Annotated in this window: 70 protein-coding genes, 3 tRNA genes and 1 pseudogene (1 of these 74 running past the window's edge); 47 read left to right on the top strand and 27 right to left on the bottom strand. The window is 61.2% G+C overall.

Translation table 11 applies throughout. From position 1 onward, the window contains the following. From ACXAF3_RS05405 to ACXAF3_RS05395, 3 genes are all read left to right on the top strand, one after another. Positions 1 to 483, top strand: partial view of an NAD-dependent epimerase/dehydratase family protein gene (locus ACXAF3_RS05405; RefSeq protein WP_475111268.1) — the 3' portion only. 438 nt of this gene lie to the left of the window's left edge; only the last 483 of its 921 coding nucleotides appear in the window; the start codon falls outside the window, past its left edge; it ends in the stop codon at positions 481 to 483. After that, positions 480 to 1370, top strand: a complete 891-nt coding sequence (locus ACXAF3_RS05400) for an MraY family glycosyltransferase (RefSeq protein WP_475111267.1) — start codon at positions 480 to 482, stop codon at positions 1368 to 1370. Before ACXAF3_RS05405 ends, ACXAF3_RS05400 begins: the two co-directional genes overlap by 4 nt. Before the next feature lie 61 nt (positions 1371 to 1431). Further along, positions 1432 to 3384 (top strand): polysaccharide biosynthesis protein, encoded by a 1953-nt coding sequence (locus tag ACXAF3_RS05395; RefSeq protein ID WP_475111266.1) that lies wholly within the window; start codon positions 1432 to 1434, stop codon positions 3382 to 3384. A gap of 148 nt (positions 3385 to 3532) precedes the next feature. On the opposite strand, the gene ACXAF3_RS05390 is transcribed toward ACXAF3_RS05395, so the two are convergent. Beyond that, positions 3533 to 3608 (bottom strand) — tRNA-Asn (locus ACXAF3_RS05390). Positions 3609 to 3870: 262 nt separating this feature from the next. On the opposite strand from ACXAF3_RS05390, the gene uvrB reads away from it, so the two are divergent. After that, positions 3871 to 5877 carry an excinuclease ABC subunit UvrB gene (uvrB, locus tag ACXAF3_RS05385; protein WP_475111265.1) on the top strand — a complete coding sequence of 669 codons (2007 nt, stop codon included), beginning with the start codon at positions 3871 to 3873 and terminating at the stop codon, positions 5875 to 5877. A gap of 198 nt (positions 5878 to 6075) precedes the next feature. Next, positions 6076 to 6152, top strand: a tRNA-Val gene (locus ACXAF3_RS05380). A 210-nt stretch (positions 6153 to 6362) separates the two neighbouring features. On the opposite strand, the gene ACXAF3_RS05375 is transcribed toward ACXAF3_RS05380, so the two are convergent. The 20 genes from ACXAF3_RS05375 to ACXAF3_RS05280 all read right to left on the bottom strand — a co-directional run bounded on the left by ACXAF3_RS05375 (position 6363) and on the right by ACXAF3_RS05280 (position 14909). Beyond that, entirely contained in the window at positions 6363 to 6605 is a 243-nt protein-coding gene (locus tag ACXAF3_RS05375) for a helix-turn-helix transcriptional regulator (protein ID WP_475111264.1), read from the bottom strand. Further along, the gene (locus ACXAF3_RS05370) at positions 6602 to 6868 is read right to left on the bottom strand and encodes a hypothetical protein (RefSeq protein WP_475111263.1); all 267 of its coding nucleotides are present in this window, start codon (positions 6866 to 6868) and stop codon (positions 6602 to 6604) included. The genes ACXAF3_RS05375 and ACXAF3_RS05370 overlap by 4 nt, the downstream gene beginning before the upstream one ends. 10 nt (positions 6869 to 6878) lie before the next feature. Further along, positions 6879 to 8249, bottom strand: a complete 1371-nt coding sequence (locus ACXAF3_RS05365) for a DNA cytosine methyltransferase (protein WP_475111262.1) — start codon at positions 8247 to 8249, stop codon at positions 6879 to 6881. 124 nt (positions 8250 to 8373) lie between these two features. Beyond that, complete coding sequence (locus tag ACXAF3_RS05360) at positions 8374 to 8691, bottom strand: hypothetical protein (protein WP_475111261.1); 318 nt, start codon at positions 8689 to 8691, stop codon at positions 8374 to 8376. Then, positions 8691 to 9134 carry a hypothetical protein gene (locus ACXAF3_RS05355; protein WP_475111260.1) on the bottom strand — a complete coding sequence of 148 codons (444 nt, stop codon included), beginning with the start codon at positions 9132 to 9134 and terminating at the stop codon, positions 8691 to 8693. The genes ACXAF3_RS05360 and ACXAF3_RS05355 overlap by 1 nt, the downstream gene beginning before the upstream one ends. Before the next feature lie 194 nt (positions 9135 to 9328). After that, positions 9329 to 9631 carry a hypothetical protein gene (locus ACXAF3_RS05350; protein WP_475111259.1) on the bottom strand — a complete coding sequence of 101 codons (303 nt, stop codon included), beginning with the start codon at positions 9629 to 9631 and terminating at the stop codon, positions 9329 to 9331. Beyond that, positions 9628 to 10140 carry a hypothetical protein gene (locus ACXAF3_RS05345; protein ID WP_475111258.1) on the bottom strand — a complete coding sequence of 171 codons (513 nt, stop codon included), beginning with the start codon at positions 10138 to 10140 and terminating at the stop codon, positions 9628 to 9630. Before ACXAF3_RS05345 ends, ACXAF3_RS05350 begins: the two co-directional genes overlap by 4 nt. Before the next feature lie 2 nt (positions 10141 to 10142). Then, positions 10143 to 10292, bottom strand: coding sequence for a hypothetical protein (locus ACXAF3_RS05340; protein ID WP_475111257.1), 150 nt, complete (start codon positions 10290 to 10292; stop codon positions 10143 to 10145). Then, a complete protein-coding gene (locus ACXAF3_RS05335; protein WP_475111256.1) occupies positions 10289 to 10642 on the bottom strand; it encodes a hypothetical protein in 354 nt (117 codons plus the stop codon). Before ACXAF3_RS05335 ends, ACXAF3_RS05340 begins: the two co-directional genes overlap by 4 nt. A gap of 257 nt (positions 10643 to 10899) precedes the next feature. Further along, positions 10900 to 11478, bottom strand: coding sequence for a hypothetical protein (locus ACXAF3_RS05330; RefSeq protein WP_475111255.1), 579 nt, complete (start codon positions 11476 to 11478; stop codon positions 10900 to 10902). Continuing rightward, positions 11475 to 11918, bottom strand: coding sequence for a four helix bundle protein (locus ACXAF3_RS05325; RefSeq protein WP_475111254.1), 444 nt, complete (start codon positions 11916 to 11918; stop codon positions 11475 to 11477). The genes ACXAF3_RS05330 and ACXAF3_RS05325 overlap by 4 nt, the downstream gene beginning before the upstream one ends. A 23-nt stretch (positions 11919 to 11941) precedes the next feature. After that, positions 11942 to 12298, bottom strand: coding sequence for an Lcl C-terminal domain-containing protein (locus tag ACXAF3_RS05320; protein WP_475111253.1), 357 nt, complete (start codon positions 12296 to 12298; stop codon positions 11942 to 11944). Between the two features lie 113 nt (positions 12299 to 12411). Next, a complete protein-coding gene (locus ACXAF3_RS05315; RefSeq protein WP_475111252.1) occupies positions 12412 to 12843 on the bottom strand; it encodes an Lcl C-terminal domain-containing protein in 432 nt (143 codons plus the stop codon). 29 nt (positions 12844 to 12872) lie between these two features. Then, complete coding sequence (locus tag ACXAF3_RS05310) at positions 12873 to 13163, bottom strand: phage antirepressor KilAC domain-containing protein (RefSeq protein WP_475111251.1); 291 nt, start codon at positions 13161 to 13163, stop codon at positions 12873 to 12875. Next, a complete protein-coding gene (locus ACXAF3_RS05305) occupies positions 13160 to 13321 on the bottom strand; it encodes a hypothetical protein (RefSeq protein WP_475111250.1) in 162 nt (53 codons plus the stop codon). The genes ACXAF3_RS05310 and ACXAF3_RS05305 overlap by 4 nt, the downstream gene beginning before the upstream one ends. Then, the gene (locus ACXAF3_RS05300) at positions 13318 to 13836 is read right to left on the bottom strand and encodes a DUF6378 domain-containing protein (RefSeq protein ID WP_475111249.1); all 519 of its coding nucleotides are present in this window, start codon (positions 13834 to 13836) and stop codon (positions 13318 to 13320) included. Before ACXAF3_RS05300 ends, ACXAF3_RS05305 begins: the two co-directional genes overlap by 4 nt. After that, positions 13833 to 14147, bottom strand: coding sequence for a DUF7673 family protein (locus tag ACXAF3_RS05295; protein ID WP_475111248.1), 315 nt, complete (start codon positions 14145 to 14147; stop codon positions 13833 to 13835). Before ACXAF3_RS05295 ends, ACXAF3_RS05300 begins: the two co-directional genes overlap by 4 nt. Next, positions 14144 to 14329, bottom strand: a complete 186-nt coding sequence (locus ACXAF3_RS05290) for a hypothetical protein (RefSeq protein WP_475111247.1) — start codon at positions 14327 to 14329, stop codon at positions 14144 to 14146. The genes ACXAF3_RS05295 and ACXAF3_RS05290 overlap by 4 nt, the downstream gene beginning before the upstream one ends. Then, a complete protein-coding gene (locus tag ACXAF3_RS05285) occupies positions 14326 to 14580 on the bottom strand; it encodes a hypothetical protein (RefSeq protein WP_475111246.1) in 255 nt (84 codons plus the stop codon). Before ACXAF3_RS05285 ends, ACXAF3_RS05290 begins: the two co-directional genes overlap by 4 nt. After that, on the bottom strand, positions 14577 to 14909 hold the full coding sequence (locus tag ACXAF3_RS05280) for a LuxR C-terminal-related transcriptional regulator (RefSeq protein WP_475111245.1): 333 nt from the start codon (positions 14907 to 14909) through the stop codon (positions 14577 to 14579). Before ACXAF3_RS05280 ends, ACXAF3_RS05285 begins: the two co-directional genes overlap by 4 nt. Positions 14910 to 15085: 176 nt before the next feature. Between ACXAF3_RS05280 and ACXAF3_RS05275 the strand changes: the two genes are divergently transcribed. Beyond that, a complete protein-coding gene (locus tag ACXAF3_RS05275; protein ID WP_475111244.1) occupies positions 15086 to 15721 on the top strand; it encodes a hypothetical protein in 636 nt (211 codons plus the stop codon). Positions 15722 to 15765: 44 nt separating this feature from the next. Here ACXAF3_RS05275 and ACXAF3_RS05270 read toward each other — a convergent pair whose 3' ends face one another. Continuing rightward, a complete protein-coding gene (locus ACXAF3_RS05270; protein WP_475111243.1) occupies positions 15766 to 16182 on the bottom strand; it encodes a helix-turn-helix domain-containing protein in 417 nt (138 codons plus the stop codon). A gap of 83 nt (positions 16183 to 16265) precedes the next feature. Here ACXAF3_RS05270 and ACXAF3_RS05265 point away from each other — a divergent pair, with 83 nt between their 5' ends. The 29 genes from ACXAF3_RS05265 (at position 16266) to ACXAF3_RS05125 (ending at position 40066) form a co-directional block, all read left to right on the top strand. Beyond that, entirely contained in the window at positions 16266 to 16520 is a 255-nt protein-coding gene (locus tag ACXAF3_RS05265; protein ID WP_475111242.1) for a YdaS family helix-turn-helix protein, read from the top strand. Positions 16521 to 16659: 139 nt separating this feature from the next. Further along, the gene (locus ACXAF3_RS05260; protein ID WP_475111241.1) at positions 16660 to 16947 is read left to right on the top strand and encodes a hypothetical protein; all 288 of its coding nucleotides are present in this window, start codon (positions 16660 to 16662) and stop codon (positions 16945 to 16947) included. Between the two features lie 68 nt (positions 16948 to 17015). Next, complete coding sequence (locus tag ACXAF3_RS05255) at positions 17016 to 18074, top strand: PriCT-2 domain-containing protein (RefSeq protein WP_475111240.1); 1059 nt, start codon at positions 17016 to 17018, stop codon at positions 18072 to 18074. Then, complete coding sequence (locus ACXAF3_RS05250) at positions 18071 to 19756, top strand: DUF5906 domain-containing protein (RefSeq protein WP_475111239.1); 1686 nt, start codon at positions 18071 to 18073, stop codon at positions 19754 to 19756. The genes ACXAF3_RS05255 and ACXAF3_RS05250 overlap by 4 nt, the downstream gene beginning before the upstream one ends. A 337-nt stretch (positions 19757 to 20093) precedes the next feature. Continuing rightward, the gene (locus ACXAF3_RS05245) at positions 20094 to 20459 is read left to right on the top strand and encodes a hypothetical protein (protein ID WP_475111238.1); all 366 of its coding nucleotides are present in this window, start codon (positions 20094 to 20096) and stop codon (positions 20457 to 20459) included. A 224-nt stretch (positions 20460 to 20683) separates the two neighbouring features. Beyond that, positions 20684 to 20905: a hypothetical protein gene (locus ACXAF3_RS05240; RefSeq protein WP_475111237.1), complete on the top strand. Its 222-nt coding sequence runs from the start codon at positions 20684 to 20686 to the stop codon at positions 20903 to 20905. Beyond that, positions 20892 to 21365, top strand: coding sequence for a lysozyme (locus tag ACXAF3_RS05235; RefSeq protein WP_475111236.1), 474 nt, complete (start codon positions 20892 to 20894; stop codon positions 21363 to 21365). The genes ACXAF3_RS05240 and ACXAF3_RS05235 overlap by 14 nt, the downstream gene beginning before the upstream one ends. After that, positions 21350 to 21868, top strand: coding sequence for a lysis system i-spanin subunit Rz (locus ACXAF3_RS05230; RefSeq protein WP_475111235.1), 519 nt, complete (start codon positions 21350 to 21352; stop codon positions 21866 to 21868). Before ACXAF3_RS05235 ends, ACXAF3_RS05230 begins: the two co-directional genes overlap by 16 nt. Next, on the top strand, positions 21807 to 22214 hold the full coding sequence (locus tag ACXAF3_RS05225; RefSeq protein ID WP_475111234.1) for an HNH endonuclease: 408 nt from the start codon (positions 21807 to 21809) through the stop codon (positions 22212 to 22214). The genes ACXAF3_RS05230 and ACXAF3_RS05225 overlap by 62 nt, the downstream gene beginning before the upstream one ends. Positions 22215 to 22310: 96 nt before the next feature. Then, complete coding sequence (locus tag ACXAF3_RS05220; protein ID WP_475111233.1) at positions 22311 to 22778, top strand: phage terminase small subunit P27 family; 468 nt, start codon at positions 22311 to 22313, stop codon at positions 22776 to 22778. Next, complete coding sequence (locus ACXAF3_RS05215) at positions 22775 to 24505, top strand: terminase large subunit (protein ID WP_475111232.1); 1731 nt, start codon at positions 22775 to 22777, stop codon at positions 24503 to 24505. Before ACXAF3_RS05220 ends, ACXAF3_RS05215 begins: the two co-directional genes overlap by 4 nt. Continuing rightward, positions 24502 to 25743 (top strand): phage portal protein, encoded by a 1242-nt coding sequence (locus tag ACXAF3_RS05210; RefSeq protein ID WP_475111231.1) that lies wholly within the window; start codon positions 24502 to 24504, stop codon positions 25741 to 25743. The genes ACXAF3_RS05215 and ACXAF3_RS05210 overlap by 4 nt, the downstream gene beginning before the upstream one ends. Then, complete coding sequence (locus tag ACXAF3_RS05205; RefSeq protein WP_475111230.1) at positions 25736 to 26440, top strand: head maturation protease, ClpP-related; 705 nt, start codon at positions 25736 to 25738, stop codon at positions 26438 to 26440. Before ACXAF3_RS05210 ends, ACXAF3_RS05205 begins: the two co-directional genes overlap by 8 nt. Positions 26441 to 26527: 87 nt before the next feature. Continuing rightward, positions 26528 to 27706 carry a phage major capsid protein gene (locus tag ACXAF3_RS05200; RefSeq protein WP_475111229.1) on the top strand — a complete coding sequence of 393 codons (1179 nt, stop codon included), beginning with the start codon at positions 26528 to 26530 and terminating at the stop codon, positions 27704 to 27706. Between the two features lie 62 nt (positions 27707 to 27768). Next, positions 27769 to 28332 (top strand): hypothetical protein, encoded by a 564-nt coding sequence (locus ACXAF3_RS05195; protein WP_475111228.1) that lies wholly within the window; start codon positions 27769 to 27771, stop codon positions 28330 to 28332. Continuing rightward, positions 28329 to 28631, top strand: a complete 303-nt coding sequence (locus ACXAF3_RS05190; protein WP_475111227.1) for a head-tail connector protein — start codon at positions 28329 to 28331, stop codon at positions 28629 to 28631. The genes ACXAF3_RS05195 and ACXAF3_RS05190 overlap by 4 nt, the downstream gene beginning before the upstream one ends. Continuing rightward, on the top strand, positions 28616 to 28966 hold the full coding sequence (locus ACXAF3_RS05185) for a phage head closure protein (protein ID WP_475111226.1): 351 nt from the start codon (positions 28616 to 28618) through the stop codon (positions 28964 to 28966). Before ACXAF3_RS05190 ends, ACXAF3_RS05185 begins: the two co-directional genes overlap by 16 nt. Beyond that, positions 28959 to 29402, top strand: a complete 444-nt coding sequence (locus ACXAF3_RS05180; RefSeq protein WP_475111225.1) for an HK97-gp10 family putative phage morphogenesis protein — start codon at positions 28959 to 28961, stop codon at positions 29400 to 29402. The genes ACXAF3_RS05185 and ACXAF3_RS05180 overlap by 8 nt, the downstream gene beginning before the upstream one ends. Then, positions 29399 to 29758: a tail completion protein gp17 gene (gene gp17, locus ACXAF3_RS05175; RefSeq protein WP_475111224.1), complete on the top strand. Its 360-nt coding sequence runs from the start codon at positions 29399 to 29401 to the stop codon at positions 29756 to 29758. The genes ACXAF3_RS05180 and gp17 overlap by 4 nt, the downstream gene beginning before the upstream one ends. A gap of 15 nt (positions 29759 to 29773) precedes the next feature. Beyond that, complete coding sequence (locus ACXAF3_RS05170; RefSeq protein WP_475111223.1) at positions 29774 to 30190, top strand: phage tail tube protein; 417 nt, start codon at positions 29774 to 29776, stop codon at positions 30188 to 30190. Positions 30191 to 30192: 2 nt separating this feature from the next. Next, positions 30193 to 30621, top strand: a complete 429-nt coding sequence (locus tag ACXAF3_RS05165) for a hypothetical protein (protein ID WP_475111222.1) — start codon at positions 30193 to 30195, stop codon at positions 30619 to 30621. Beyond that, positions 30621 to 30884 (top strand): hypothetical protein, encoded by a 264-nt coding sequence (locus ACXAF3_RS05160; RefSeq protein ID WP_475111221.1) that lies wholly within the window; start codon positions 30621 to 30623, stop codon positions 30882 to 30884. The genes ACXAF3_RS05165 and ACXAF3_RS05160 overlap by 1 nt, the downstream gene beginning before the upstream one ends. 12 nt (positions 30885 to 30896) lie before the next feature. Further along, complete coding sequence (locus tag ACXAF3_RS05155; RefSeq protein WP_475111220.1) at positions 30897 to 33137, top strand: phage tail length tape measure family protein; 2241 nt, start codon at positions 30897 to 30899, stop codon at positions 33135 to 33137. Between the two features lie 3 nt (positions 33138 to 33140). After that, entirely contained in the window at positions 33141 to 33611 is a 471-nt protein-coding gene (locus tag ACXAF3_RS05150) for a hypothetical protein (RefSeq protein ID WP_475111219.1), read from the top strand. A gap of 3 nt (positions 33612 to 33614) precedes the next feature. After that, positions 33615 to 35885 (top strand): hypothetical protein, encoded by a 2271-nt coding sequence (locus tag ACXAF3_RS05145; RefSeq protein ID WP_475111218.1) that lies wholly within the window; start codon positions 33615 to 33617, stop codon positions 35883 to 35885. Next, complete coding sequence (locus ACXAF3_RS05140; protein WP_475111217.1) at positions 35885 to 36706, top strand: hypothetical protein; 822 nt, start codon at positions 35885 to 35887, stop codon at positions 36704 to 36706. Before ACXAF3_RS05145 ends, ACXAF3_RS05140 begins: the two co-directional genes overlap by 1 nt. Then, a complete protein-coding gene (locus ACXAF3_RS05135; RefSeq protein ID WP_475111216.1) occupies positions 36706 to 37203 on the top strand; it encodes a DUF1833 family protein in 498 nt (165 codons plus the stop codon). The genes ACXAF3_RS05140 and ACXAF3_RS05135 overlap by 1 nt, the downstream gene beginning before the upstream one ends. A 3-nt stretch (positions 37204 to 37206) precedes the next feature. Beyond that, positions 37207 to 37623: a C40 family peptidase gene (locus ACXAF3_RS05130; RefSeq protein ID WP_475111215.1), complete on the top strand. Its 417-nt coding sequence runs from the start codon at positions 37207 to 37209 to the stop codon at positions 37621 to 37623. Next, positions 37604 to 40066, top strand: coding sequence for a host specificity factor TipJ family phage tail protein (locus tag ACXAF3_RS05125; protein WP_475111214.1), 2463 nt, complete (start codon positions 37604 to 37606; stop codon positions 40064 to 40066). Before ACXAF3_RS05130 ends, ACXAF3_RS05125 begins: the two co-directional genes overlap by 20 nt. On the opposite strand, the gene ACXAF3_RS05120 is transcribed toward ACXAF3_RS05125, so the two are convergent. The 4 genes and pseudogenes from ACXAF3_RS05120 to ACXAF3_RS05105 all read right to left on the bottom strand — a co-directional run. Next, the gene (locus ACXAF3_RS05120; protein WP_475111213.1) at positions 40063 to 40440 is read right to left on the bottom strand and encodes a hypothetical protein; all 378 of its coding nucleotides are present in this window, start codon (positions 40438 to 40440) and stop codon (positions 40063 to 40065) included. The genes ACXAF3_RS05125 and ACXAF3_RS05120 overlap by 4 nt on opposite strands. Positions 40441 to 40528: 88 nt before the next feature. After that, on the bottom strand, positions 40529 to 40747 hold the full coding sequence (locus ACXAF3_RS05115; protein WP_475111212.1) for a helix-turn-helix domain-containing protein: 219 nt from the start codon (positions 40745 to 40747) through the stop codon (positions 40529 to 40531). Positions 40748 to 40795: 48 nt separating this feature from the next. Beyond that, on the bottom strand, positions 40796 to 40999 hold the full coding sequence (locus ACXAF3_RS05110) for a hypothetical protein (protein ID WP_475111404.1): 204 nt from the start codon (positions 40997 to 40999) through the stop codon (positions 40796 to 40798). Between the two features lie 53 nt (positions 41000 to 41052). Next, positions 41053 to 41139: pseudogene (locus ACXAF3_RS05105) on the bottom strand (hypothetical protein); the annotation flags it as partial. Between the two features lie 361 nt (positions 41140 to 41500). On the opposite strand from ACXAF3_RS05105, the gene ACXAF3_RS05100 reads away from it, so the two are divergent. Next, entirely contained in the window at positions 41501 to 41710 is a 210-nt protein-coding gene (locus ACXAF3_RS05100; RefSeq protein WP_475111211.1) for a hypothetical protein, read from the top strand. Here ACXAF3_RS05100 and ACXAF3_RS05095 read toward each other — a convergent pair. Beyond that, the gene (locus ACXAF3_RS05095; protein WP_475111210.1) at positions 41707 to 43080 is read right to left on the bottom strand and encodes a hypothetical protein; all 1374 of its coding nucleotides are present in this window, start codon (positions 43078 to 43080) and stop codon (positions 41707 to 41709) included. The two genes, ACXAF3_RS05100 and ACXAF3_RS05095, sit on opposite strands and share 4 nt — an antisense overlap. Before the next feature lie 389 nt (positions 43081 to 43469). Here ACXAF3_RS05095 and thrS point away from each other — a divergent pair, with 389 nt between their 5' ends. The 11 genes from thrS to ACXAF3_RS05040 all read left to right on the top strand — a co-directional run. Further along, a complete protein-coding gene (thrS, locus tag ACXAF3_RS05090; protein ID WP_475111209.1) occupies positions 43470 to 45404 on the top strand; it encodes a threonine--tRNA ligase in 1935 nt (644 codons plus the stop codon). Between the two features lie 12 nt (positions 45405 to 45416). Next, the gene (infC, locus tag ACXAF3_RS05085; protein ID WP_475111401.1) at positions 45417 to 45971 is read left to right on the top strand and encodes a translation initiation factor IF-3; all 555 of its coding nucleotides are present in this window, start codon (positions 45417 to 45419) and stop codon (positions 45969 to 45971) included. Positions 45972 to 46109: 138 nt separating this feature from the next. Then, on the top strand, positions 46110 to 46304 hold the full coding sequence (gene rpmI / locus ACXAF3_RS05080; protein WP_475111208.1) for a 50S ribosomal protein L35: 195 nt from the start codon (positions 46110 to 46112) through the stop codon (positions 46302 to 46304). A gap of 37 nt (positions 46305 to 46341) precedes the next feature. Beyond that, positions 46342 to 46701 (top strand): 50S ribosomal protein L20, encoded by a 360-nt coding sequence (gene rplT, locus ACXAF3_RS05075; protein ID WP_020413350.1) that lies wholly within the window; start codon positions 46342 to 46344, stop codon positions 46699 to 46701. Between the two features lie 200 nt (positions 46702 to 46901). Then, positions 46902 to 47915, top strand: coding sequence for a phenylalanine--tRNA ligase subunit alpha (gene pheS, locus ACXAF3_RS05070; protein WP_475111207.1), 1014 nt, complete (start codon positions 46902 to 46904; stop codon positions 47913 to 47915). Positions 47916 to 48075: 160 nt separating this feature from the next. Beyond that, entirely contained in the window at positions 48076 to 50463 is a 2388-nt protein-coding gene (gene pheT, locus ACXAF3_RS05065; protein WP_475111206.1) for a phenylalanine--tRNA ligase subunit beta, read from the top strand. A 131-nt stretch (positions 50464 to 50594) separates the two neighbouring features. Continuing rightward, positions 50595 to 50903, top strand: coding sequence for an integration host factor subunit alpha (gene ihfA, locus ACXAF3_RS05060; RefSeq protein ID WP_475111205.1), 309 nt, complete (start codon positions 50595 to 50597; stop codon positions 50901 to 50903). Next, positions 50881 to 51237 (top strand): MerR family transcriptional regulator, encoded by a 357-nt coding sequence (locus ACXAF3_RS05055; protein WP_475111204.1) that lies wholly within the window; start codon positions 50881 to 50883, stop codon positions 51235 to 51237. The genes ihfA and ACXAF3_RS05055 overlap by 23 nt, the downstream gene beginning before the upstream one ends. A gap of 146 nt (positions 51238 to 51383) precedes the next feature. Beyond that, a tRNA-Pro gene (locus tag ACXAF3_RS05050) sits at positions 51384 to 51460 on the top strand. Between the two features lie 96 nt (positions 51461 to 51556). Beyond that, complete coding sequence (locus ACXAF3_RS05045; RefSeq protein ID WP_475111203.1) at positions 51557 to 51907, top strand: DUF6538 domain-containing protein; 351 nt, start codon at positions 51557 to 51559, stop codon at positions 51905 to 51907. After that, on the top strand, positions 51892 to 52391 hold a 500-nt coding region (locus ACXAF3_RS05040; protein ID WP_475111202.1), incomplete at its 3' end, for a hypothetical protein. The genes ACXAF3_RS05045 and ACXAF3_RS05040, both read left to right, overlap by 16 nt.

Raw genomic sequence — 52391 nt, 5'->3', positions numbered from 1 at the left:
CTCGGCGAACCGGCCCGCTGCCGTGTCAACCTTATCCGCCCCGCGTCCGTTTACGGTGGGGAATCGCCAAAAAGCGGCGGCAGGGCCGGGCGCTGGCGGCGGCGACTGCGCCGCTTCGGACGCCTGGCACCGCTACTGCCCGCCAGTGGTCGGCGCAGCTTTATCGGCTTGGAGGACCTGGTGCGGGCGATCGTATTGTTGGCGCAGGCGGAGCACTGCGACCGGCAGGTATATATCGCCGCGGAGCCCAATTACTACGACTTGGCCGGTATCGTCTCGGCGCTGACCGGTGAGCGCGTCAGGGCCAGTGAGCGGCTGACGCGGTTGCTGGGCACGCTGCTGCGCCCGCTGCGGGGCCTGCCTGTCGCGCGGACTCTACTGGAGCTGGAGCAGAGCGAGCTGTATAGTGCGGCACGTTTGCGCAGTGCGCTGCCCTGGAGAGCCGAGGGGCGCTACATTCAGTTCCTGCGGGGGGGATCGTGACCGAATTGTTGGGTGGGTGGCTGCCCCCCATTGTACTTGCGGCGGCGGTCAGCTATGGCCTGACAGCGCTGTTGCTGTCGAATATGCGCGAGTTCGCACTGGACCTGCCCAATCACCGCTCCATGCATCAGACGCCGGTTCCGCGTACCGGGGGTTGGGCGCTGGTGGCCGGCTGTGTGGTGGCACTGTTGGCGAGCCCCGTCTCCCTGCCTCTGCCGCTGCTCGCCGGGTTTGCCTTGCTGTTGGCGGTTTCCGCCGCCGACGACCTGGGGCACGTATCCGCGCGGGTGCGCTTTTCGATTCACCTGCTGTCGGTGGCATTGGTACTCACAGCTCTGCCGCAGGCGCTGATCTGGTGGTGGTATCCACTGCTGTTGCTGTGCGGTGTATGGATGATCAATCTGTACAACTTCATGGACGGCATGGACGGCCTGGCGGGCAGTATGACAGCGATCGGCTTTACTGCGCTGGGCCTGGTCTGCGCCCTGCGCGGGCAGGGGGATCTGGCCGGGGTCTGCGCGCTGTTGGTGGTCTGCGCCCTGGTTTTCCTGCGCTACAACTGGCCCTCGGCGAGGATTTTCCTCGGTGATGCGGGGTCCACGACCCTCGGCTTGGCGGTGGTGGCGGTCAGCCTATACGGCTGGCAGCGGGGCGCTTTCGGCCTTCTGGTGCCCGCACTGGTGTTCGCGCCCTTCTGGCTGGACGCGACGCTGACGCTGCTGCGCCGCATGCTGGCGGGCAAGCGCTGGTGGGAGGCGCACCGAGAACATATCTACCAGCGCAGCGCGCTGCGCTTTGGGGTGAAAAAAACTTTGTGCTGGCAGCTGGGATTTATGCTGAGCATGTCTATACTGGCGCTGGCTCTCGTGGCACTGGGCCTGGCCTGACAGGTCGAACTATATCGATGGTGCTGGGCAATCTCGGCCGGGGGGAATTTTGGGGAATCAAGTGAAACGCATCTGGCGGGCGGTACAAAAACATCACAAGCCGGTATTGATGCTCCTATTCGACCTGTTGATGTTGAGCCTCGCCTTCCTGATGGCGGTCGCGATCCGGGTCAACGGCTTGTCTCCGGCCCTGGAGTCGGAAATGCTGATCTGCCTCGGCCTCACCCTCGCATCCAGCAGTTTTATTTTCCTCCGTTTGGGCCTCTATAGGACCGTGATTCGCTATATGGGCCAGCAGGCTATTGTCGCGGTGTTGCAGGGGGTCACGGCATCTGCCGTGGTGCTCGCGGTGGCCTCCTACCTGACTTTCGCCGGCGTGCCGCGCTCGGTGCCGGTTATCTACTGGTGCTTTGCCCTTATTTCGGTGGGCGGCTCCCGCTGGCTGGTGCGCATCTACTACCAGATGGCGCTGGAGATCCACAAGACCCGCGTCGCCATTTACGGTGCCGGTACGGCGGGCCTGCAGATGTACAAGGCCCTGATGCACGGCGAGATCTACAAGCCGGTGGCCTTCTTCGACGACAATGCCTCCAAGCAGAACACGCTGATCGACGGCGTACTGGTATACAACCCGAGCGATATTCTCGATGTTGTCGCCGAGCGGGATATCGCCGAGGTATTGCTGGCTATGCCCGGCGTGCCCAAGCGCCGCCGCCGCGAGATCACCCGCGGGCTGCGCGAGCGCGGTCTGGTGGTGAAGGTGATCCCGGGGGTGGAGGAGTTGGTAGACGGTGCGGGCCGGGTGTCCGATGTATCGCAGATCTACGAAAACATCCTCGGCCGCGCGCCGGTGGAGCCGGAAAAAACGCTGATCGCCGAGTCCATCAGCGGCAAGGTGGTATTGGTCACCGGCGCCGGCGGCTCCATCGGTTCCGAGCTGTGCCGGCAGATTGCCCACTGGGGGCCGGCACATCTGGTGATGGTGGAGTCTTCCGAGTATGCCCTCTACCAGATTGAGCGCGAGCTCTACCAGCAGCAGCAGGACGAGGGGCAGCAATTGAAGGTGACCGCCCTGCTCGGGGATGTCCGCGACCGCGCGCGTATGGCGGAAATCATCGAGAGCTTCTCAGTCAACACCATCTACCACGCGGCGGCCTACAAGCATGTACCGCTGGTGGAGCAGAATATCGTGCTGGGGGCCGACAACAATGTGCTCGGCACCCTGTCTGTGCTGGAGGCGGCGGAGGCTTTCGGTGTGGAGCAGTTTGTCCTTATTTCCACCGACAAGGCGGTGCGCCCGACCAATGTGATGGGGGCGACCAAGCGCTTTGCCGAATTGATCTGTCAGGACTTTGGCCGCCGCTTCGCCAGGACCCGCGTTTGTATGGTGCGTTTCGGCAATGTGCTGGGCTCATCCGGCTCGGTAATCCCGCTGTTTACGGACCAGATCAATGCCGGCGGCCCTGTGACAGTGACCCACCCGAAGGTGACGCGCTACTTTATGACCATTCCCGAGGCGGCGCAGCTGGTGCTGCAGGCGGGTTCCATGGGGCGCAACGGCGATGTTTTTGTGCTGGATATGGGGGAGCCTGTGCGTATCTATGATCTGGCCAGGCGCCTGATCCAGATCATGGGCCACACGGTCCGGGACGAGGAAAACCCCGATGGGGATATCGAAATCCAGATCACCGGGCTGCGTCCCGGCGAGAAGCTCTACGAGGAGCTGCTGCTCGGCGACAATGTATCCGGTACGGATCACCCGATGATTATGCGCGCCGAAGAGGAGCGTCTCAGCAGCGAAAAATTGCAACTCTTGGTTGGCGAGTTGCGCGAGGCTTGCAGCCAGCACGATTGTGAGCGGGTGCACAAGATTCTGTTGGAGGCGGTGAAAGACTATTCGCCCAAGCACAGTCTGGTGGATGTGGTCTGGACGCAGCAGCGTGAGGCGGCGCCTGTTCAGAAAGTGGGGCGGGTGGAGCGACTGCCACTGTCGACGGACAGTGTCCGCCGCTAGTATCGGTCCGCTATTCGGCTGGAAGAAGATGGAGCCCCACCAAATCGGTGGGGCTTTTTGTATCCGGGGTGGGGGCCAGGTCTGTTGGTGCCGACTCGTCTGGGGCCAAAACGAAAAAAGCCCTCGGCTCGCGCCGAGGGCTTTTATTTGGCTCCGCCTGCTGGGCTCGAACCAGCGACCCAATGATTAACAGTCATTTGCTCTACCAACTGAGCTAAGGCGGAATTTCTTTCCGGCTGGCTTGTGTGCCGTGCCGTTCAGATGGCGCGTATCTTATAGAGGGGGGCGGTGCAGGTCAACCCCTTTTTTGCACTTTAACTCATTGATTTGTCAGCAGTTTAATTCTGCTGCCCGGTTGATTAAAAATGCGACACTGGGGCGCCGGTGGCGCCGGAATTTGCGCTGCCTGGCGCGGGTATTTGTGGCGGCCCCGGTGAGAACCTACAATCGCGGATTGCCTTTCAGCATGGTTACGGCGGTGGAGCTATGGAGTCGCGTCCTTTTCAGGTGGTGTGCAAGTACAGTCCGGCGGGTGACCAGCCGGCCGCGATAGAGCAGTTGGTGGAGGGAGTGGAGGACGGTCTCAGCCACCAGACGCTGCTGGGCGTGACCGGCTCAGGAAAGACGTTCACCATGGCCAATATCGTCGAGCGACTGCAGCGCCCCGCGATAGTCATGGCGCACAACAAGACGCTGGCGGCGCAGCTGTACGGGGAGTTCAAGGAGTTCTTTCCCAAGAATGCGGTGGAGTATTTCGTCTCCTACTACGACTACTACCAGCCGGAAGCCTATGTGCCTTCCTCGGACACCTTTATCGAGAAGGATGCCTCGGTCAATGAGCATATCGAGCAGATGCGCCTGTCCGCGACCAAGGCGCTGATCGAGCGCCGCGACGTCATTGTCGTGGCTACGGTATCCGCCATCTACGGCTTGGGCGACCCGGACAAGTACCTGAAGATGGTGCTGCACCTGGACCGCGGCGACCTGGTGGACCAGCGCACGATTCTGCGCCGCCTGGCCGAACTGCAGTACACCCGCAACGATACCGACTTCCGCCGCGCCACCTACCGGGTGCGCGGCGACGTTATCGATATCTACCCGGCGGACTCGGATCTGGAGGCTGTGCGCCTGTCCCTGTTCGATGAGGAGCTAGAGGAGATTACGCTGTTTGACCCCTTGACCGGCGAGCAGCTGAAGAAGGTGCCGCGCATCACCATTTTCCCGAAGTCCCACTATGTGACGCCGCGGGAGACCATCGTCAAGGCCATCGACCAGATCAAGGAGGAACTGCGCGAGCGCCTGAAGCAGCTGCGCGACAACGGCAAGCTGCTGGAGGCCCAGCGTCTGGAACAGCGCACCAAGTACGACCTGGAGATGATGCAGGAGTTGGGTTACTGCAACGGCGTCGAGAACTACTCCCGCTACCTGTCCGGGCGGGATGCCGGGCAGCCGCCGCCGACGCTGTTCGACTACCTGCCCCACGACGCGCTGCTGTTTATCGACGAGAGCCATGTCACGGTGCCGCAGATAGGCGGCATGTACCGCGGCGACAGGTCGCGCAAGGAGACACTGGTCGAATACGGGTTCCGCCTGCCGTCGGCGCTGGACAACCGCCCGCTGAAGTTCGAGGAGTGGGAGCGGTTGGCGCCGCAGACCATCTTCGTGTCCGCGACTCCCGGGCCCTATGAGGCGGAGCATGCGGGGCAGGTGGTGGAACAGGTGGTGCGCCCCACCGGCCTGGTGGACCCGGAGGTGGAGATACGCCCGGCCTCGACCCAGGTGGACGATGTGCTGTCGGAAATCCACCGCTGTGTGGATGCGGATCAGCGGGTCCTGATCACCGTGCTGACCAAGCGTATGGCAGAGGACCTGACCGAGTACCTGGACGAGAACGGGGTGCGGGTGCGCTATCTGCACTCGGATATCGATACCGTGGAGCGGGTCGAGATCATTCGCGATCTGCGCATCGGCGAGTTCGACGTGCTGGTGGGGATCAACCTTTTGCGCGAGGGGTTGGATATGCCGGAGGTGGCCCTGGTGGCCATTTTCGATGCGGACAAGGAGGGCTTCCTGCGCTCCGATCGCTCTCTGATCCAGACCATCGGCCGCGCCGCGCGCAACCTCGAGGGCAGGGCGATCCTCTACGCGGACAGGGTCACCGACTCGATGCAGCGCGCCCTGGATGAGACCCGGCGCCGTCGCGACAAGCAGCTGGCCTTCAACGCCGAGCACGGTATCACGCCCCAGGGCATCCGCAAGAGCGTCGCCGATATCCTGGAGGGCGCCGTTGCGCCCGGCGTGCCGAAGTCGCGCAGGAAGGTGGCGGAAGGGAAGGGTGCCTACAAGGTGGAGAAGGTGCCTCTGTCCGACAAGCAGCGCTGGGCGCGTATCGAAGAGCTGGAAGAGCAGATGTACCAGTGCGCCAAGAACCTGGAGTTCGAGACCGCCGCCAAGCTGCGCGACGAAATCGCCCGCCTGAAAGAGGGGGGCTAGTGTGGGCGGGTTTTGGTGGCGGGCTCCTCGCCTTGCCTTTTGTGGAGCCGCCCCCAAGGTCGCGGGGCGGGGTGGAGCCGCGATCAATTTTTTCCGGGCGAAATCTTCACTAAGTTGTTGAAAACACTAAAGTCCGGTGCTAAAGTTCGCGCACTTCGCAGCAAGGGGCTCCCCGCTGCAGAATTGCAAAAGCAATGCAGACCCGTAGCTCAGTTGGTTAGAGCGCTGCCTTGACATGGCAGAGGTCAGCGGTTCAAGTCCGCTCGGGTCTACCATCTTCCTCCGTTTTCAACCTCTCTCAACTGCCATCAAGTCATTGATATTATTAAGGTTTTGACGGTTGCCTTCGGCTGGTCCTCCTGTTTCAACCTCTCTCATTCTGCCCAGCTCCAACCAACAGAATTCCCGAATTTGGTTAGAATACGGTTAGAGTTTCTGCCTATATTTCTGACAGGGACAAACCGGACAGACAGAAAAAAACCGGCCTAGGCCGGTTGCTTCAGGGTGGTGGCGTCCTGGGTGGGCGGCTCGCCGTGCTGGATATAGTACTGGATGTCGCTGAGGCGCCAGCGGACGATCTGCCCGGACGTTACCGCTGGTTCGGGGAACTCTCGGCGCTGGCGCATGCGGTAGATGGTGGCCGGAGAAATGGACACCAGTTCGACCACGTCTTTGATGGGGATCAGTCGGTCGGTCATTACGTCACCTGTCGATTTTATGTTGCTCATGTTCTGTCTCCGGCTATGGCGGGAAGCGGTTCAATGGGTTGCCAGAAGGCCGGCGTGCGGTAGGTGCCGTCCTCGTAGAATTTGCGCCGATAGGTGCCGACGATGGGGCCAACCAGGGTGCGGTCGTCGTACTGCAGGTGCGCGTTCTGGGATATCGAATCTTCCGGATCTTCTATCACGTAGTAGTGGAGGAATTTCTCGCCGTCCTTCGGTTGCTGCAGCTTGTAGTCGATCCAGCTGGTGAAGATGCTGAGCTGTTTCATTCTTCGTACCTCACGCGGCCGCCGGTACCGGCATGGCGGCGGTTTGCATATTGGCCCGTACCAGCGCCTCGGCGACTGGTGGGCAGACGGAATTCCCGCACTTGGCCACCTGCTGTTCCTTGGTGATCCTTGCCCCGGTGGCGTCGCGGTCGATGATGTAATCGGCTGGGAAGCCTTGGGCTGCATACAGCTCGTGCGGCTCCAGCATGCGCATGCCGATATCGACAATCTGATAGGGTTCGCCGCGAACCATTACCAGGCCCATCCGGTCTCTGGTGCTGAGCGTGGAGAGCGGTTGGTCAAGGCCGTGGCAGTTGCTTCCGGTGCCGTAGTACTTGATCAGGAATGCGCTGACCAGGGCGTGGTGGTCCTTGGTGGTGATGGTGCTTACAGGCTGGCCCAGGCTCTGCCCGGCGCCTGTGTAGTTGCCGCCGTAGTGTTTCGCGAGGAATGCAGACACCAGGGCGAAGTGCCCGCCCTTGATACTGGCGACCTGGGTGCGCAGGGGTTCCTCCGCGCTGAATACCCGCTGCCCGGAGCCGTTGGCGTGCTCTGTCAGGAAGGGCGCCAGCTGGACCACGTTGGCATGCTCGGGCACGACAAACGGTGTCGGGTTGTCGATGACAAATTTCTGTATGCCGCGGGCGATCCGGCGCAGGGTGTTCTCGACCAGTGGCCGTTTGCGGGTGAAGATCGAGGGGCAGGGGATGCTCCAGTCGATAATGTCCGCGGCGGTGCGGTAGGGCAGCAGGCCGGGGCCGTGGGTCGGCTCCGGCCATACGACCGGTAGGCCGTCGCACCTGGCCACCAGGAACAGGCGTTTGCGGATAGTGGGGACACCGTAGTCGCAAGCGCGCAGCTGCTGCCAGTCAACGGTGTAGCCAAGGTCTTGCAGCTGGCTGACGAATTTCTGGAAGGTGAGCCCCTTGCGCTTCTTGCAGGGGCGTTGGCTGCGGGTGAGCGGACCCCAATCCTCAAACTCTTCTACGTTTTCCAGACCGATAACGCGAGGGCGCACCAGTCCCGCCCATTTCAGGGTATTCCAGGCGAGGCCGCGCACCCTGCGGCTGCGCGGCTTTCCGCCGCGAGCTTTGCTGTGGTGGGTACAGTCTGGCGAGAACCAGGCAAAGCCCACGGGGCGGCCCTGGCAGACCTCGCGCGGGTCCACCTGCCACACGGATTCGCAGTAGTGGCGCGTCTGCGGGTGGTTAATGGTGTGCATGGCGATCGCCTGGGGATCGTGGTTGATGGCGATATCCACGGGGCGCCCCAAGGCTGCCTCGATGCCAGTACTGGCACCACCGCCGCCGGCGAAGCTGTCAATCACCAGCTCGCCGAAGTTAAAGCCGATCTGTGGTGGTGTGCGGAATTTGGAGTGCATTGTTGTTCTCGTTTTCAGCTGGCCAGTAGATAAATTCCGATGCCGATCGCTACCAGCGCGAGCCAGAGGCCGAAGGCGATCCAGGGCCTGGCGCGTTTGGAGGCTGCGTAAATAGGGAGGATGGTCATCTCTGTACCTCCCGATGCGTTTCGGCATCCCAGCGGCAGAAATCCAGAAAGCTATCGAAGCAGTCGCCATACTCCAGAAAACGACGGTAGCGTTGCTGGCTCCTGGTTAGCTTGCGCACCTTGCCCATGTCGAGATATTTCACTCGCCAGGTCGGGTGGCAGTTGGCAATAACGCCGGGCTTGTCGACATTGAAGTTGACGCCGAGATAGTGGCCTCGGTCCTCAGCGATCACGCCGGGCTTGCCGTTGACCTCTACCCTGCGGCCGATGCAGGCGGGGACGTTGTAGTTGTTCTGGATGTACTCGCATGCCATCACTGCACCTCCAGAACCTTGAACTGGACTACCCAAACCCAGTCATTCCGATCCCAGGTGCCCGGCCCATTGACGGAATCGATCAAGTCCGCGAACGCGAGGATCGGGTGCGAGAACGGCCCCATCAGCCCATTGCTCCAGCCGCTCTGGTACGGGTGGATGCCCTCCGCAACCGCATCCTCTTCGCTGATGTCCTGCAGCCGCTCGACACGGACATTGGTGACTTCGTCCAGGCCGCGGCTCATCCAGCGGCACATGAAACGAGCATGCCGGTACCGGCCGAACTCTTCCGGGGCCGGGCCATCGGCTTCGTACCAGATGGGCGCATCCTGCGGTACGTCGCGCGGCGGCAGGCTGTCGAACTTGGCCAGCGTGCGCCAGGGCTCGCGATTCCACAGGCGGTCACCGGGATGGCCGTGTGGGCAATGTTTTTTCATCGCCATAGCGAGTTCGGCATCGGTGGGCCATCCACATAGCTCTTTCCATTGCCAGCCAGCGTCAATAGGGATGCCGCACCATGCTAGCTCCCCGCGCTCTCGCCATTCTGGCTGGGGATTTATCAGCCGCCGCGTGTTCGCCTTCAGCCCTGCGCGGCGGGCGCGCACCATCGGGGCGCTGTACGGTATTGGGCGCTCTTTCACGCTGCCTCCTCCTGCTCTTGGCCGGACTTCTCGCCGCAGAAAGGGCAGTAGCTCATCCGCACCTGTACCTCTTTTGTGGTATCGCGCAGGGCCTGTGTACCGTCATTCTTGTACAGCCGCATGGTGCACTTCGCGGACAGCACGACTTCCTTGATGACGCCGCCGGTTTTGAGGTCGATCCCCAGCGTCTGGCCCTGCCAACGGGTTTTGATGGTGCCCGGGACGATCAGCTTTTTAGTGTCGTCGCGCACCTTCTTCTCGATTTTCTGCAGAACGGTATCCATGCAGTTGCAGCTCATGCGGCTTCTCCCTGTTTTCTATTCGGCTTTAGGTGCCGGTTCTGTATAAAAACCTGCAGGTATTCCTCGGCCCGGTTCATATAGGCCTCGTCGTCCTGCTTCTGGTCCTGGCGGCTGTTCGGCAGTATCTCGGCGATCCAGCCCCAATCGATAATGAATTTCTCGTTGACGCCGTCGCGGACCTTCTCCAGTACCGGCTGTACGTCTGCGGCCAGGTCGTTGATGCGCTGGCCCTTGCCGATGAAGAAGTGGTGCGCGGCATCGATGTCACCGCGCCAGTCCTGGATGATGACCACGACCATCACCAACCAGTTGTGCTGCAGCCTGCGGATCAGGTGGTCGGCGTTGCCGAGCCGGGCCAGTGTGCGCATGGTGGGCAGGCTGGCGTCGATGCCGAGCTTTGCCGTGCCGTCGTCCTCGAGGCCATTGCTCTCCATGGCGATCAGGCGCAGGCCGCGCAGCAGGCTGTTGATGTGTTTGCCCCTCGGCTGCCGCGATTTCTTGTTCATGCTCACGCGATATTCCCCAGGGTGTAACCGAGGCCGACGATCGCTACAGCCCACAGCAGGGCTTCCACCAGCAGGGTTTTCAGGCTGGGGGCGGGTTCGTATCTCTTGCGCTGGACCTCATCCAGCCAGTCAAAGCCGTCGTTGTTATTCATCGTGGTGTATCTCCACTGATCAGGTATTCGGAAATGACTTCGAAGAAGCCAAAGGGCAGGCCGTCATTGACATGGCGTTGGCGGGCAATGGTCGCGAGGATAAAGGCGAGGGTGTGCTCGCTTAGCTCGTAGTCTTTGTCGGGGTTGTGGATCAGATCGAGCAGTTCGAAGCCGTAGGCACGCCCAAGCATTTCGTGGGCATGCCAGTAGTCGGTCTTGGGTGGAGTGACATCCCACCAGTTGATACGGCCGAGATGATCGCGAGAGGTGAAGCTGAGGTCGTCGACAGAGCGGATATGCGGGCTGCGCGGCCGGAATGCCCCGGACGCACCTTGGGCGTAAGTCGGCATAAATGCCTCCAACGGTTTTGAGATATTACGGCCACCAGCTGAGAACTGGTGGCCGGGTGTCACTCTCGGCCCGTTGGAGCCGCCACGGATATTCCCCCGAAGGGTCTTGTATTCCCCGTTGTCCACCCGGCCATAACTCGGCCGTACTACGCAGGACGATACTGCAGGCACAAAAAAACCAGCGCTTACGGGGCTGGGGCGGAAACCGCCAACGGTTTTGAGAGTGCCTACAGTATTCATCAGCTTCCTCGCTCCTGTCAAATCAGCCCGAGGGCTGCCTCTGGGGACATGCCCTGCTTGGCGATTCTGTGGCGCACTGTGCGGGCACTGAGGCCAAGTTCTTTGCACCATTGGGCTAGCGGTTTGCTGGTCCCGTTGATGGTCAGTACCCGATTGCCCGAGCGCGCCCGGGTGGGCGTTGCCAATATCTTCTCGTCGGACCATCCCATCCGGACGCGCCCCTGGATAGTGGCAAGGCTGAGCCCGCTGGATTCCACCCATTCCGCCAAGGTTTTGGTCTGACCGTTGTAGGTGAGGAGGCGGTTGTCCGACCGGTTGCGCGAGTTCGCCTTGCGCGACACCCACCGGCAATTCGCCGGCTCGTAGTGTCCGTCGTTGTCGATTCGATCCAGCGTCGTGCCCGGTGGCCGCTCGCCCATATCCGCGAGGAAATTCTCAAAACTGAGCCAACGCGGGCAGACGGTGATTCCCCGGCCGCCGTACCTGTCGAAGTGCTGTGCGTTTGGGTTGAGACAGCGCCTTTTCATCGATTGCCAGACGGTGTACGTCGGGGTTCTCTTGCCATTGGCGAGCCGGGTCATTTTGTGCGTCGTCATCCTTTGGCCCCCACATAACTGGTAGAGGCGGCGCGGCCACTCAGTATCTGAGCACGCTCCGGGTGGCCTTGGCCCTCCGGATTCTGGCTCTTTCGGTGAAGTTGACGCTTCCAGCCACCGGCGCAGCGGCCGACTTCCTCGGCGTTGCGGATCAGCGACTCGAATTGCGAGAAGCTCTTGAAGGCGCGAAGCTGGCTGCCCAGTTGCAGGCTCAGTTTCAGTTCGTCTATGGCCCAGATCAGCTCTGATACCCATTGTGACTGACGACCGCGGTCCCGCCAGGCGCGATGGCACATGCGCAGCACCGTCATGGCCTGGGTGCGCAGTTCGCTGCCCAGCGTGTACTTGTGGTAGCGCGCAAAGCCGCGGACAGCCTGCTCGATTTCAATGAGCAGGCGTTCCGATTTCTTGGCGATTTCTGGCAGTTGGCGAGTCGTCATGGCATTCAATCAAAAATCAAAAATTACTGACCGGCGCGCACCGCGCGAACACAGGCGAGGCCGCTGCGGCGGACGTCGTAGACATCGCCGCCGTAGAAAGTGACACACCAAACAGCAGCGTCATTCCAGGCGCAGGGTGTGCTGGTCCAGTACCAGTCGCTTTTGGTGTCGGGGAACTTCTCGGTGTCGATGGCCGGGTTGTAGCGGCTGGTGTCCACCAGCGATTCCAGCTCCTTCCGGGTCGGCATGCGCCAGCCATCGCCGAGGGCGGCAATGGCTTTGTCAGCTTCTTCGTAGGTAACGTCCTCGCCGTTCAGGAGCGTTTCGCTCCATTCCAGTTCGGCGCTTTCAGTTGTGGTTTGCAGGGCTTCGGTTTCCATTGTCTTCTCCGGTTAAAAATGGGCCCCGTACCGGCGGCCCGAGACGGTTACTTCTGACTGATGCGCCTGAGGCGCGGGGTAAATTCGGGTTGCTTTAAATCAAAAAATCAAAACTACTGACCGGCGCGCACCGCGCGAACACAGGCGAAGGAGTAGCGGCGGAAGTTGCCGACATTGCCGCTGCCGAAAAGGACACACCAAACAGCAGCCTCTTTATTCCAGACGCAGGGTGTACTGGTCCAGTAAGCGCAGCTGCGGGTATCCGGGAATTTTCCGGTGTCGATGGCCGGGTCGTGGCGTGTGCGGTCGACCAGGGTTGCGAGCTCATCGACCGTGGGCATGCGCCAGCCGTCGCCGAGATCGGCAACCGCTTTCTCGGCATCTTCGTAGGTGACGGTTTCGCCCTCCAGGAGGGTGTCGCTCCATTCCAGTGCGCTATTGGCGGCGGTGGGCAGTTGATCGGCGTCGAGGGCGATGGAGATATCTCCGCCGTTGGTGTCGATGCTGATGGTTTTGCCGGGGATTTTTATGTTGAGATTTTGCATTTCGCTGTCCGTACGTTGGTGGTGAGTGGTTAACTGGCGCTGGCCGCGCCTTCGGCTTCGCGCTGCAGCAGGTCCTGGATCCACACCAGGCCCTTGGCGGTGACCAGGGCGGTGGTGTACTGCACGCGAACGGGGCCGCGGTAGAACTGGGTTTGCGTGGGGTGCAGCAGGCCCTGCTCGGTGGCGGCTTTGGTGGGCGCGTTGCGCAGGGGGCCTGTGGCGTGCAGCCAGCCGGCCTCGCGCAGCTTGGCGAGCAGGGTGTTTTTGCCGATGCCCAGTTGTCGGGCGGCCTGGTTGATGGTGAGTTTTATCTCGCTCATGCGGCCTGGTCCTCTGCTGGTGGTGGTTCGGCGTGGCCGTACAGCTGCTCGGTGAGCTCGGCGACGTGTTCGCGCAGTATTTCAATCTGCAGCTGCTGGATGCGGGCGTGCGCCTGCAGGTCCTCGACGATCTGTAGCAGCTGCGAGAATTCGTTCATTCCCCGGCTCTTTCTCTTGCGGCGGCTTCGCCGGCGAGGCCGAAGTAGGCGGCGCCGTCTTCGTAGTCGTCGGGGACGAATTTGCCTTGGCTTGCGCGGGCCTGCTTGAGCAGGACCATGAACATCCAGCCCTCTTCTTCGGTCAGGCGTTTGCCGTAGAGGGCGTTGAAGGCGGCCACGGTCTTGGCCATGGAGCGTTCGCCATCGGGGGCGTCGCGCAGGCTGGCGCGGTCGCGCATGTGCTTGGCGCCGGCTTCGAGGAAGGCGGGGGCGCTGTAGTCGTGCAGGGGTTCGTCTTTCGGCGCATCAAGGCCATGCTTTCCCAACATGGCTATTGCTTGCCGTTTCGCGCAGTAGATGGCGTCGTCCAGATCGGCGCAGGGCATGGAGTGCTTGCTTGAGTGCTCGATGCTGGAAACGATCCAGGGTTCTGCTGCGGCGCTCGAGTCTGTGGAAAGCTCAATTACGACGCTCAGTGCCGGGGCGAAAAATCCGCTCAAGGTTTCCTTTGTCACGCCGCCACCTCCACTCGCTGGGTCTTAAGGTGCGCCCAGTCCTCGCGCAGTGCTTGGAATTTCTGTTCGCCGTGGGGGACTACCCGCTGCGGTGCGCAGCCGTGGTAGCGCAGGCTCATGACGCGCTGGGCGTGCTCGTAGTTGTCGGCATCCAGCAGGCAGAGGTCTGCCACAGGCACGGTGAACTCGTAGCTGTCGTAGGCGCTGAGCAGTACCTGGGCGGCGACTGGGCTGGCTCCGGTATTGCCGTTGGCAACCTTGAGCAGGGTTTCCACGCTGCGGGCAGCTTGGGTGAAGGTGTCGGTGTTCACGCGGCGTCTCCTCCAAAGGGCGGCCAGTCGTTGTTGACGGCCGGCGGGGCCAGTTGCGGCTTCGGCGGCACCAGGCGCACGCGGCGGCCGTTGTTCTCGACCACGGCAATGCGGCCGGTGCGGCGCTGCAGGCGCTGGATGGTGTGCTGGGTCATGGCGGTGGGGTGCAGGTACACGGTCATGCCTGGTTCTCCTCGGTGTGGATGGGTTCCCAGCGCTCGGCGCCGTTGTAGGGGTCGCCGCCGCGGGCCTGCCACTGGTTGCCGAGCTCGTCGACGGCGACGCAGCCGGGCTCCCAGTTCTGCGGGTCGCGCAGCTCGTTGACCCAGCCGGAGACCTCGCCCTGGAATATCACCACGACGCCGCCGGCGTATTTGGGGTTCTGCCGGCGCCACTTGGCGGCGATGGCAGTGCGCTTGCTTGCGGTGCTCATGCCAGGTTCTCCCGGATGCGGATGGTTCTAACGGTGGGGCGGCGCTGGAAGCGGGTGCGCAGCAGGTCGCCGGAATCGGGACCGGCGCCGACGATGACGGTGGCCGCCAGGACGAATTGGATAAAGCCGTGCTTGATGGCCTTGGCGACCGCTTCGGTACTGTTGCGAGCGTGCAATTTGAAAAAGCATTCCCCCAGCAGGTTGGTGACGTTGGTCACTGAGCACTGCATGGCCTGGGCGGTCTCGGGGTTGGAGAGGCCGTGGGCCCGGTGGGTGAGTGCCTCGGCTTGGCGCGGGGCCAGTGGTCTCAGGTTGCTGGCGGTGTGCATTGGTCGCCCCTGGTTATTGGTTGTTGGGCGTACAGTAACCGTAAGTTAATAGGTGAGTCAATAGCCGAAAGTTAATTTTTGAGTTGCGGTCGCTGTAGTGAGGTGTACAAAGACTGCTGTGCCCCGAGCGACTCCGGTGGTAACCTCTGCTGGTCAATACTCAGGGAGAGACAACAATGAAAAAACTGGGGTATCTACTGGCGGTTATGGTTTTGGTTTGTGGCGGTGTTTCCGGTTGTACCGGCATGGCTGACGCTGCGTCCAAGATGGCCGGTCTGGGCGTGGTTTCAAAGAGGGTGTCGACTTTCGAGGGAGCCACTATCGTAGAGGTCACGCCGCAGTTTTTGTATGACCCGAGGCGCGCTTGGGGCAACAGCTACAAGCTCGGAGCGCGGTGGACCAGTGCGGCGCCGGATCACGTGGCCCTGGTAATGGAGTTCGGATCAGGCACCTACGCCAGCGACGTCTACGTCAACTTTTCCGGGCTGGATGTCAACGTGGATGGCGAAGTGCTGTCGTTTGATGCCGATAGCCCGACCTCGCACGACAGTAGCGGCTGGAATAGCGTTAGCCGAACTGTCTATACCAAGAGCAGCAACTCGGTAGTGGTGCCACTACAGGTGCTTGAGCTCATGATTTTGGCGGAAGATTGCCGCCTGCGAATCCACAGCAGCGATGGCTACGAGGATGCGATATTTTCCCGAGAGCGTATCCCTGGAGGGCAGGGCACGGCGATCCTTTCGATGCGCGAATTTATGGAGGTGGTCGGTAAGGAGAGGGCTGTGGTTCTTTCCGCGTCTGCCGGTGGCTAGTGGACACGCCGGCTTGCGATGAAGGCCCGCTGATGCGGGCCTTTTTATTTCTTCTGTTCGGTCATTAGCTCCAGGCTGCTTTTAAGTACGGCGGCGTGTTGGCTGGTGAGTGAGCCTTCGGCGGCCTTTTGTTGAATTAGCAGGAGAAGCTCGCGGATTTCGGGCGCGAGTTGGCTGATGTTGGTGGGCTGGCTTGCGCCGGGGCTGTAGACGCCGGGTTCCTCGGCCACTATGTGGGACGGCCCCCTGCCAGTGCCGTTTAGCAGCCACTCGGTTGAGACGCCAAGCTTTTCTGAGATGCGAATTGCTGTGCTCATGCGCGGCAGTTTCATTCCGTTGCGATAGGCCCAGATGGTCACCGGGCTTACGCCGAATAGGCGCGCCAGCGCCTCCTGGGTGTCTTCCACCCCGGCACGCCTGACAGCTTCCTTGAATCTTGCCGCGAATTCTGGATGTTCCATTCCGTAATGTTAACCGCAAGTTAATTCACTATCGGCTATTGCTTTTCAGTAGCCGCAAGTTAATATGTGCGCAGGAGGCAGTTATGAACTCAGCAATCGACGCCGCTGTTAAGGCGGTCGGAACCCAGGCCGAGCTGGCACGGCTCATTGGTGTGTCAGCCGTGTTCGTGTCTCAGATGCGCAGTGGTGTGAGGTCTGTGCCGGCGGAGCTTTGCCCGAAGATCGAGCTGGCCACCAAGCGCCAGGTTACCCGGGAGCAGTTGCGCCCGGACATTTTCGGTCCTCTGGACGACCAGCTGGCCGAGCAAGAAGAAGCAGAAGTTCGGCAGGCAGGCTGACCGGCCGCGGGTTGGTCGGTGAGAGCAGTACAACAATAACCATTGTGAAGTCCCCTTGTCGTTATGGCCGCTATTCTGCCGGCCGGCGACGGCCCGGTTAATTCGCCGGGATTCATGGGGATTTGTACAGGAGGGATCTATGGCCCGGACGTTGACGCTCACGGCGGATGTCGCTGCGCTGGTGCAGTGCCTGCGGGAGATGGAGGAGGATCTGGCCGAGGCGCCGGCAGTGACCCGCGCATTTGTTGAGTCGCTGCTGCAGCGGGTGGATCCGCTCTGTGATTCGGCCCTGGGCGAGCGGCGATCCGACGGCTCCACGGTGCTGCTGATCACACCGAGCGAGCAGCTCCGCCAGCTGGCGAACCTGGTGCGGCAGGGCCAGTACCACGAGTGGCAGGCATATCTGTGCCCGCACCGGGTCCATTGAATCACCGCCGGTGGGGACCGGCTTCTTTCTTCGCGCACTTTGCGCACCAGTCTTAGGGGGATTTCATCATGTACGAGCAGTGTACGCTGGACGATGTGTGCCGGGCGTTGACCTTTCTCGATAGGGCCGACGAGCGCGAGGTCTGGATCAAGGTGGGCATGGCCATCAAGTCTGAATTCGGCGACGACGGCTTCGATGCCTGGGATCACTGGAGTCAGCAGGCGGATAACTACGATTCGGCCGCCGCAAAGGCGAGCTGGAAAAGTTTCAAGGCCGGCGGCGGTATTGGCATTGGTACCCTGTTCGCCCTGGCGAAGGAATGCGGTTTCGAGTTCGAGCGCCGTGAGCTGACGCCCGAGGAGAAACGGAAGTTCGCGCGGGAGCGGGCAGATCGCGAGCGGAAGCGAGCGGAAGAAGCAAGGCGGGCCGCGGCGGAAGAGGCGGCCTGGTTCGAGCGTATTGCGGTGCTGGCGCAGTCAATCTGGGCGGAGTTGAAGCCAATGGGGCGCAGCCCTTACCTGGGCCGCAAGAAAGTGAAGTCTTATGGTCTGCGGTTCTTCTCCGGACCGCTTTTGCTGGTGGAGCGCGGCGAGCAGGTGGAGGTGCTGACGGACTGGGCGAAGATCAAGCCAATTTTCGATATGCCCAAAGAGGAGCGCGAAGGTCAGGGCATCAAAATCCAGTTTTTCAAAAAGGGCCACGCGGCGGTGCCGCTGATGGATATTGACGGAAAGATCTGGAATCTGCAGGTGCTGTCGGAAAAGAGCAAGGCGTTCATCCGGCACGGCCGCAAGTCGGGGCTCTTCTACTGGATTGGCAGGCCGGACCCGGCCAAGGTGTTGATCCTGGTAGAGGGCTATTCCACCGGTGCGAGTATCCGCGAGGCCACGACCATCGGCGAGGCGTACGACTGTCCGGTAGTGGTGTGCTTCGACTGCGGCAACCTGCTGAGCGTGGCGATGCAACTGCGCGAGCGCTACCCGGAGCAGCACATGGTATTTGCTGCCGATGATGACGCTCACCTGGAGGTGAACGATGGGGTTGAGAAAGCGACAGCAGCGGCGCAGGCAGTGGGTGGTGCGGTTTGGCTGCCGTCGCTGAACGAAGAGCTCGAGGAAGCCGCGTGAAGAAGAAAAGCGGAATTGATTTCAACGATATACACGTGGCGCACGGTCTTGGGGAAGTGCGCCGTCAGTTCGATGTGTTCATGGCGAATGTGTCCTTCTTCCCCCGCTCCCCATCTAATGAGGCGCCCGCGGCCAGCGCTGCGGACTCTCCACCGCCTGAATCTCCCGCACCCTCTCTGACCGCTGAGGCGCGCGAAATCACCCTAGAGGATGCGCTCAAGCGCTTTGCGCTGATATCCGGCACCACCAAAGTGTGGGACGAGCATTTGCACCGGGAACTGAAGTCGACGGCATTTCGGGCTGAGGTGGGTGCTGCGGTATGCAAGCAGTTCATGGATGCCGCGGAAAAGCGCAAGGTGCTGGAACAGGACGTGCGCCAGTTTATCGCCGCGCGCCAGGCCGCCCAGAAGGGGGCTGGGGGAGTCGGCGAGATGCTGCGGCGATTTACCCTGCTGGAGGGCACAGAAGAGGTGTGGGACCGCAAGCATTGGGAGCGGGTCCCGCTGAAGGTGGTGAAGCATATTTTTCCGGACGCCTATGATGTCTGGTACCGGCATCCTGACCGGAAGATGGTGCCAAAAAAGAACGTGGTGTTTGACCCTACCCGCCGGGCGGATCCCAAAACGCATATCAACACCTTCCAGCGGCTGCCGCTGAATCCGGTGCGCGACCTGGATAGGTGCCGGAATATCCGTGCCCTGCTGTGGCACCTGTGCAACTGTGATGACGAGGTGTGGCGGTGGATGGTGTGCTGGCTGGCCTACCCGCTACAGTATGTGGGCTCGAAGATGGATACGGCCCTGCTGGTGCACTCTGATGTGCATGGGTCGGGGAAGTCGCTGTTCTTCGATGTGGTGATGCGCAAGGTCTACGGGGAGTACAGTGCAACCCTGGGGCAGCATCAGATTGAGAGTACCTATACGGACTGGAAGTCGAGTCTGCTGTGGGGCGTGTTTGAGGAGATCTTTTCGCGGGACAAGAAGTATTCCCAGACGGGTAATATCAAGCAGATGATCACCGGCGCCACCACGCGTATCGAGAAGAAGTTTGTCAGCGGTTGGGAGGAGGCCAACTATATGAACAGTGCCTTCCTCTCCAATGAGGTGTTGCCATTCCCAGTGGAGCCTATGGATCGACGGTTCCTGGTGGTGTGGCCGGAGAAGACGCTACCGCTGGAACTGCAGAAGGGCGTAGGCGAGGAGCTGGAGAACGGCGGCGCCGAGGCTTTCTATGGCTGGCTGCTGGACCAGAGGCTGGGGGATTTCGATACCCGAACCAAGCCGCCGATGACCGAGGCCAAAGAGCGGTTGATCAGCTTCGGCCTGCCAAGTTGGGAGGTCTTCTATCGGGCGTGGGAGTCGAGGGAAACCGATGCGCCTTTCCATACCTGCCTCAGCGGTGATCTCTATCATGTGTACCGGAAGTGGTGCAGGGCAGGGGGCTTTCACCAAATGGATATGAACCGCTTTTCTGAGGCGATGGCGACCAGGGTGAAGAAGAAGAACCGACTTGAGTACGACAGCCCTGGTGGATTTGGCAGGGGAATCAAGAAGGGAGTGCAGGGCACTTTCTTCCTGATGCACACGCCACCAGGTGGGAAGACGCAGAAGGAGTGGCTGTCGGAGTGCGTGAAGGCATTCCGCGACGAGATCGGGGCCTTCCATGAGGAGCAGCCGGCATGATTCCCGTATACCGCCGTATAGGGCCCGTACATGACGGATATACAGTATACGGCTTTACAGGCCGCGTGGTTGCTGAGGTTTTTACAGTTCCCGTATACCTGTATAGCCATATCGCGCGCGCCTGCGCGTGTGTTGCGTGTGAGGATTCCCCAGCTGGTGGACTCAATGAATTTTTTTTCTCGCGCGAGACGGTGGAATTTGCCCTACGGGTATACGGGACTATAGCGGAGCCTAGTAACCATGCGGGCTTTAGGGCCGTATACCTGTTTTTTTTTGATGTACGGTTGGTGTACGGGGATATACGGGTTAGGTGATATGGATAGATCCAGAGGGGGATTTGATGATTGAGCGAGTGGATAAGCGGTTGGTGGCCTGGGCAGAGCAGGTGCAGGGTGGGATGGGCCTGCGGCCGCTGGAGTCGCCATTCGGCGCCCTGATCCGCAATGGTGGTGTGTTTGCGCCGCCTGGCAAGGGCTGCATTGTGCCGATCGATGATAGCGGCATGCAGGTCGAGGAGGCGGTGAATGGCTTGCCCGAGGTATTACGCGAGTTGGTAGTGATGTATTACCAGCGCGAGCTGGTGCTGCGGATGTGCGGCCGGCGGCTGGGAGTGAGTGAGGCCACGGCTTCGCGTTACCTGGATGCAGCGCATGTGTTGCTGGATGTTGAGCTGTTTGGGGAGCCGGGCCCGAAAGTGGCGTAAGTTTTACCTCATTGGGTGTTGACAGGTGGTGAAAGAAAATTTAAAAATTCAGGCACTGTAGAGAAATTGTCTCTGCGGCAAGAAAACCCGGCTCCCCCAGCCGTGTTTTCTCGTTTCTGGTTATTGTGAATCCACCCTGTACTTTGCGGCGCCTCCGGGCGCCGTTTCTTTTTGCGGTGGTTGATGCTGGGGGAACAAAATTCATTCCGCCGTTGGAGCCGCCTATGTCCGCATCCCAGACAGTAGCAACTGAGGGGGCAAAGATGATTCCGCCGGCGGCTGTCTTGGGGGCCAAGTTGTTTGGCCTGACGGTGGATCAGTGGATTCAGGTGCTGACCGTGATGTATCTCCTCGGTCTGGTAGTGCACCAGATACCGAAACACTGGGCGGCGGCCTGTCGCTTTTACCGGTGGATCAAGGGGAAATTCAACGATGAGACTGCGTAAGCGCGTTGCGGCATTGATTGCCGCTGGTTGCCTGACCTGTGCCGCACCGGTGGTGAAGCACTTCGAAGGCAAGGAAAACGAGGCGTACCTGGATATCGTCAACGTCGCCACGGCCTGTTACGGCTATACGAAAAATGTGCGACTGGGTACGACCTATACCGACGCCGAGTGCAATGAACTGCTGGACGTGGAGCTGCGCGAGAAGCTGGAGGGCCTGGTCGGGTGTGTCGACGCTGATGTTGACCTGGAGCCGCACCAGTGGGCTGCCATGGTCAGCTGGTCCTATAACGTCGGAACCCACGCTGCTTGCAGCAGCACTCTGGTGCGCAAAGTTAACGCTGGTGCTTCGCCTCAAGAGTGGTGCCCGGAGTTGAAGCGTTGGGTCTATGCCGGCGGCAAGAAAGTTCGCGGGCTCGCCCGTAGGCGCGAGGCGGAGTATCAGCTATGCCTTGGTCAGTAAGTCCTCGAGTGCTGGCCGCTGGTGCCGCGCTACTGGTTGCGCTGACCGCGGGCTGGCTGGCCAATGGCTGGCGCTTGGGGCAGGACATCGAAGAGATACGCAGTGCCCAGGCGGAGGCGCTGGCAGCTGCACGGCAGCAGGTTGCAGAAGCTGAGCGGCTGCATCGTGTGCAAGTGTCAGAAATCGACGAGACCTATACAAGGGAGCTGGCCGATGCTCAAGATGAGAATAACCGGCTGCGCGCTGATCTGCTGCGCGGCTCTATCCGGCTGTCAATCCCAACCAGCGGTGCCAGTTGTGGAGTGTCCAGAGATACCGGCACCGCCGGCAGCGCTGATGCAGCGGGAGCAGCCGACATTGACGAAGGAGCTGCTGCAGAAATTCTCGCGCTCACCCAGCGAGGAGACACAGCAATCCGAAGACTGACCGCACTGCAGGGCTATGTGCGTACTGTCTGCTTGGCGCGCGGAGAGCAGGACCAGGGCAGTGCCACCAAAGGCTAAGCGCTACTGCGCCCGCTGCAACCAGGCGCACGCCGGGAAATGCCCGCAGGCACGTGAAGGCTGGGCGGAGTGGCAGAAGCAGAAAGGTACAGACACTGACCGCGGTTACGGTGCCAGCTGGCGGCGGATGCGCAGGCAGGTGATTCAGCGGGACAAAGGGCTGTGCCAGATCTGCTTGCAGGCTGGGCGCGCTACGTCGGGCACTCACGTGGACCACAAGAAGCCGAAGTCACAGGGCGGCACGGATGACATGAGCAACCTTCAACTGCTCTGCAAGCCATGCCACCTGCGCAAGACCGCGCAAGAGGGCGGCGGCGCAAGGGGGAGGGGCGGGTCAAATCTCTAGGGCCCATATCCACCAACACCGCCGCCCTAAGTCAATTTTTGTGTGCGTTGAATTGAATCGAAAAAACCCACTCGGGGTTTTCACTAGGTAACTGGTATGGCTGGACGATATCCGCAGGGGGGCAATGTTGTTCACCACCCTGCAGCTGCTCAGAACGAGCAGGCAGCCGCAGAACAGGAGGACAAGCTCCTCTCCCTGGTGAAAGAGCTGCGGCCGCGCGGCATCAGCAAGGAAGAGCGCCGGGTGTGGGATCGGGTGGCGTTCGAGCTGGCCAAAGTGGGCCGGCTGAAGCCGCTGTTCGTGGATTATGTGCACGAGTACTGCCGCACCAAGGTCGAGATGGACGAGCTGCGCCAGTACCTGGTCGAGAACGGACGCACCTACACCGCACATGGCCGCAATGGGCGGCAGATTAAAAACCATCCCGAAGTGGGCCAGCTGCGTGAAGTAGCCCGCTTCTGGAACAGCATGGTCGCGCAGCTGGGCATGTCCCCGGCGACCGAGCTGCGCTTTAACGACAAGCAGGGCAGCCTGTTTGACGACGGCGAATTCGACCGGCTATGACCTGGGATGTGGATCACCTCGCGGACATCGCCGGCTACTGCAACGATGTCCTCACCGGTGTGCGCCCGGCCTGCCGCTGGGAAATACTCGCGGTACAGCGTCACGTCGATGACCTGGAGCGCGCGAAGGACGAAAGCTACCCCTGGGTTTTCGATGAGGCCAAGGCCCTAAAGGTCATCCGCTTTATAGAGTTGCTGCCACACGTAAAGGGCAAGTGGGCCGCGGGCCGGGGGCTCACAAAGCGGATCCAGCTGGAGGGCTGGCAGAAGTTCATCGTCGGCAGCCTGTTCGGATGGGTGCATCGCGAGACCGGCCTGCGCCGCTTCCGCATCGCCTACATCTGTGTGCCGCGCAAGAACGGCAAGTCGGTGATTGCCGCCGGCATCGGCCTGTACATGCTCACCGAAGACGGCGAGTACGGGGCCGAGGTCTACTGTGGCGCGACCAGTGAGAAGCAGGCCTGGGAAGTTTTCCGGCCGGCGCAGAAGATGGCCGAGCGCACGCCGGCTTTTCGCCGCGCCTACGGGGTCACCTCCCACGCGCGGCGACTGGAGTGCGACAAGCGCGGCACCAAGCGGTTGCCGGACAACTCCCGCTTCGAGCCGGTGATCGGCAAGCCGGGGGATGGCGCCAGCCCCAGCTGCGCGATTCTGGATGAGGTGCACGAGCATCAGGACGACGTGCTCTACGACACCATGCTCACCGGCATGGGCGCGCGGGAACAGCCGCTGATGCTGGGCATCACTACCGCGGGCAGTCAGATCGCCGGCCCCTGCTACGCGATCCAGCAGGACCTGCAGGCGGTGCTGGAAGGCAGTGTCGAGAACGACGAGCTGTTCGGTATCGTCTACAGCATCGACAAAGAGGACGACTGGACCAGCGAACAGGCGCTGATCAAGGCCAACCCGAATTACGGCGTATCGGTCGGCAGCGACTACCTGAAGGCACGCCAGCGCGAAGCCGTGCAGAGCCCGCGCAAACAGAACACCTTCAAGACCAAGCATCTGGACGAATGGGTCACGGCCAAGAATGCCTGGCTCAACATGGTGGACTGGAACCGTCAGGCGGATCCGTCCCTGCAGGTGGACGACTTCCTGCACGACCCGTGTACTAAAGCGCTGGACCTATCCAGCAAGCTGGACATCACCTCGAACATTTCCCTGTTCGAACGGGAGATCGACGGCCAGAGCCACTATTACATCTTCGGCCGGCACTACTTGCCGGAAGATAAAATTCAGGAAGAGAGCAACAAACACTATCAGGCCTGGGAACACCAGGGCGTGCTCATTCCGACCGAAGGCGAGACCATCGACTACGACCAGATCCAGAAGGATGTCGAGACCGACATCCGCGACTTCGATGTGCGCGCCCTCGGCTACGACCCCTGGGGCGCGACCCAGCTGGTGCAGAACATCCAGAAGGAAGTCAAAGAACTGGAAGTGATCGAGGTGCCGCAGAACTACGCGATGTCCGACGCGATGAAAGAGTTCGAGGCACTGCTCAAAGCTGGCCGGATCCACCACGACGGCAACCCGGTCCTCACCTGGATGATGGGCAACGTGGTCGCCAAAGAGCTCGACGACGGCAAGAAGATTCGCCCGGTGAAGGAAAACAAAGAGTCCAAAATCGATGGTGCCGTCGCCACGCTGATTGCCTTCACCATCGCGCTCTCCGGCGAGGAAGCCGAAGAGAGCGTCTACGAAACCCGAGGCATCCGCTTCCTATGATTAAAATGCTGCGCAACCTGTTCTCGCCCAGTGCCGAGACCAGCACGCTCAAGAGCCCGAGCGACGAGTTGCTGGACGCACTGAGCGCGCCGCAGTCGGTTTCTGGCAAATCGGTTACGCCAGACACCGCCATGCGCGTCGCCGCGGTGTATGCCTGTGTGCGCCTGCTCTCGGAAACCACGGCGGCTCTGCCTCTGAACCTCTACCGCCGGACGGATGGCAACAATCGGGAAGTGGCCAGCGACCACCCCCTGCAAATGTTGGTACATGATCTGCCCAATGAGGAAATGACGGCGATCGACTTCCGCTCTCAACTGATGGCCGCCCTGCAGCTGCGCGGCAACGGGTACAGTGAAATCGAGCGCGACCGCGGGGGCAGGGTTCACGGCGTCTGGCCGATTAACCCGGACAAGGTCTGGGTGGGCCGCTCCCAGCGCACCAACCGCTTGGTGTTCGAGGTGCACGACGGCGACTTTCGCACCATTCAGCCGCAGCGTATGTGGCGCATCGCCGGCCTGTCCACAAATGGCATCGTGGGCCTGTCGCCGATCAGCCAAGCGCGGGAGGGCATCGGCCTGGCCCTGGCACTGGAAGAGCACGGCGCGCGTCTGTTCTCCAACGGCGCCCGCCCGGGCGGTACCCTGGAAGTGGAGGGTAAGCTGTCCGATGAGGCCTATGAGCGGCTGCGCACCAGTTGGAACAACCGGCACCAGGGCGGCGCCAATGCGCACCGCACCGCGATTCTGGAAGAGGGCACCAAGTGGAAGCAAATCGGCATGAGTGCCGAGGACGCCCAGTTCCTGGAAACCCGCAAGTACCAGCGCAGTGAAATCGCGGCCATCTTTGGTGTGCCGCCGCACATGATCGCCGACCTGGAAAAAGCCACCTTCAGCAACATCGAGCACCAGTCCATCCAGTTCGTGGTGTACAGCCTGCTGCCCTGGCTGAAGCGAATCGAGCAGAGCATCTTCCGCGACCTGCTGTCGCCGATGGAGCGGCGCGAATACTACGCCGAACACAGCGTCGAGGGCCTGCTGCGCGGCGACGCCAAGGCGCGCTCCGAGTTTTATAAGAACCTGTTCAACGTCGGCGCCCTGAGCATCAATGACCTGCGCCGCCTGGAAAACATGAACAGCATCGAAGGCGGCGATGAGCACTGGCTGCAGCTCAACATAGCCCCTATCACCCAGCCGCGCGACGGCAGCGGCAAAACCACCACCGGAGAGAACAATGCCTAAGTGGTTCGAAATCAAGGCCGCTGCCGACAGCAGCCGCGCCGAGGTCTATATCTACGACTACATCGGCTACTACGGCGTGGAGGCCAAGGCCTTTATCGACGAACTCAACGCGCTCGAAGTCGACGAGATCGACCTGCGCCTGAATACCCCCGGTGGAAGCGTGTTCGAAGGCAACGCCATCTACAACGCGCTCAAGCGCCATAAGGCCACCATCACCACCTACATCGACGGCCTCGCAGCGTCCATGGGCTCTATCATCGCCCTGGCCGGTGAAAAGGTGGTGATCGCCGACAACGCCATGTACATGATCCACAACCCGTGGACCGTGACTGCCGGTGACTCCAAAGAATTGCGCAAGACCGCCGAGACCCTCGACAAGCTGCGCGAGTCGATGCTGAACATCTACCATGCCAAGACCGGCATTGAGGAAGGCGTGCTCGTCGCCATGCTGGATGAAGAAACGTGGCTCACCGCCAGCGAGTGTGTGGAGCAGGGTTTCGCGGATGAGACCGTCGAAGGCGTGGCTGCCGCAGCCAGCTTCGACAAGGAAAAGTTCAAGGGCTGCAAGCATGTGCCTGAGCAGCTGATCGCCGCGAAACAGCCCGCACCGCAACCGGAGCTGGAAGAAGAGCCGGGACCCTACAACCACAGAACCCCGCTCTACGCGCGTCTCACCGAGATTGCCGAGGCAGCCTGAATGCGACCAGAAGCGTGAGCGCGCTTCTCGCACAAACCCCGCCGGCCTAGTGCCGGCTTTTTTATTTCCGAAGACGGAGAAATCAATATGAGCAAGCTCATAGACCTGCAGCAGAAGCGCGCCAAACTGGCGAAGGAAATGCGCAACCTGGTGGACAACGTCGATGCCAAGGCCGGCATGACCCAAGACCAGGAAGCCCAGTGGAACCAAATGAACGACGATCTCAACGCACTCGACAAGCAGATCAAGCAGCTCGAGCAGATGGAGGAGATCGAGGCGCGGCTGGAAGAAGTGCCTGAAGCCGCCCGGCGCCCGAACCCTGAAGGCGGCGCACCGGAAAACCCGCTGGCGAGCGCCGAATACCTGAGCGGCTTTGACGGCTATGTTCGGGGTGGGATCAGCGCCGATATCCGGGCGGCGCTGACTGTGGGCACGGACACCGACGGCGGCTACCTGGTGCCGGACTCCTGGGCGAATACCCTGATTGACCTGCTGACGGATGCAGTATTTATGCGCAGCCTCGCCACCGTCACCACCACAAAGAGCACCAAGAACCTGCCGCTCACCACCGACAAGGGTGCAGCCGGTTGGGTGGATGAAGGTGGAGCCTATCCGGAATCCGACATCGCCTTCGGTAACGGTGTGCTCGAGGCTTGGAAGCTCGGCCGTATCATCAAGGTTTCTGAAGAGCTCCTAGAAGACAACACCTTCAACCTGGAAGGTGAAATCGGACGCATTTTCTCAGAGACCTTCGGCCTCGCCGAAGAGACGGCTTTCATCAGCGGCGACGGCGTCAAGAAGCCCACAGGCCTGCTGGTTTCCGGCGCACTCGGCAAGCAGGTCGCCAGCGCTGCCGCTATCACCTACGACGATATCGTCGACCTGATCCACTCAGTGCGCAGAGTCTACCGCCGCCGCGCCAGCTTCATCACGCGGGATGGCACTCTCGGCATGCTGCGCAAGCTCAAGAGCACCGACGGCGTCCCGCTGTGGCAGCCCAGCCTGCAGGCCGGTCAGCCCGACATGCTGCTGGGCTACCGAGTTGAGAGCACTGAGGCCATGCCGGCCGTGGCCGCCAGTGCCAAAACTGTCGCCTTCGGTGATCTCAAGCAGTACCGCATCGGCGACCGCGGCGGCATCGTGATGCAGCGCCTCAACGAAAAGTATGCGGATACCGGCCATGTCGGCTTCCGGATGCGCAAGCGCACCGACGGCAAGCTGCTGGTGCCAGAGGCAGTGAAGTACCTGCAACAGGCCGCGGCGTAAACCGGCACTGAACGCGGCCCGGAAACGGGCCGCAGTCTCAATCGGTAACCGAGGAACCACCGATGAAATTCAAACTGGTACTGCTGACCAGCCTGGTCACCGCCACCGAAAGCTACGCGCCCGGTGACGACTATGAGGCGGGCAACGACGAAGCCTGGCACATGATCAACGATGGCTTGGCAATGCTGAAAAATACCAAGGGTAAAAACAAGCAGGAGCCACCGAAGAAGCCGGCACATGTCGCCAAGGCAGAGGCCGAAGCTGCAGCGGAAGCCCAGCGCCAGGCTGAAATGGAGCTGCCTTCCGTGCATCCAGAGGGTAAAGAGCTCAATGCCGCCCTGGAAAAGAACGCGAAACTCACTAATTCCAATCGGGACCTGTCAGACGCTCTAGGGCTGGTAACTGGTGATGCAAAAGTCAAGGCCGAATACATCATCGAACTTGAGGCCAAGGTCGAAGAGCAGGGCGAACACATCACCGCGCTGGAAAGCGAGGTAACCAAGCTTGAAGAAGAAAAAGTCGCCCTGCAGGAACAGCTGGCGGAAGCCGCGAAATCGGCCGAGACAGAAGCGGGCGAAGCCGGTACCGAACAGGACGCTGACACCGCCGGAGGCGAGCAGCAGTGATCTTCGATCTGGCCCTGGTCAAACAGCACCTGATTGTCGAACACAGCGATGACGATGCCTACATCACATCGCTGTGCGTAGCGGCCGAGCAGCAGTTCAACGACTACTGCGGCAGGGTGCTGTATGCCGAGGGCGCCGACATGACCGGCGCGCCGGAGAATGCGCTCCAGGTCACCGAGGCCATCCAGCTGGGCGCCATGGTGCTGGTCGGCGCCCTGTACGAAAACCGCGAAGGCGGCGGCGCCTTGCCGATGCCGACGCGACTGTTGTGGAATCCGTACCGATGGCTGCGCGTCTGAAGATCGGCCGCATGCGCGACAGCGTGCGCTTCGAGCAATTCACCGAGGTTGACAACGCCTTTGGAGAGGCTGTGCGCGAATGGAACGAATACCTCACCTGCCGCGCGGAAGTGCTGCCGGTGCGCACCGGTGAAGGTATCGCCCAGGGGCAGGAGCTATCCACCAGTGAAGTGACCATCCGTGTGCGCAATAGCACCGCCAGCCGCGGCATAACCAGCGCCATGCGCGCGGTGTGGGAGGGAAAGATCCTGGATATCTCGCCGCCGCGCAAGATCGCCGGGCGAGACCGCTATCTGGAATTCACCGGCATCAACCGGAGCACCAGCGATGAGTGATCGATCCAAGTTCCATGTGGAAGGCCTGGCCAAGCTCAACAGCGCGCTGCTGGGCCTGGACGCCAAGACCGGGTCCGCGCTGTTGCGCCGCGCCGGGCGCAGCGCCATGAAGCCGGTTGAAAGTGCAATGCGTGACGGCGCCGAGGTGGACACAGGGGATCTGCGAGACAGCATCGGCATGCGTGCGTCCACTGCCAAGGGCAAAAGTAAGGACCGGGTGGCCCGCATCACCGTGGGCCCCGTCAAAAAGTCCAAGGGCCGCGGTGACAACAAACGCGAGTTCAATAACCTGAACCAGAAAGCCATTGCCCAGGAGTACGGCAACGCGAAGCGGAGTGCCAAGCCGTTTATCCGCCCGGCGCTGGAGAACCGTATCGACAGTGTCCTGCAGGATCTGATCAACGAATTCGGCAGCGAGCTCAGCAAAGTCAAATGATCGAGACCCATCTCAACACCTGGTTGCGCACTCTGGGCGCGGCCAAGGTGCGGCCGTTGCTGTTACGCAAGAAAGACCCGGTACCGGCGCTGGTGTACACCCCGGTCGCCGCTCGTGCGCCGCTGGGCCTCGATGGCACACCCCGCACCCGGGTCAGCCAGATCCAGGTGGACGTGTGGGCAGAGGCATACCATGAGGCCAAGAGCCTTGCCGAAGCCGTGCACAACATCAACGGATTTGCCGGTGACTTTTCCGGTCAGGAAGTGGGTCTGATTGAAACTGTCACCAACTTTGAAGAATACGACGAGGAAGCTCATCGCTACCGCGTCAGCATCGACCTCACTATTTATTTCTAAACAGGAGATTGCGTTATGGCGCAAGGTTACAAGACCAAATTCCTCCGCAGCGATGATGGCGGTACCACCTACGCCCAAGTGGCGGGCATGCTGGATATTGAGCTGAACGAGGTTTCTCGCGGTTCCTCTGACATTACGCCCATCGACGGCACCAGTGGCTACATGGACTTTGAGCCGGTGGGTCTGCGCGATGCTGGCGAGGTATCGCTCACCCTAGTTTGGAAAAAGGGTGACACCGGGCAGGCAGCGCTGGCTGCGGATCTCGATACCGACGCCAACGTCAATTACCAGATCGAGTATCCGGACGGCACCACCGTCGAGTTCCTGGGCCATATCACCGGCTGGGGCGGGGCGCTGCCGAAGGACGACAAGATCACTCGCACCGTGAAGTTCAAATTGTCCGGCAGGCCTGTAGTCACTGAGGCCGCTTGATCATGAGTCTGTTTCAAGCGCCTCATTTAAAGAACGAGCCGATCACCTTTGCCGGTACCGGGCTCACCCTGTACGAGCTCAGCGCCTTCGATCGCTGCGAGTACCTGGAGAAAATCACGGCGAATATACCGGCTACCAAAGGCGGTGAAGAAGTTCCTCTGCGCGAATTCGACAAAGTCGGTGAGTTCTGGTCGATCCGTCGCGAAGATGTGAGCAGCAAGCTGTTGCTAGTGGCTTATGCGCTAAAGCCGGGTCGCGAAGAAAGCCTCGAGGAGCTGCACCTGGAGCTGCGTAAAAGCGTCGCTCCAGATGCGATTGACGAGCTGTATATCCCCGCGGCCAGGTTGTCAGGCCTCTATGTAGAGTCGTCGGAAGAAAATCCAGAAGATGGCAGCGAGGTTGACGAAGAGGGCAGCGAAAAAAAAGGCTAGTGCCGGGTTTCGCCTTCGCCCGGCAACTTGCCCGCGATTTCAACCGCGTGGACTACTTCAACATGCTGCGCAGCATCAGCAGCACCGAGCTTGACCACTGGTACGAGCACCACCGCACCAGGCCCCTCCACAGCGAGGCGCAGCAGTTGCAACTGGCGCAGGTGGCGGCCGGAGTCTGCGGCGGGAAGGTAGGGGATTTCATCCCCGAGATTCGCAAACCTAAGTCCATCAAGGACCAAATCGCCCTTTGGAAATCTTGCTAAACCGGAACCGCTATGGCCAAGACAGCGACCATCGCCACGCTCGTCGCGAACCTGGAAATGAACTCCGCCAGTTTCCGCAAGGAAATGGACCAGGCGCGCGCGCGTACAACCAAGTTCACTCGGGACCTGAAAAAGACCAGCGCGGCGAACGATGGGTTCACGCGTTCTATGCGCGGCGCAGCTCAGGGCGTGGCGGCTATTGACGGACCGCTCGGGGGCGTGGCAGGGCGGCTGAGTGCAGTCAATAGCCTGGTCACCGGGGGCAACATCGCCTGGGCTGGTCTTGGCGTAGCTGTCGCCGGGGTTACTGCTGTGATGTACAAGAGCATCCGCGCCGGCGAGGAGATGGAGCGGCAGCAGCTAAAGATCGCGGCACTGCTGAAGGCTACCGACAACGCCAGCGGCCGCACCGCGCAGCAGCTGGACGAGCAGGCGCGCTCGGTGGCCCGCAACACCCTGGCCAGCGTGTCCGGCATCCGCGATGCTCAGGCAGTTCTACTGACGTTCAAAAGCGTGCAGTCGGACGTGTTCGACAGTGCGATTTCTCTCTCTCAAGACCTAGCGGCGGTCATGGGCGGCGACGCCAAGAGCGCGGCCCTGCAGCTGGGTAAGGCTCTGGAGGAGCCCAGCACCGGACTCACTGCACTGCGCCGGGCCGGTGTCAGCTTTACCGAGGCGGAGAAAGACCAGATCAAGGCGATGGAGGAAGCCGGCCGCGTCGCCGAGGCACAGCGGTTCATACTCGCCAAGTTGTCGCAACAGGTCGGCGGGGCCGGCACTGCCGAGGCGGGCGGACTCGCCGGGCAGGTCGATACCCTGAGCCAGAACTGGCAGGAGTTCCTCGAAGCCCTCTCTAAGACTGAGGAGGCGTCCAAGGGCGTTGGCTTTGTGGCCGACGCGGTGAGCTGGTGGCGCACCGTTCTTATGCCAACGGAAGCGGAGAAGAGCGCAGATAGGTACTTCGAACTCCAAGAGAAGTACCTCTACCACCAGAAGCAGCTAGAGAAAGCCGAGCGTGATGGCGTTCAGTTTCAGATTAAATGGCAGCGCAACAAGGTCGAGGAATATCGCGCGCAGCTGCAGGAAATCAAGGATGCAGATCTGAAGGTTGCAATAGAGCGGCGGGCCGAGCAGCGGAAGGCCGCAGAAGCAGCTACCACTGCCCGTGAGCAGGCCGAGCGTGAGCGTGCCGCGGGCGAACTCAAAAATCTGCAGGACAAGAGCGCGCTCCAACTGGCGCAGCTGGACAACTTTCTCGCCGACCAGCGCGGCAAGATCGATTTGGATCACCAGGCGCGCCTGCAGCAGATCGCCGCTCTGCAGATCGCCGAGGAGGAGCTGCGCCGCCGCGGCTTCGACTCCATCGAAGCCCTGCAGGCCGAATACAGCGCACGGGAAAACGCCCGCTACCAGATGGCCCTGCAGGAGATGGCGGCGCGTGCGGCTAACGATGAGGGCAAGGGCAATAAGGTCGGCCCCGACGGGCTCACCGATTCCGAGCGCCAGAGTGTCGCATCCAGGCTGGAAACCCTCAAGTTGTCCTGGCTCACCGAAAAGGAACAGCTGCAGGTGCAGCAGGACGAGGAGATGGCGCTCCTTGACCAGGCTTACATCAGCAAGCTGATGGCGCGTGATGAGTATGAGCGCAGCCTGACACAGCTGGAAGAGAAGCACCGCAAGCAGCGCGAGCAACTGGAACAGGCTAGCAGCAAAAACCGGCTGCAGATGTATACCCAGGGCGCGAGCCAGATTCTGGCTGCTGCCGGCGGCCATAGTAAAAAAGTGGCCGCGCTGCAGCGGGGTATGGCGATCTTTACCGCCGGAACGGCGATGATCGAAAACATCGCCAACGCCTCCAAGATCGGCTTCCCGCAAAACATCCCGATGATTGCCGGCGCCACTGCCCAGGGAGTGCAGATCTACAGCATGCTGTCGTCGCTGAAGGAGCCGGCCGGCATCGCCCACGGCGGTCTCGACTATGTGCCGAAAGAGTCCACCTACCTGCTGGACAAGGGCGAGCGCGTGCTGTCGCCAAACCAAAACGCCGACCTCACATCCGCCCTCAAGAACGGCGGTATGCGCGGCAACGTCACAGTGAACCTGATCGAAGACGCCTCCCGGGCAGGCCAGGTGGAGCGCGAGCAGCTGAGTGGTGAGGACGTGATTCGTATCTTCGTGGCCGATATCCGCCAGGGCGGCGACTCCGCCAGCGCCCTGGAAGGCACCTACGCACTGCAGCGCACCGGAAGTTAATCCATGGCATTGATCGAATATCCCAGCGAGCTTCCGGCTCCGCTGCTGGAGGGCTATGGCTTCAAGCGAGTGGACAACCGCTTGCGCACCCCGATGGCCAGCGGCCGCGCACGCCAGCGCCGCCGCTTTCCCCGCGTGCCCACCGAACTGACCGCGACCTGGCGGTGCCAGGCCGAACAGGCGGCCCTGTTCGAGGGGTTTGTGCTGCATGCCCTGCAGGACTCCATCGCCTGGTTCCTGGCGGACGCCCTGACTCCGCTGGGGCTGGTGCAGCACAAGATGCGCTTTATCACCGATCCGCTGGGCGACTGCCGGCCGACGGGCCCGCGCATCTGGGAATACCGTGCGCGCATCGAGATTGAGGAGCGCGCCGTACTGACCGAGGAGCAGACCGCCGCAGGCCTGCTGGACCCGAACACCGTTCAACAATTTGTCACCGGCGTGGACGGCGCCGTAGACAGCTATCAGGAGTAGTGCATGTCTAGCTTTTTCAACTTGGTGGCGCAACTTCAGGCCAGTATTGACGCCCTGGATGCGATCCTTACAGGCGATGAAAATAGCACTGTCGATGTGGGCGGCGTTACGAAGGACACCATTTCCAAGGCGATCAAGGACCAGTTCGCCAGTCTCAAGGCCATGGTGCAGGGGCGCCAATCGTTTGCGACCAAGGCGGCCATGGATGCCGACTTGGCGCACGCCGCGGACACCCTAGCCGAGGTGTGGAACGACCCCGCCGAGGCGAACAACGGCCTGTATGGCAAGACTGGCGCGAGCGGTACTGGCTCCTGGGTGAAATCCCCCTATGACAGCTACGCGCTGCTGCAGGCGGATATCGGCACGCTGGAGCAAAAGGCCGAGATGCTGGACCGACAGATCCCGCAGGAAGTGCTGCAGGCGGGATTCCGGCACAGCATCGACACGCTGCTTAAAATCCTGGCGCCGACCGGTTTGGAGGCCGGCGACGAGATAGCCGCGGCCATCGCCGATGAAGATGGCAACGCGGCGTTGGTGATCACCAAGCTGGGTGAGATCATTGTGCCGCTGCTGCGCGCGCTTTCCCTCAAGGTCGGTATGGAAGAGCTGACCGGGGGCGAGTACAACTACGCGCTCGGCCTGATTGACGAAGCCGGTTACCCGGTGTTTGGGGTGGATGTGAATACCGGCGGAACCCTGATGGCTCTGGCGCGCGTGCTGGGCATCCTGGAGATCGGCACTGATGCCCAGCTGCAGCAGGGCGAGTTCAACTACGACTTCGCGATAGCGGACGCGAGCGGCTATGTAGGCTTCGGGCTTTCGGCGGGCGTGGTCATGACCCCGGGTCAGAGTCTCAACGTAGACCTGGAGCGCCGCGATCAGCTCAACATTGCCAAGTCCAACCAACTCAAACAAAGCATCAATACCACCTGCGCGCAGAACGTCTTTGATTACAACCACGTGGTGGTATACGGGCAGTCACTGTCCACTGGTCACGAGGGGTGGCCTGCGCTATCCAAAACTCCGCGCTACGGCAATCTTATGCTCGGCGACAGTATAAGGCCCAGCAACTCAGACGGCGCAGGCTTCACACCTTTCGGCGGGGCCGCGCTGCAGCCGCTGATTGCCAATGTACAGTCTGGAGGAGTAATCCTCACGGACCAGGAGGTGGCCGAGCTGATAGAGGGTGATGGGGCCCTGGGGGAGACCGTCAACACCGGCATGGTGAACTTCGCCAAGAAGCTGCACAACCGCAGCCTGCTGGTCGACAACGACAGCCAGCGGGTTTTTGTGACCACCAACTGCGGCGTGAGCGGTAAGACCATTGAGCAGCTCTCCAAGGTAAACACCCAGGACGGCACCGACCGTTACAGCCGTTATACCGGTGCGGTGAGCCAGGTCAAAGCCATCGCCGACGGCGAGAGTAAATCCTATGGCGTTACCGGTATCGTGTGGATGCAGGGGGAATGGAACTATACCGATCACGGTGACGTATGGGACAAGGCCAGTTACAAGAGTGCGCTCACACAGCTGCGCGACGACATGGTGGCCGATGCGCTGGTGCTGACAGGCCAAGCGGACGAGCCCGCCTTTTTCACCTACCAGACCGGTGCGGCCTACACCCGCGACGAGGATTCCAACAGCGACCCAGGTTTGCATGTGGGTATGGCGCAATGGGAATTCGTTCGCGAGAACCCGAACTGTTACCTCGCCGGTCCCGTGTACCCCTACACCGATAAGGGCGGCCATCTGGATGCCAACGGTTACCGCTGGTACGGCAACCTGCTGGGAAAGGTATTTCACAAGGTGGTCACCCTCGGGCAGCAGTGGCGACCGCTCAGCCCACGGCGCGCGCAACAGATTGGCCGCGAAATCTATATCGACTTCCACGTGCCGGAGCCGCCGCTGGTATTCGATCTCCCCTATGTGGTCAACAGCGCTACCGATTACAGCAGTAAGGGTTTCCGGGTGACGGACGACATCGGCGAGGTGCTGATTTCCCGGGCCGAGATCGTCGGAGAGACGATCGTGAAACTGCAGCTGGGGCGCGATACGATCGGGGGCGCCCATATCTGGTACGCCGACAAGACGCGCCACAACGGCAACGGCTGTCTGCGCGATTCGGACGAAACTGTGGCCTTGGACAAATACGAATACAAGCCGGCCGAAGGCATGTATGCCTCGGCCAATCTGCCCGAACTGATCGATAAACCCTATCCGCTGCACAACTGGTGCATCGCTTTTTATATTCCGACGAACTGGGAGAATTCCTGATGTCACTGATTATTCGTGTAAAGAATGCCGACTTTTCCGCATCCGGCCTGCCGCAGCTAGAGCAGACCATCTACGGCCTACCGGCAGACGGGTTGGTGGGGCTCTATCTGTTTGAAAGCGGCAGCGACGACGCCGTGCACAATGGGCCATTTACGGATTACAGCGGCTCCGGCAATCACGCCAGTATCTACGGAGATTGGGTAGCGCCGATCAAGCGTGCCTACGGCTTGGAAGTAACCGATGAAGACGGGCTGGCAATCGACACCGGCATTGCCATGAGCGGTGAGTTCACCGTCATTGCGTGCCTGAAGAGCACTCTGCCGGCCAGCGCATCAAATGTTTATGAAACCCATGTCGCCGACACGGGCTCTATAACAACCAGCAAAGATGCAGGCAACAACAGTATCTTGCGACCAGTTATGAATACCCAGGTGCTTCCGGATAACACCGGTAATTTCGGGATATTTGGTGGTGTTTCAGCATCCATCGGGCCTTCCCGTGTGGGAGGCGGTGGAGACTCTCGCCAGGCCAGTATTTATGGTTTCGGGGTCAGTGCCTCGCAGACTCTACTTAAAACACGCTCGTTGGACGGAACGAACTACAACCTCACGGACGCCGACCTAGCCACCGACTATGGTGGCGATCTGAGCGGCGAATCCATCGTGGTCGGTGGTTGGGGGTATGGTGCATATCGTCCAGCGACCAGCGAACTCTACGCATTTGCCGTCTACGACCGCCTGCTGGCCGATGAGCAGTTCGTCACTGCTATTGCGGCAATCAATCAGCGTGTCACCGCACGCGGCGTCACCATCTTCACCTGATGAGCCAGGTACTGCAGACCGTCTACGCCAGCGCGCCGGTTGACCAGGTCATCATCCATACCCTGGAACTGAAGCACTCCGCGTTCGAAGGCGGGGCCATTCGGTTGTGCCAGGGCTTCGACGATGTGACGGCGACGCTAGAGGATGCCAGCACGGCGACCTTCACCGCGTCTGGCTTCGGCGTGTCGCTGCCCAGTCGAGCGGTGAAGGGCCGGCAGGACCTGCAGTTCCAGATCGACAATGTCACCGGCGAGGCCCTGCAGCAGATTCGCGCGGCCAAGGAAGCTGGGGGCGCGGTGCAGGTGATTTACCGGGTCTACCTGGCCTCGGACCTCACCGCGCCGGCGCAGCCGCCCACGGTAATGACGGCGGTGTCTGTGAAAGCCACACCGGCGTCGGTGGCGGTGGTGGCGAGCTTCCACGACCTGGTCAACAAGTCGTGGCCCACGCTGTTCTACACCCCGGACTTCGCGCCGGGCCTTAAATATTACGGGTGACCTGTGTCTGCTTGGATCAACGACTACCTGCAGATTCCCTATGTAGACGGCGGCCGCGACTGCACCGGCTTCGACTGCTGGGGGTTGGTGCGGCATGTGCTGCACCACCACTTTGGCCTGCCGTGGTTGGCGAGCTTTGGCCACGTCCGCCCGGACGACAAGCGGCTGATGACCGACTGCTACCGCGAGGTAGTGGGCACCTTCACCGTCGGTGGCTGCGCGCCCGGCGCGGTGGCTTGCGGTTTCCGCGATGACTGCCTGATCCATGTGGGTGTGGTGGTGGACAACGGCGGCTTGTTGCAGGTGCTGCACACGTCCAAACAGTTCGGACGCCCCGGCCTGAACGCGCCGCGCGCTTTCCGCCGATTGTTCGAGCGCACGGAGTTTCACGAGTACGCCCATGCAAAACGCTTCCATTAAAGTATTCCCCAGCAAACTGGACCCGCACACCTTCGAGACCTGCACCGCCGAGGCGGGGCAGACCTTCGACACTTGGCTGCGGACGAATGTGCCGGCGTATCACGAGCGCGAGCGGCCGCTGTTTTCCGCCGCGGTTAACGGCGTGCAGTTGGCGCCGATAGGGTGGGACAGCTATGTCATCCAGCCCGGCGACGAGTTCGAGCTGGTGGTGGAGGCCCGGGATCCGGCGACCATTGCCTGGGCGGTAGTTGCCATCATTGCTGTGGGCGCAGCCGTCTACTATGCCAACCAGATTCCGGACAACTACAACCAGACCACGCCGGATGGATCCACCATCTACAATCCCAACGCTCAGGGCAACCAGGCACGGCTGATGGGTGTGGTGCCGGAGATCGCCGGGCGCCACAAGGTGTTTCCGGATCTGCTGAACCAGCCGCGGCGGGAGTACATCAGCAACGACCAGTATCTCTACCTGATGATGGCGGTCGGCGTCGGGGACTATGAGATAGACCCCGAGGAAATTTTTATCGGCAACACGCCGTTGAGCCGCTACTCGGGAGATATCAACTACCAGGTGTTCGGCCCGGGCGCGGACGTGACTGGGCATGAGGCGCACCGCAATGTGTATACCTCGCCGGAGGTGGGCGCCAGCGCGGGTAGTTCGGGCCTGGAACTGGAGGGAAAGCTGGCCAGCGGCGGCGGCGACACCGGGCTGATGGCCTGGACTTTCAGCGGAACCAGCCTGAAAAGCTATCGCCGGGAGTTCGAGCCGGGCTCCGAACAATATCTGCCTGCCAGCTTCCCCTTCGACGTCGATGTGATCGTTACCGTATCGGGCAGCTCGGGCAATGATGGTGACTATCGCGTGGTGTCGAAAAGCAGCAACGTCGGCACCATGCAAAAGGTCGACGCGCAAGGGCAGGACGACGCCAGCTGGACGGGATTTACTGCTGAGTCCTACAGTACCGCTAGTGTTACTTCCAGCGGCGGGCCCGGCGAGTACAGCGGGCCTTTTTTTGCTTGCCCGCCGGACGAAACCACAAACACCATTTGGCTGGATTTTCTACTGCCGCAGGGGCTTGGCGAGCTGGACGACAACGGCGATTTTCAGTCGTACTCTGTCGAAATCAATATTCAGTATCGCGCCGAGGGCGCGGGTACCTGGTCGGATGTAAACCACACCTTTACCGGTGCCAGCAACGACCAGCGCGGCTACACGAAGAAAATCGACCTGCCCAGCGCTATACGCCCCGAGGTGCGGGTCAAGCGGGTCACCGCGGCCGTCGATGATACGCGGGTGTATGACACGGTGCAGTGGACCGGGCTGAAAGCAGAGCAGGACGGCGCTACCAGCTACGCCGGCGTAACCACCATCGCGGTAAAGATCAAAGGCACCAACGCCCTGGCCGGCAGCGCCGAAAACAAGTTCAACCTGATCGCTACCCGCAAGCTGCCGGTGTACAGCGGTGGCAGTTGGTCCGCGCCGGTGGCCACCCGGGACATAGCTCCGTACTTCTCCTACATCATAAAAAATGTGGGACACACCGATGCGCAGATCGGCCTGGAGGAGCTGGACGCGCTGCATGCCTTGTGGAGCGCCCGCGGCGATACGTTCGATGCGGTGTTCGACAACAAGAGCACTCTGTTTGAGGCTCTGAAGCGGGTGCTGGCGCCGGGCTACGCCGAGCCGACCCTGGACTACGGCCAGATAGTGCCGGTGCGCGACGGCCCGCGCACGGCCTTCGAGTACATGTACCAGCCGGACAACATGGTCGGCGACCTGTCCCAGGATATCCAGATGGTGGAGCCGGACGAGCCGGACGGGGTGGAGGTGGAATACTTCGATCCGCAGACCTGGAAGCCGGCGACCATCCTGTGCACCCTGCCGGGCGACGTGGGGCTGGCACCGAAGAAAGTGCGCGCCTTCGGTATCACCGACCGCACCCGCGCCTGGCGCTTCGGCATGCGCCAACGACGCATCATGCGGTACCGGGACACCCGCTACACCTTCAAGACCGAAATGGACGCGCTGAACAGCCGTTACCTGAGCTATGACGCACTGGCGGACGACATCCCCGGCTATTCTCAGACTGGCCGGGTGCTGGCGGTGAGTGGGCGCAATATCACCCTGGACGCGGCGGTGGAGTGGGGCACCGGTACCCATCACCTGGCGCTGCGGAAACCGGACGGGCGGCTGTCCGGCCCCTACGTGGCCACGGCCACCAGTGACCCCACCGTGGTGGTCATCGGTGCGGACCTGGACTTTGCCCCGGTGGTCGACGCCAGCATGGAGCCGCCGCTGTGGATGTTCGGTGAGGCGGAGCGCTGGAGCTATCCGGCACTGATTACCGAGATCAAGCCGAGCGGTACCGACTCGGTGAGCGTTACCGCCGTCAACTACGACGAGCGGGTGTATGCGGATGATGACAATGCGCCCGCTTAATTCTCCGCGGGCGCTTTCAGTGCAATGGCGTGGCACTCCCAGGAGTTCCAGCAGTTCTTGACCAAAGAGACGCCACCCTGTTCACAGCGAGGTGTGGAGATGGCATCTGCACCCTTCTGTGCGGCGACGATGCGCAGCTGATCGACGGCGCCCACTTTGGTCGCGTCCGCCTCGCCGACCATAACCTGGTTCTTGCAGGAGTGGCCGACGATTTCGCCGAGCGGAACCATCGTGGCCGCTTGCGCTTCTGGAACGATTTCAATTTGCGCGGCCTGCTGCATGACCACGAGCCCCACCTTGTCGACAGTCTGCTTTGGAACGAATTGGCCGGTGCAGCCAGCGAGCATGGCCGCAGCGATGATGATGATGCGCATAGCGACTCCCTGTTTCTGATTCTTGTTTGAGCGCGAGCTTATCTGAGGGCGTGCCTATTTGTATAGGTTGTGGGTGGCGGGGTTGGTCTCAGTTGCGAAATCTGAATAGTTCCATGGGCTCCACGCCCAGGGTGCGGGAGATAGTATCCAGCAGCTCGAAGGAGGGGGCACTATCTCCGCACTCGATGCGGCTCACCTGTCGCGCGCTCACGCCAATCAGGGCTGCGAAATCCTCCTGAGAAGTCCCGCGCTCCCGGCGCAGCTGCGCCATCCGGGCGCCGAATCGTTGTTTGAGTGTCTTTTCCATGCCGCGAGGCTATGGGCGTCAGCCTTGCACGACCACGACATGAAATGTCTAGTTATCGGTTTTTCGATACAGCTTGTGTAGGCTCTCGATCAGCTTCTGGCAGTGCGTCTGCCACGCCGGCGGCAGCTCGCTGTACAGGCGGGCTATATGCGGTGAAAAGGGCAACAGCGCGAAGTGGTGCAGGTGCTCCTCGCCAAACGCCTCCGCCAGGCTGATCCCCACCGCCTCGCACCAGGTGGGTAACAACTCCACCGGCAGCCTCTGCCGTTTTCGATTTTGGAAACCTGGGAGGCGGACAGATCCAGCTGCCGGCCTAGCTCCGCACCGCTCAGTCCCCGCCGCTCCCGCGCCTCTCGCAGCCGTTTGACTATGTCCTGGGCCAGCTCAGACACCACGCCGCCCTGTAATTACCTGTAATATTTTCGATTATAGAAAAATTCGCTAAGTTATTGTTTCTAAAGTGGAAAATTCGATAAAAAGAGCTTGCGACGGGTCTGTAACTGTGTAGATTTGAATGCCGTCACGGCAGTTTTTGAAATCTGGTTCCATAACTGGCGCGGCCGGATCGGTATTGGAGTGTCACCAGTTAGCAACATTGGAATAATATTCCGGCGCGGTGGACAGATTTTGCCCGAATTCGTCCCCGCTGCGCCCGCCTGGTGCCACCGCAATGCCTGCGCGCGTCCGTCTTATTTGGTAAGGCGGTACTCTCGCCCAAGTGGCAGTCGGAAATCGCGGAAGGGGAGAACAAAAATGCTAACAGCACACCTCGAGCAGTTGCACCGAGTTCGGGATCTCAACACCGGCCTGGAGTGGGTGGCCATGTGCCCGGACGAGCGTGCGAGGCAGGCGTTGCTCCAGCTGGTGGGGGAGGAGATGGGGGCTGTGCTGTCGGGCGTTATCTACGCGGCCGAAACGGACGCTCGCCCGGCGCAGGAAGTAGAGCTGGCGCACAGCGCCTAAGCACCGGCCGTGGGCCTCAACGGCTTGCCTGCCAGTTCCTCCAGGTACTCCTGCCACTGGTCCATGGCCCGCTGTTTGGCCTTGGTCTTACGATAGCGGCCGTAGTTGATCGTGGTCACTGCGGTGCCCAGGGAGTGCACCTGCAACAGCCGGATCACGTCGTCCTCGATCTCGAGCTCCTCGCTCATGTGGTAGCTGATCGTCTCGCGCAGGTCGCGGGTCTGGAACGGTTTGTACTTCCATAGGGGCTCGCCGTCCTCGTCCTTGGCATCGAGGATGTATTTCTTTACCCGGTAGTCGAAACCGTCGGAATTCAGGTGTTCATCGTAGGGCACGCCGGTGCGGTCGGACTTGGTGCAGGGGTAGGTGAGGTGTCCGGTGAATTCCCGTTGGCGCTCCAGCTCTGCCTCGAGTGCTGGGATGATGGGGTTTATGTGGTCGAACTGTTTCTGTTTGATCCACTCCCGCAGCGACAGCATCTGTTTGGCCTCGAGGTCATAGTTCGCCCAGGGAACCTGCACCATCTGCAGCGGGCGCACGCAGCTGAACAGGGTTAGGTAGATGAACCCGGTGTGCTGGGGGCTCACCTGGTCCCGCAGGCGCAGCAGGCGCCGCAGCTCCTTCCGCGACAGGTGGCGGTCCCTGGCTTTTTCGAATTCCTTGACCTTGCCGATCCGGCTCACCGGGTTGACTTCTACGGCGAAGAGCAGGCCCATCTGCCCGGTCTGGGCCGCGCGCAGCGGGTCGATTTTGTCCTTGCTGATGACTCGGTTGAAGGCCGCGTGGAGGTAGGTGTGCAGCTTGTTCACCTGGCCGGTGATGCCCTGGTCGACGCGCCGCTTGAGGATGTCGAGGATATCGTCGGTGGTTACCTCGCAGGCCGGCTTTGCTAGCAGGTCGGTGTTGTACTTGCGGACCGAGGCGTTGAGGCAGGCCCCGATGCTGCCATCCTGGTTCTTGCCGCCCTGGGTGACGGACTCCTCGTAGTAGTCCAGCAGGTGGCCGAAGGAGCCCACCGGCCAGTCCTTCGTTTTGGCGGCCTGCTGGGTGGCAAACTGGCCCATCTGCGCGCGTCGGATGATGTGTCGCTCAAGGTCGATACCCTTGTCGCGGGCTTCCTGGATGACTGCCAGGGCGGCCTCGCGCATCAATTCCGGGGTGGTATTGGATGCTGTCCCGAGCGGTAAGCGCGCATCCTTGTTGCCTCCGCGGTGCCGGATATAGTAAGTTCCGTCCCTCGAATCCTTCCGCCCCCCGGTTTTGACGAGTACCAGAGCGGTGCTGGGCTGGAGTTTCCATGAGACGGTCAGCGTGGTTTCGTCGCGGAAAAAGCGCCGCACTGCGTCGATCGTCAGGGGTGTTTTGGCCATTTGCGGGTATCCGCTGAGCTTCTGATTAGAGGCCCGGAGTATACGGATATTTCGGCGAAATGGTTAGAATACGGTTAGAGTTCTCTGGTAGACTTCGCTAACTTATTGAATGGCAACGGCTTTCTACCCGTGTTCGTTGCCTTGACATGGCAGAGGTCAGCGGTTCAAGTCCGCTCGGGTCTACCATTTTACCTACCCTTAATAGGGGCCTCCTGTCACTCTGTTAAGGTCGCTTCGAAAAGGCTGGCGCATGCGTTCGCTGTTTCTTTCGGAGCTCGCGCCGGCCGAGGCCGGCGGCGGTGCCTCCAGGCGCCGTGTCCCGCTAATCAAGTCCATCAATTGTTCACGCGGTCTTTGGTAGGGATCGCCACTGAGAGAAAGGAAGTACAATGCCCGTTGTTACTCTCCCCGACGGTTCCCGCCGCGAATTCCCCGAGCCTGTCAGCGTACACGACGTCGCCGCCGATATCGGTCCCGGCTTGGCCAAGGCCGCGCTTGCCGGTGTGGTCGACGGCAAAGAGGTCGATACCAGCTATGTGATCGACCGCGACGTGGAGCTGGCCATTATTACCGACCGCCAGCCGGAAGGTCTGGAGATCATCCGCCACTCCACCGCGCACCTGCTGGCCCAGGCGGTGAAGCAGCTGTACCCGGGGGCGCAGGTCACCATCGGCCCGGTTATCGAGGACGGCTTCTATTACGATTTCGCCTACGAGCGCCAGTTTACGCCGGAGGATCTGGAGAAGATCGAGAAGCGTATGGAGGAACTGGCCAAGGAGGATATTCCGGTCAGTCGCCGCCTGATGCCCCGCGACGAGGCGGTGAAGTACTTCCGCGACATGGGCGAGGAGTATAAGGCCAAGATTATCGCCGACATTCCCAGTGACGAAGATATCTCCCTGTACCGCCAGGGTGACTTCGAGGATCTGTGCCGCGGTCCGCATGTGCCGTCCACCGGCAAGCTCAAGGCCTTCAAATTGACCAAGGTGGCCGGCGCCTACTGGCGCGGCGATGCCAACAACGAGATGCTGACCCGCGTCTACGGCACCGCCTGGGCCAACAAGAAGGATCTCAAGGCCTACCTGCACCGCATCGAAGAGGCGGAGAAGCGCGATCACCGCAAGCTGGCGAAGAAATACGACCTCTTCCATATCCAGGAAGAGGCGCCGGGCATGGTGTTCTGGCACCCGAACGGCTGGACCATCTACAGCACCATCGAACAGTACATGCGCCGCCGCCAGCGGGAGTACGGCTACAAGGAGATCAAGACGCCGCAACTGGTGGATTTCTCCCTGTGGCGCAAGTCCGGCCACGCGGACAAGTTCGGCGACGACATGTTCACGCTGACCAGCGAGGAGCGCCAGTTCGCGATCAAGCCGATGAACTGCCCCTGCCATGTACAGGTGTTCAACCAGGGGCTGCGCAGCTACCGGGACCTGCCCCTGCGCCTGGCGGAGTTCGGCTCCTGCCACCGCAGCGAGCCGTCCGGCTCCCTGCACGGCCTGATGCGCGTGCGCGGCTTCGTGCAGGACGACGGCCATATCTTCTGTGCGGAGGATCAGATCCAGTCGGAGGTGTCCGATTTTATGGGTCTGTTGCACTCGGTGTACCAGGATTTCGGCTTCGATGACGTGATCTACCGTCTGTCCACGCGCCCGGAGCAGCGGGTCGGCTCCGACGAGAGCTGGGACAAGGCCGAGAAGGCGTTGGCCGACGCGCTGGACGCCGCCGGTCTGCCCTGGGAGGAGTTGCCGGGTGAGGGGGCCTTCTACGGGCCCAAGATCGAGTTCTCCCTGAAGGACTGTCTCGGTCGTGTCTGGCAGTGCGGCACCATTCAGGTGGACTTTTCCATGCCGGGGCGCCTCGACGCCCAGTATGTGGCGGAGGACGGTTCGCGCCAGACCCCGGTCATGCTGCACCGCGCGGCACTGGGCTCCTTCGAGCGCTTTATCGGTATCCTGATCGAGCACTACGAGGGCGCCTTCCCCACCTGGCTGGCGCCGCAGCAGGTGGCGATTCTGAATATCACCGACCGCCAGGCGGACTACTGCCGGGATCTGCAGGCGCGCCTCGGTGCCCGGCAATATCGTGCCGCGGCCGACTTGAGAAACGAGAAGATCGGCTTTAAAATCCGCGAGCACACGCTACAGCGTGTTCCTTATCTGCTGGTAATCGGCGATAAGGAAGTTGAGAACCAGACGGTCGCCGTGCGGACACGCAGCGGAGAGGACCTCGGGACCATGACTTTCGAGTCGTTCCTGGAGATCCTCGAGCAGGACGTGGCTCGCCGCGGTCGCTCGTCTATTGAAGCTTCTCAACACTGATATCTTTGGTAACTGGAGACGATAACTATTAAACGAGACAGCAAGGGAAGGTCCAAAAAGGCCCGCATCAATGATCAGATCGAGGCGTCTGAAGTCCGCCTTATAGGTGCCGATGGCGAACAGGTGGGAGTCGTCTCCCTCGATGAAGCGCTGGAGGCCGCTCAGCAGGCCAATCTGGATCTCGTTGAAATTGCGCCGGACTCCGATCCGATAGTCTGTAAAATCATGGACTACGGCAAGCACGTATTTGAGGCCAAGAAGGCCAAGAATGCGGCCAAGAAGAAACAGAAGCAGCAGCAGATCAAGGAAATGAAGTTCCGCCCCGGTACCGATATCGGGGACTACCAGATCAAGCTGCGCAACCTGGCCCGCTTCCTGGAGGCGGGGGACAAGGCCAAGGTTTCACTGCGATTCCGCGGCCGCGAAATGGCGCACCAGGAGCTGGGTCTGGAAATGATGCAGCGCATCGAGAAGGACCTGGCGGAGCTGGGCACCGTGGAGCAGCGGCCGAAGCTGGAAGGCCGCCAGATGATCATGGTGATTGCTCCCACCAAGAAGAAAAAGTGAGGCCCGCGGCGCATGCCGCGGATCTCCCTTGGAGAAGTGGTTGGGCGACGGCTGCCTCCCCACTCTCACGCCGCCACCGGTACCCGGTGGTTAATTGCAGAAGCCTGTTCGCAGGCACATTTTTTACTGGAGTACAAAATGCCGAAAGCAAAAACGCACAGTGGCGCCGCCAAGCGCTTTAAGAAGACGGCTGCGGGCTACAAGCACAAGCACGCCAACAAGAGCCACATCCTCACCAAGATGACCACCAAGCGCAAGCGTCAGCTGCGCGGCACCGCGACTATGAACAAGTCTGATGCCACCCTGGTCGATCGCATGCTGCGCGCCAAGTAATTGGCTCCATTCGCAAAAGGTTTAAGAGGATAGAATCATGGCCCGTGTTAAACGTGGTGTAGAGGCGCGTCGTCGTCACAAGAAAATTCTGAAGCAGGCAAAGGGTTACTACGGTGCGCGTTCGCGCGTTTTCCGCGTAGCCAAGCAGGCGGTGATCAAGGCCGGCCAGTACGCTTACCGCGACCGTCGCGTCAAGAAGCGTAACTTCCGCGCCCTGTGGATCACTCGTATCAACGCCCAGTCCCGCGCTGAAGGCCTGTCTTACAGCCGCCTGATCGCCGGTCTGAAAAAGGCCGATATCGCCCTGGACCGCCGTGTCCTGGCCGACCTGGCGGTATACGACAAAGCTGCTTTTGCTGCCGTAGTTGAAAAAGCCAAGGCAGCCCTGGCAGCGTAAGTTGCCATTTCAGTTGCAAGACTGAATACGAAAAATAGGGAAGGGCTGTTGTGGCCCTTCCCTATTTTTTTATTCGGCCATAATGATCGGGCCGGCAAAAGATACGTAGGATGGGCATAGGGAGCCTGGCGACGTGCCCATCGATGCCACTGGCATAGAAAATAACTGAATGACGTTGGATTTTAACGGGAATTAGTTCGATGCAAGATTTGCAGTCCCTCACCGAACAGGCGCTGGAGCTGGTGGAGCAGGCCGATGGCCTGGCGGCGCTGGACCAGGTGCGCGTGGATTACCTGGGCAAGAAGGGCCAGCTCACCGCGCTGCTGAAAGGCCTGGGCAAGCTGTCGGCGGAAGAGCGCCCGGCGGCCGGTGCCAAGATCAACGAAGCCAAGCAGCAGGTGCAGGAAAAGATCAATGCGCGCCGCAATCAGCTTGAGCAGGAAGCCATCAATGCCAAGCTGGCGGAAGAGACCATTGACGTCACCCTGCCGGGGCGCGGGGAAGCGCAGGGCAATGCCCATCCGGTGACCCGCACCATGCGCCGCATCGAACAGCTGTTTGTACGCCTCGGCTTCGCCGTGGAGGAAGGCCCGGAGATCGAGGACGACTACCACAACTTCGAGGCGCTCAATATTCCCGCACACCACCCGGCGCGGGCCATGCACGATACCTTCTACATAGATCCGTCCACGGTGCTGCGCACCCACACTTCCCCGGTGCAGATCCGCACCATGGAAAAGGCCGCGCCGCCGATCCGCATCATCTGTCCCGGCCGCGTCTACCGCTGTGACTCCGACGTGACCCACTCACCGATGTTCCACCAGGTGGAAGGGCTGGTCGTGGACAAGGGCGTCAGCTTTGCCCACCTGAAGGGCTGTGTGGACCAATTCCTGAAAGCCTTCTTCGAAGCCGATGTGCCGGTGCGTTTCCGCCCGTCCTACTTCCCGTTTACCGAGCCCTCGGCGGAAGTGGATATTCAGTGCACCGCCTGCGGCGGTGAGGGCTGCCGCGTCTGCTCCGGCACCGGCTGGCTGGAAGTCATGGGCTGCGGCATGGTGCACCCGAATGTATTCGCCTCCTGCAACATCGACAGCGAAACCTACTCCGGCTTCGCCTTCGGCATGGGCGTGGAGCGCCTCGCGATGCTGCGCTACGGCGTCAACGACCTGCGCCTGTTTTTTGACAACGACCTGCGTTTCCTCAGGCAGTTTTAACCCCGTGGCCGCGGGCCCGCCCGTAGGAGCCTGCTTGCAGGCGAACAGGAGTGGCACTGCGTAGCCATTCGCCTGCAAGCAGGCTCCAACAGGGAAACATTCGTAGGATGGGCAAAGCGAAGCGTGCCCATCATCAAGAATTCAGAACAGAGACACGGATATGAAATTCAGCAACTCCTGGCTGCGGGAATGGGTAAACCCGCAGCTCTCCGCACAGGAACTGGCCGACCAGATCACCATGGCTGGCCTGGAAGTGGACGCGGTTGAGAAGGTCGCGGGCGAGTTTTCCGGCGTCGTGGTGGGCGAGATACTCGCCTGCGAGCAGCACCCGGACGCGGACAAGCTGCGCGTGTGCAAGGTGGCCGGCCATCCGGATGGCGAGATGCAGGTGGTCTGCGGCGCCCCCAATGCCCGCGCCGGCATCAAGATCCCGTTTGCCCTGGTCGGCGCGAAACTGCCCGGCGACTTCAAGATCAAGAAAGCCAAGCTGCGCGGCGTCGAGAGCTTCGGCATGCTCTGCGCCCAGACAGAACTGGAACTGGGCGAAGACGGCGACGGTATCTGGGAGCTGCCGGAAGACGCCCCCACCGGCAAAGACCTGCGCGAATACCTGGGCCTCGACGACGAAACCATCGAGGTGGACCTGACTCCGAACCGCTCCGACTGCCTCGGTATCGCCGGCATCGCCCGCGAGGTGGGCGTGCTGAACCGCTGCCCGGTGCAGGGCCCGGAAATCGCCCCGGTGGCGCCGCAGATCGACGACAGCCTGCCGGTCACCCTGGCCGCCGGCGACGCCTGCCCCCGCTACGTGGGCCGCGTGATTCGCAATATCGATGTTGGCGCCACCACCCCCCTGTGGATGCAGGAGCGTCTGCGCCGCAGCGGCCTGCGCTCCATAGACCCGGTGGTGGATGTCACCAACTACGTGCTGCTCGAACTCGGCCAGCCGATGCACGCCTTCGACCTGAACAAGCTCAACGGCGGCATCAAGGTGCGCCTGGCGGAGCAGGGCGAGGAGCTGACCCTGCTCGACGGCCAGGAGGTCAAGCTGCAGGAGGGCACCCTGTTGATCGCCGACGAGCAGAAGCCGTTGGCCATGGCCGGCATCATGGGCGGCCTGGACTCCGCGGTGACCGAAAGCACCCGCGATATCTTCCTCGAGAGCGCCTTCTTCAACCCGCTGGCCATCGCCGGTAAGGCCCGCTCCTACGGCCTGCACACCGACTCCTCGCACCGCTTCGAGCGCGGCGTCGACTACCGCCTGCAGGAGAGGGCAGTCGAGCGCGCCACTCAGCTGCTGCTGGATATCGTCGGCGGCGAGCCGGGCCCGGTGCACCTGCGCGAGCTGAGCGAGCTGATGCCCGCCGAGCGCCATATCACCCTGCGCCGGGAGAGCGTGCCCCAGCGCCTGGGCGTGACCCTGGCCGACGACGAGATCGTCGATATCCTGACCCGCCTGGGCCTGGAGAAGATCGACCAGAACGCCGACGGCTGGACCTTCCTCGCCCCCAGCTTCCGCTTCGATATCGCCATAGAGGCGGATCTGCTCGAAGAGCTGGCGCGGGTCTACGGCTACAACCGCATTCCGAGCCTGAGCTTCAGCGCCGCCCTGGACATAGTGCCGCAGCGGGAGAGCGAGATCTCCAAGGATGCACTGGAGCAGACACTGTTGGCCCGCGGCTACAACGAGGCCATTACCTACAGCTTTATCGACAGCGACTCCGCCGTGCTCTTCGACCCCGAGGCCGAGCCGGTGGCCCTGCAGAATCCCATCAGCGCCGAGCTGGCGGTAATGCGCACCAGCCTGATCCCCGGCCTGTGCAAGGCGTTGCAGTACAACCTGAACCGCCAGCAGGGCAGGGTGCGCCTGTTCGAGTCAGGCCTGCGCTTCGTGCCCCCCGGCAGCTCTGGGGGCGAACTGAAGCAAGAGCCGATGCTGGCCGGCCTGGTCTATGGCAGCCGCTTCGCCGAGAACTGGACCGGCGGCAAGGATGCGGTCGACTTCTACGATATCAAAGCCGACGTGGAGGCCCTGTTGGCCCACTGCGCAGCCGAGGGTGAGTTCCGCTTCGAGGCCGGCCAGCATCCGGCCCTGCACCCGGGCCAGTGCGCCCGTATCTATCGCGGTGAGCGCGCAGTGGGCGTGGTCGGGGCCCTGCACCCGCAGCTGCAGAAAAAGCTGGACCTGCCTAAATCCGCCTTCGTATTCGAGCTGAGTCTCGAAGCCCTGGGCGAGGCCCGCCTGCCGGCCTTCCGCCCGCTGTCGAGGTTCCCGGAAGTGCGCCGCGACCTGGCCCTGCTGATCGACGCCGACGTGCCCGCCGCCAGCCTGGTGGAAACCGCCGTCGAAGCCGCCGGCGAAACCTTGACGGACCTCAAGATTTTTGACGTCTATCAGGGCAAAGGTATTGATTTCAATAGAAAAAGTGTCGCTGTGGGGTTGACGTTTCAGCATCCGTCGCGCACCCTTAACGACGACGAAATCAATGCCGCGGTAGATGCGGTGGTCGGAAAACTAGAACAAAAATACAACGCCAGCCTGCGCTGACCCCGAGCAAGATGCTCCGGGGGCCGGGTTGAATGGCACCCCGAGAGCGTCTGCTACCGGGTTGAAAGCCGCCGCGGTTTGGGCCGCTTCCGATCTGGAGTCGACGCCTCTGAATCTGTTGGTAGGAACCAATGACAGAGGCACTGACCAAGGCCGGGCTCGCCGAAAAGCTGTACGAAGAGCTGGGCTTTAACAAACGCGAAGCCAAAGAGATCGTCGAATACTTTTTCGAGGAAATCCGCAACGCGCTGGAAAACAACGAGCAGGTCAAGCTGTCCGGTTTCGGCAACTTCGACCTGCGCGACAAGAGCCCGCGCCCTGGCCGCAATCCCAAGACCGGCGAGGAGATTCCTATTTCCGCCCGCCGTGTCGTGACCTTCAAACCGGGACAGAAACTCAAGGCAAGAGTGGAAGAAGATGCTGGAAGCGAGCAACAATAGCGAACTCCCGACGATTCCGGGCAAGCGCTATTTCACGATTGGTGAGGTCAGCGAACTCTGTGGGGTCAAACCCCACGTGCTGCGCTACTGGGAGCAGGAATTCCCGCAGCTCAGCCCGGTCAAGCGCCGCGGCAACCGCCGCTACTACCAACACCAGGACGTCATCCTGATCCGCCAGATCCGCGCACTCCTGTACGAGGAGGGTTACACCATCGGCGGCGCCCGCCTGCAGATGGAGAATGGCAGCGAAAAAGCGGAGACCGTGCAGCTGCAGCAGGTGATCCCCCAGGTCATCGCCGAACTGGAGGGCGTGCTGACCCTGCTGGAGACCTGAACCGGGCCCCTGTTGCGGGGCCCCAGTGGCGCAAATCCGGGCTTGCAATCCCCCGCCACTCATGTATGATTTGCGCCTCATCGCAATGCGATGCCCCTTACAAATCAAGCACTTAGCACATTTCGTGACGCTTGGTTTGCCTCTGTCGGAGTGTAGCGCAGCCTGGTAGCGCACCACACTGGGGGTGTGGTGGTCGTCGGTTCAAATCCGGCCACTCCGACCATTTCAACTCTTTGATTTCTATAGAAAAAGGGATTTTCGCCGGAATCCCGGCTTGTCTCGCATCTGCTACTGGTACAAAACGATCCGTGACACTCCCATGCCCGCCAAGCTCAAGCCCTTCAAACCCAGTAACTCCCGCAACTATTGGTTCCGTAAGACGGTTCCGGCTGATGTCCGGCAATTCGCCGATGGGAAACGAGAGTGGAAGGAGTCCCTTCACACGGAGGATTACCGGGTAGCAGAGCGCAAGGTCGCCGTGCTGGATGCCCAGTATTCCGAGTGGGTTAATATGGCTCGCCGTGGGGAATTCCCTGCCATGCAGGACAATAGGCCCACTAAGCATGATATTACGATCCTGGCGCACCGTTGGCTCAAGAGCGAGGTTGAAAGCTCAAGGGTTTCAGGACCCGCAAAGACTTCGCTCCCTATGTTTTGGAATCTGCTGTAACAATCAAGGGGGAGCGCATCGAAATCGTCGAGGCTTTCGATGAGCCGATCATCCAAGCGATGGAGCGGGGGTTCGAGGCTCAGAAACAAATAACAGGTCATGTGGCTTACCGGCTCTTGAAACAGCACGGTCTTTCGCTGGTAGAAGACTCCGAACTATATCGAGACCTCGTAGATCGCTTGTGCTTCCGCCATCTCGAGTTGAACAAGATAGCGGCCGACATCTGTTGTGGTCGAGAGTGGACGCTGCCGGTCGAAAAGGATCGGTCTGAGGAGCTTCTGAGTGTTGAAGAAGCGCGAAGCAAGGCCAAGGCCAGCAAGGGACTCGGACGGGTCACATTCAAGCCCATGTCCAAACTAGCGGCAGAATTTATTGTAGTGGTCAAGTTATTTTGGCCACCGTCTTTTGAGCATTCCAGTATTTCTCTTCTGCCACATTCGGCGGTAAACCGTCGTTATTCTGGTGTGGCCGTATTTGGCTGTAG

The sequence above is a fragment of the Microbulbifer sp. ABF4_143 genome (assembly GCF_056160225.1).
The sequence above is the reverse complement of the archived record's forward strand: the minus strand, read 5'-3'. Positions and strand labels throughout refer to the sequence as shown.

What these genes read in the sequence shown, in the direction of transcription:
- uvrB (WP_475111265.1), top strand. Translation starts at nt 3,871, where the DNA reads ATGGAGTCGCGTCCTTTTCAGGTGGTGTGCAAGTACAGTCCGGCGGGT.
- ACXAF3_RS05375 (WP_475111264.1), bottom strand. Translation starts at nt 6,605, where the DNA reads ATGAGCAACATAAAATCGACAGGTGACGTAATGACCGACCGACTGATC.
- ACXAF3_RS05370 (WP_475111263.1), bottom strand. Translation starts at nt 6,868, where the DNA reads ATGAAACAGCTCAGCATCTTCACCAGCTGGATCGACTACAAGCTGCAG.
- ACXAF3_RS05365 (WP_475111262.1), bottom strand. Translation starts at nt 8,249, where the DNA reads ATGCACTCCAAATTCCGCACACCACCACAGATCGGCTTTAACTTCGGC.
- ACXAF3_RS05360 (WP_475111261.1), bottom strand. Translation starts at nt 8,691, where the DNA reads ATGGCATGCGAGTACATCCAGAACAACTACAACGTCCCCGCCTGCATC.
- ACXAF3_RS05355 (WP_475111260.1), bottom strand. Translation starts at nt 9,134, where the DNA reads ATGGCGATGAAAAAACATTGCCCACACGGCCATCCCGGTGACCGCCTG.
- ACXAF3_RS05350 (WP_475111259.1), bottom strand. Translation starts at nt 9,631, where the DNA reads ATGAGCTGCAACTGCATGGATACCGTTCTGCAGAAAATCGAGAAGAAG.
- ACXAF3_RS05345 (WP_475111258.1), bottom strand. Translation starts at nt 10,140, where the DNA reads ATGAACAAGAAATCGCGGCAGCCGAGGGGCAAACACATCAACAGCCTG.
- ACXAF3_RS05340 (WP_475111257.1), bottom strand. Translation starts at nt 10,292, where the DNA reads ATGAATAACAACGACGGCTTTGACTGGCTGGATGAGGTCCAGCGCAAG.
- ACXAF3_RS05335 (WP_475111256.1), bottom strand. Translation starts at nt 10,642, where the DNA reads ATGCCGACTTACGCCCAAGGTGCGTCCGGGGCATTCCGGCCGCGCAGC.
- ACXAF3_RS05330 (WP_475111255.1), bottom strand. Translation starts at nt 11,478, where the DNA reads ATGACGACGCACAAAATGACCCGGCTCGCCAATGGCAAGAGAACCCCG.
- ACXAF3_RS05325 (WP_475111254.1), bottom strand. Translation starts at nt 11,918, where the DNA reads ATGACGACTCGCCAACTGCCAGAAATCGCCAAGAAATCGGAACGCCTG.
- ACXAF3_RS05320 (WP_475111253.1), bottom strand. Translation starts at nt 12,298, where the DNA reads ATGGAAACCGAAGCCCTGCAAACCACAACTGAAAGCGCCGAACTGGAA.
- ACXAF3_RS05315 (WP_475111252.1), bottom strand. Translation starts at nt 12,843, where the DNA reads ATGCAAAATCTCAACATAAAAATCCCCGGCAAAACCATCAGCATCGAC.
- ACXAF3_RS05310 (WP_475111251.1), bottom strand. Translation starts at nt 13,163, where the DNA reads ATGAGCGAGATAAAACTCACCATCAACCAGGCCGCCCGACAACTGGGC.
- ACXAF3_RS05305 (WP_475111250.1), bottom strand. Translation starts at nt 13,321, where the DNA reads ATGAACGAATTCTCGCAGCTGCTACAGATCGTCGAGGACCTGCAGGCG.
- ACXAF3_RS05290 (WP_475111247.1), bottom strand. Translation starts at nt 14,329, where the DNA reads ATGACCGTGTACCTGCACCCCACCGCCATGACCCAGCACACCATCCAG.
- ACXAF3_RS05285 (WP_475111246.1), bottom strand. Translation starts at nt 14,580, where the DNA reads ATGAGCACCGCAAGCAAGCGCACTGCCATCGCCGCCAAGTGGCGCCGG.
- ACXAF3_RS05280 (WP_475111245.1), bottom strand. Translation starts at nt 14,909, where the DNA reads ATGCACACCGCCAGCAACCTGAGACCACTGGCCCCGCGCCAAGCCGAG.
- ACXAF3_RS05275 (WP_475111244.1), top strand. Translation starts at nt 15,086, where the DNA reads ATGAAAAAACTGGGGTATCTACTGGCGGTTATGGTTTTGGTTTGTGGC.
- ACXAF3_RS05270 (WP_475111243.1), bottom strand. Translation starts at nt 16,182, where the DNA reads ATGGAACATCCAGAATTCGCGGCAAGATTCAAGGAAGCTGTCAGGCGT.
- ACXAF3_RS05265 (WP_475111242.1), top strand. Translation starts at nt 16,266, where the DNA reads ATGAACTCAGCAATCGACGCCGCTGTTAAGGCGGTCGGAACCCAGGCC.
- ACXAF3_RS05260 (WP_475111241.1), top strand. Translation starts at nt 16,660, where the DNA reads ATGGCCCGGACGTTGACGCTCACGGCGGATGTCGCTGCGCTGGTGCAG.
- ACXAF3_RS05255 (WP_475111240.1), top strand. Translation starts at nt 17,016, where the DNA reads ATGTACGAGCAGTGTACGCTGGACGATGTGTGCCGGGCGTTGACCTTT.
- ACXAF3_RS05240 (WP_475111237.1), top strand. Translation starts at nt 20,684, where the DNA reads ATGTCCGCATCCCAGACAGTAGCAACTGAGGGGGCAAAGATGATTCCG.
- ACXAF3_RS05235 (WP_475111236.1), top strand. Translation starts at nt 20,892, where the DNA reads ATGAGACTGCGTAAGCGCGTTGCGGCATTGATTGCCGCTGGTTGCCTG.
- ACXAF3_RS05230 (WP_475111235.1), top strand. Translation starts at nt 21,350, where the DNA reads ATGCCTTGGTCAGTAAGTCCTCGAGTGCTGGCCGCTGGTGCCGCGCTA.
- ACXAF3_RS05225 (WP_475111234.1), top strand. Translation starts at nt 21,807, where the DNA reads ATGTGCGTACTGTCTGCTTGGCGCGCGGAGAGCAGGACCAGGGCAGTG.
- ACXAF3_RS05220 (WP_475111233.1), top strand. Translation starts at nt 22,311, where the DNA reads ATGGCTGGACGATATCCGCAGGGGGGCAATGTTGTTCACCACCCTGCA.
- ACXAF3_RS05215 (WP_475111232.1), top strand. Translation starts at nt 22,775, where the DNA reads ATGACCTGGGATGTGGATCACCTCGCGGACATCGCCGGCTACTGCAAC.
- ACXAF3_RS05210 (WP_475111231.1), top strand. Translation starts at nt 24,502, where the DNA reads ATGATTAAAATGCTGCGCAACCTGTTCTCGCCCAGTGCCGAGACCAGC.
- ACXAF3_RS05205 (WP_475111230.1), top strand. Translation starts at nt 25,736, where the DNA reads ATGCCTAAGTGGTTCGAAATCAAGGCCGCTGCCGACAGCAGCCGCGCC.
- ACXAF3_RS05200 (WP_475111229.1), top strand. Translation starts at nt 26,528, where the DNA reads ATGAGCAAGCTCATAGACCTGCAGCAGAAGCGCGCCAAACTGGCGAAG.
- ACXAF3_RS05195 (WP_475111228.1), top strand. Translation starts at nt 27,769, where the DNA reads ATGAAATTCAAACTGGTACTGCTGACCAGCCTGGTCACCGCCACCGAA.
- ACXAF3_RS05185 (WP_475111226.1), top strand. Translation starts at nt 28,616, where the DNA reads ATGGCTGCGCGTCTGAAGATCGGCCGCATGCGCGACAGCGTGCGCTTC.
- ACXAF3_RS05180 (WP_475111225.1), top strand. Translation starts at nt 28,959, where the DNA reads ATGAGTGATCGATCCAAGTTCCATGTGGAAGGCCTGGCCAAGCTCAAC.
- gp17 (WP_475111224.1), top strand. Translation starts at nt 29,399, where the DNA reads ATGATCGAGACCCATCTCAACACCTGGTTGCGCACTCTGGGCGCGGCC.
- ACXAF3_RS05170 (WP_475111223.1), top strand. Translation starts at nt 29,774, where the DNA reads ATGGCGCAAGGTTACAAGACCAAATTCCTCCGCAGCGATGATGGCGGT.
- ACXAF3_RS05165 (WP_475111222.1), top strand. Translation starts at nt 30,193, where the DNA reads ATGAGTCTGTTTCAAGCGCCTCATTTAAAGAACGAGCCGATCACCTTT.
- ACXAF3_RS05155 (WP_475111220.1), top strand. Translation starts at nt 30,897, where the DNA reads ATGGCCAAGACAGCGACCATCGCCACGCTCGTCGCGAACCTGGAAATG.
- ACXAF3_RS05150 (WP_475111219.1), top strand. Translation starts at nt 33,141, where the DNA reads ATGGCATTGATCGAATATCCCAGCGAGCTTCCGGCTCCGCTGCTGGAG.
- ACXAF3_RS05145 (WP_475111218.1), top strand. Translation starts at nt 33,615, where the DNA reads ATGTCTAGCTTTTTCAACTTGGTGGCGCAACTTCAGGCCAGTATTGAC.
- ACXAF3_RS05140 (WP_475111217.1), top strand. Translation starts at nt 35,885, where the DNA reads ATGTCACTGATTATTCGTGTAAAGAATGCCGACTTTTCCGCATCCGGC.
- ACXAF3_RS05135 (WP_475111216.1), top strand. Translation starts at nt 36,706, where the DNA reads ATGAGCCAGGTACTGCAGACCGTCTACGCCAGCGCGCCGGTTGACCAG.
- ACXAF3_RS05125 (WP_475111214.1), top strand. Translation starts at nt 37,604, where the DNA reads ATGCAAAACGCTTCCATTAAAGTATTCCCCAGCAAACTGGACCCGCAC.
- ACXAF3_RS05120 (WP_475111213.1), bottom strand. Translation starts at nt 40,440, where the DNA reads ATGCGCATCATCATCATCGCTGCGGCCATGCTCGCTGGCTGCACCGGC.
- ACXAF3_RS05115 (WP_475111212.1), bottom strand. Translation starts at nt 40,747, where the DNA reads ATGGAAAAGACACTCAAACAACGATTCGGCGCCCGGATGGCGCAGCTG.
- ACXAF3_RS05100 (WP_475111211.1), top strand. Translation starts at nt 41,501, where the DNA reads ATGCTAACAGCACACCTCGAGCAGTTGCACCGAGTTCGGGATCTCAAC.
- ACXAF3_RS05095 (WP_475111210.1), bottom strand. Translation starts at nt 43,080, where the DNA reads ATGGCCAAAACACCCCTGACGATCGACGCAGTGCGGCGCTTTTTCCGC.
- thrS (WP_475111209.1), top strand. Translation starts at nt 43,470, where the DNA reads ATGCCCGTTGTTACTCTCCCCGACGGTTCCCGCCGCGAATTCCCCGAG.
- rpmI (WP_475111208.1), top strand. Translation starts at nt 46,110, where the DNA reads ATGCCGAAAGCAAAAACGCACAGTGGCGCCGCCAAGCGCTTTAAGAAG.
- rplT (WP_020413350.1), top strand. Translation starts at nt 46,342, where the DNA reads ATGGCCCGTGTTAAACGTGGTGTAGAGGCGCGTCGTCGTCACAAGAAA.
- pheS (WP_475111207.1), top strand. Translation starts at nt 46,902, where the DNA reads ATGCAAGATTTGCAGTCCCTCACCGAACAGGCGCTGGAGCTGGTGGAG.
- pheT (WP_475111206.1), top strand. Translation starts at nt 48,076, where the DNA reads ATGAAATTCAGCAACTCCTGGCTGCGGGAATGGGTAAACCCGCAGCTC.
- ihfA (WP_475111205.1), top strand. Translation starts at nt 50,595, where the DNA reads ATGACAGAGGCACTGACCAAGGCCGGGCTCGCCGAAAAGCTGTACGAA.
- ACXAF3_RS05055 (WP_475111204.1), top strand. Translation starts at nt 50,881, where the DNA reads ATGCTGGAAGCGAGCAACAATAGCGAACTCCCGACGATTCCGGGCAAG.
- ACXAF3_RS05045 (WP_475111203.1), top strand. Translation starts at nt 51,557, where the DNA reads ATGCCCGCCAAGCTCAAGCCCTTCAAACCCAGTAACTCCCGCAACTAT.